Origin of the sequence: Streptomyces sp. NPDC002889, from assembly GCF_042888425.1 — a bacterium.
Lineage (GTDB): Bacteria > Actinomycetota > Actinomycetes > Streptomycetales > Streptomycetaceae > Streptomyces.
This window is the reverse complement of record NZ_JBIAPT010000008.1, coordinates 230687-286438: the sequence shown is the minus strand read 5'-3', so window position 1 is coordinate 286438 and position 55752 is coordinate 230687. Positions and strand designations below refer to the sequence as shown.

General features: G+C 70.0%; 51 protein-coding genes and 3 pseudogenes. 26 read left to right on the top strand and 28 right to left on the bottom strand.

Annotated features, from left to right (window positions below):
• Positions 1-683: 683 nt before the first annotated feature.
• Together ACFYWI_RS14745 and ACFYWI_RS14740 are read right to left on the bottom strand one after the other, a co-directional pair.
• Positions 684-1106 carry a hypothetical protein gene (locus ACFYWI_RS14745; RefSeq protein ID WP_389230799.1) on the bottom strand — a complete coding sequence of 141 codons (423 nt, stop codon included), beginning with the start codon at positions 1104-1106 and terminating at the stop codon, positions 684-686.
• Between the two features lie 150 nt (positions 1107-1256).
• Positions 1257-1814 (bottom strand): hypothetical protein, encoded by a 558-nt coding sequence (locus tag ACFYWI_RS14740; RefSeq protein WP_389230796.1) that lies wholly within the window; start codon positions 1812-1814, stop codon positions 1257-1259.
• Between the two features lie 165 nt (positions 1815-1979).
• On the opposite strand from ACFYWI_RS14740, the gene ACFYWI_RS14735 reads away from it, so the two are divergent.
• Positions 1980-3872 (top strand): sulfatase, encoded by a 1893-nt coding sequence (locus ACFYWI_RS14735; RefSeq protein ID WP_389230793.1) that lies wholly within the window; start codon positions 1980-1982, stop codon positions 3870-3872.
• Between the two features lie 306 nt (positions 3873-4178).
• On the opposite strand, the gene ACFYWI_RS14730 is transcribed toward ACFYWI_RS14735, so the two are convergent.
• Positions 4179-4937, bottom strand: coding sequence for a CDP-alcohol phosphatidyltransferase family protein (locus ACFYWI_RS14730; RefSeq protein ID WP_389230790.1), 759 nt, complete (start codon positions 4935-4937; stop codon positions 4179-4181).
• A 112-nt stretch (positions 4938-5049) separates the two neighbouring features.
• On the opposite strand from ACFYWI_RS14730, the gene ACFYWI_RS14725 reads away from it, so the two are divergent.
• The 5 genes and pseudogenes from ACFYWI_RS14725 to ACFYWI_RS14705 form a co-directional block, all read left to right on the top strand.
• Complete coding sequence (locus ACFYWI_RS14725; protein ID WP_389230787.1) at positions 5050-6072, top strand: zinc-binding alcohol dehydrogenase; 1023 nt, start codon at positions 5050-5052, stop codon at positions 6070-6072.
• A gap of 78 nt (positions 6073-6150) precedes the next feature.
• Positions 6151-6549: a 6-pyruvoyl tetrahydropterin synthase family protein gene (locus tag ACFYWI_RS14720; protein ID WP_389230784.1), complete on the top strand. Its 399-nt coding sequence runs from the start codon at positions 6151-6153 to the stop codon at positions 6547-6549.
• Between the two features lie 47 nt (positions 6550-6596).
• A complete protein-coding gene (locus tag ACFYWI_RS14715) occupies positions 6597-7685 on the top strand; it encodes a glycosyltransferase family 4 protein (protein ID WP_389230978.1) in 1089 nt (362 codons plus the stop codon).
• Positions 7682-8602 carry a class I SAM-dependent methyltransferase gene (locus ACFYWI_RS14710; protein ID WP_389230781.1) on the top strand — a complete coding sequence of 307 codons (921 nt, stop codon included), beginning with the start codon at positions 7682-7684 and terminating at the stop codon, positions 8600-8602. Before ACFYWI_RS14715 ends, ACFYWI_RS14710 begins: the two co-directional genes overlap by 4 nt.
• A 29-nt stretch (positions 8603-8631) precedes the next feature.
• A pseudogene (locus tag ACFYWI_RS14705) lies at positions 8632-9534 on the top strand (lysylphosphatidylglycerol synthase transmembrane domain-containing protein); the annotation flags it as partial.
• Between the two features lie 165 nt (positions 9535-9699).
• On the opposite strand, the pseudogene ACFYWI_RS14700 reads toward ACFYWI_RS14705, so the two are convergent.
• Both ACFYWI_RS14700 and ACFYWI_RS14695 read right to left on the bottom strand, forming a co-directional pair.
• Positions 9700-10149, bottom strand: a pseudogene (locus ACFYWI_RS14700) (RibD family protein); the annotation flags it as partial.
• Between the two features lie 218 nt (positions 10150-10367).
• The gene (locus ACFYWI_RS14695; RefSeq protein WP_389230779.1) at positions 10368-11150 is read right to left on the bottom strand and encodes a creatininase family protein; all 783 of its coding nucleotides are present in this window, start codon (positions 11148-11150) and stop codon (positions 10368-10370) included.
• A 195-nt stretch (positions 11151-11345) separates the two neighbouring features.
• Between ACFYWI_RS14695 and ribA the strand changes: the two genes are divergently transcribed.
• On the top strand, positions 11346-12002 hold the full coding sequence (gene ribA / locus ACFYWI_RS14690) for a GTP cyclohydrolase II (protein ID WP_389230776.1): 657 nt from the start codon (positions 11346-11348) through the stop codon (positions 12000-12002).
• An 80-nt stretch (positions 12003-12082) separates the two neighbouring features.
• On the opposite strand, the gene urtE is transcribed toward ribA, so the two are convergent.
• The 8 genes from urtE to ACFYWI_RS14650 all read right to left on the bottom strand — a co-directional run bounded on the left by urtE (position 12083) and on the right by ACFYWI_RS14650 (position 19714).
• Positions 12083-12775: an urea ABC transporter ATP-binding subunit UrtE gene (gene urtE / locus ACFYWI_RS14685; protein WP_389230773.1), complete on the bottom strand. Its 693-nt coding sequence runs from the start codon at positions 12773-12775 to the stop codon at positions 12083-12085.
• Positions 12775-13587: an urea ABC transporter ATP-binding protein UrtD gene (gene urtD / locus ACFYWI_RS14680; protein ID WP_389230770.1), complete on the bottom strand. Its 813-nt coding sequence runs from the start codon at positions 13585-13587 to the stop codon at positions 12775-12777. The genes urtE and urtD overlap by 1 nt, the downstream gene beginning before the upstream one ends.
• Positions 13584-14678, bottom strand: a complete 1095-nt coding sequence (gene urtC / locus ACFYWI_RS14675; protein ID WP_389230767.1) for an urea ABC transporter permease subunit UrtC — start codon at positions 14676-14678, stop codon at positions 13584-13586. Before urtC ends, urtD begins: the two co-directional genes overlap by 4 nt.
• Positions 14675-15562, bottom strand: coding sequence for an urea ABC transporter permease subunit UrtB (urtB, locus tag ACFYWI_RS14670; RefSeq protein WP_389230763.1), 888 nt, complete (start codon positions 15560-15562; stop codon positions 14675-14677). Before urtB ends, urtC begins: the two co-directional genes overlap by 4 nt.
• An 89-nt stretch (positions 15563-15651) precedes the next feature.
• Positions 15652-16905, bottom strand: a complete 1254-nt coding sequence (urtA, locus tag ACFYWI_RS14665) for an urea ABC transporter substrate-binding protein (protein ID WP_389230760.1) — start codon at positions 16903-16905, stop codon at positions 15652-15654.
• Between the two features lie 429 nt (positions 16906-17334).
• A complete protein-coding gene (locus ACFYWI_RS14660; RefSeq protein WP_389230757.1) occupies positions 17335-18372 on the bottom strand; it encodes a M28 family peptidase in 1038 nt (345 codons plus the stop codon).
• A gap of 14 nt (positions 18373-18386) precedes the next feature.
• Complete coding sequence (locus ACFYWI_RS14655; RefSeq protein WP_389230754.1) at positions 18387-18914, bottom strand: SixA phosphatase family protein; 528 nt, start codon at positions 18912-18914, stop codon at positions 18387-18389.
• Positions 18911-19714, bottom strand: coding sequence for a hypothetical protein (locus ACFYWI_RS14650; protein WP_389230751.1), 804 nt, complete (start codon positions 19712-19714; stop codon positions 18911-18913). Before ACFYWI_RS14650 ends, ACFYWI_RS14655 begins: the two co-directional genes overlap by 4 nt.
• Positions 19715-19916: 202 nt before the next feature.
• On the opposite strand from ACFYWI_RS14650, the gene ACFYWI_RS14645 reads away from it, so the two are divergent.
• Positions 19917-20702, top strand: coding sequence for a DUF72 domain-containing protein (locus ACFYWI_RS14645; RefSeq protein WP_389230748.1), 786 nt, complete (start codon positions 19917-19919; stop codon positions 20700-20702).
• A 161-nt stretch (positions 20703-20863) separates the two neighbouring features.
• Entirely contained in the window at positions 20864-22126 is a 1263-nt protein-coding gene (locus ACFYWI_RS14640; RefSeq protein ID WP_389230745.1) for a PP2C family protein-serine/threonine phosphatase, read from the top strand.
• 53 nt (positions 22127-22179) lie between these two features.
• Here the strand turns inward: ACFYWI_RS14640 and ACFYWI_RS14635 are convergent, their stop codons facing one another.
• Both ACFYWI_RS14635 and ACFYWI_RS14630 read right to left on the bottom strand, forming a co-directional pair.
• The gene (locus ACFYWI_RS14635; RefSeq protein ID WP_389230742.1) at positions 22180-22575 is read right to left on the bottom strand and encodes a DUF2267 domain-containing protein; all 396 of its coding nucleotides are present in this window, start codon (positions 22573-22575) and stop codon (positions 22180-22182) included.
• 72 nt (positions 22576-22647) lie between these two features.
• Positions 22648-23027, bottom strand: a pseudogene (locus tag ACFYWI_RS14630) (Hsp20/alpha crystallin family protein).
• A gap of 288 nt (positions 23028-23315) precedes the next feature.
• On the opposite strand from ACFYWI_RS14630, the gene ACFYWI_RS14625 reads away from it, so the two are divergent.
• Positions 23316-24200, top strand: a complete 885-nt coding sequence (locus tag ACFYWI_RS14625) for an LPXTG cell wall anchor domain-containing protein (protein ID WP_389230739.1) — start codon at positions 23316-23318, stop codon at positions 24198-24200.
• Positions 24201-24210: 10 nt separating this feature from the next.
• Positions 24211-26070 (top strand): DUF4012 domain-containing protein, encoded by a 1860-nt coding sequence (locus ACFYWI_RS14620; protein WP_389230736.1) that lies wholly within the window; start codon positions 24211-24213, stop codon positions 26068-26070.
• A gap of 13 nt (positions 26071-26083) precedes the next feature.
• Here the strand turns inward: ACFYWI_RS14620 and ACFYWI_RS14615 are convergent, their stop codons facing one another.
• The 4 genes from ACFYWI_RS14615 to ACFYWI_RS14600 all read right to left on the bottom strand — a co-directional run bounded on the left by ACFYWI_RS14615 (position 26084) and on the right by ACFYWI_RS14600 (position 29320).
• Positions 26084-26647, bottom strand: coding sequence for a low molecular weight phosphatase family protein (locus ACFYWI_RS14615; RefSeq protein WP_389230733.1), 564 nt, complete (start codon positions 26645-26647; stop codon positions 26084-26086).
• 22 nt (positions 26648-26669) lie between these two features.
• Positions 26670-27623 carry a class I SAM-dependent methyltransferase gene (locus tag ACFYWI_RS14610; RefSeq protein WP_389230730.1) on the bottom strand — a complete coding sequence of 318 codons (954 nt, stop codon included), beginning with the start codon at positions 27621-27623 and terminating at the stop codon, positions 26670-26672.
• 25 nt (positions 27624-27648) lie between these two features.
• Positions 27649-28884, bottom strand: coding sequence for a hypothetical protein (locus ACFYWI_RS14605; protein ID WP_389230727.1), 1236 nt, complete (start codon positions 28882-28884; stop codon positions 27649-27651).
• 109 nt (positions 28885-28993) lie between these two features.
• Positions 28994-29320 carry a hypothetical protein gene (locus ACFYWI_RS14600; protein ID WP_389230724.1) on the bottom strand — a complete coding sequence of 109 codons (327 nt, stop codon included), beginning with the start codon at positions 29318-29320 and terminating at the stop codon, positions 28994-28996.
• Between the two features lie 291 nt (positions 29321-29611).
• On the opposite strand from ACFYWI_RS14600, the gene asnB reads away from it, so the two are divergent.
• The 3 genes from asnB to ACFYWI_RS14585 all read left to right on the top strand — a co-directional run bounded on the left by asnB (position 29612) and on the right by ACFYWI_RS14585 (position 34192).
• Positions 29612-31531 carry an asparagine synthase (glutamine-hydrolyzing) gene (gene asnB, locus ACFYWI_RS14595; RefSeq protein WP_389230721.1) on the top strand — a complete coding sequence of 640 codons (1920 nt, stop codon included), beginning with the start codon at positions 29612-29614 and terminating at the stop codon, positions 31529-31531.
• Complete coding sequence (locus tag ACFYWI_RS14590) at positions 31524-32840, top strand: lipopolysaccharide biosynthesis protein (protein ID WP_389230718.1); 1317 nt, start codon at positions 31524-31526, stop codon at positions 32838-32840. The genes asnB and ACFYWI_RS14590 overlap by 8 nt, the downstream gene beginning before the upstream one ends.
• A 152-nt stretch (positions 32841-32992) precedes the next feature.
• Positions 32993-34192 carry a glycosyltransferase gene (locus ACFYWI_RS14585; RefSeq protein WP_389230715.1) on the top strand — a complete coding sequence of 400 codons (1200 nt, stop codon included), beginning with the start codon at positions 32993-32995 and terminating at the stop codon, positions 34190-34192.
• A 96-nt stretch (positions 34193-34288) separates the two neighbouring features.
• Here ACFYWI_RS14585 and ACFYWI_RS14580 read toward each other — a convergent pair whose 3' ends face one another.
• On the bottom strand, positions 34289-35173 hold the full coding sequence (locus ACFYWI_RS14580; protein ID WP_389230712.1) for a class I SAM-dependent methyltransferase: 885 nt from the start codon (positions 35171-35173) through the stop codon (positions 34289-34291).
• A 370-nt stretch (positions 35174-35543) separates the two neighbouring features.
• Here ACFYWI_RS14580 and ACFYWI_RS14575 point away from each other — a divergent pair, with 370 nt between their 5' ends.
• Complete coding sequence (locus ACFYWI_RS14575) at positions 35544-36752, top strand: glycosyltransferase (RefSeq protein ID WP_389230709.1); 1209 nt, start codon at positions 35544-35546, stop codon at positions 36750-36752.
• Positions 36749-37726, top strand: a complete 978-nt coding sequence (locus ACFYWI_RS14570) for an NAD-dependent epimerase/dehydratase family protein (protein WP_389230706.1) — start codon at positions 36749-36751, stop codon at positions 37724-37726. Before ACFYWI_RS14575 ends, ACFYWI_RS14570 begins: the two co-directional genes overlap by 4 nt.
• A 43-nt stretch (positions 37727-37769) precedes the next feature.
• On the opposite strand, the gene ACFYWI_RS14565 is transcribed toward ACFYWI_RS14570, so the two are convergent.
• Both ACFYWI_RS14565 and ACFYWI_RS14560 read right to left on the bottom strand, forming a co-directional pair.
• On the bottom strand, positions 37770-38804 hold the full coding sequence (locus ACFYWI_RS14565; RefSeq protein ID WP_389230703.1) for an MraY family glycosyltransferase: 1035 nt from the start codon (positions 38802-38804) through the stop codon (positions 37770-37772).
• Positions 38792-39865, bottom strand: coding sequence for an NAD-dependent epimerase/dehydratase family protein (locus ACFYWI_RS14560; protein ID WP_389230700.1), 1074 nt, complete (start codon positions 39863-39865; stop codon positions 38792-38794). The genes ACFYWI_RS14565 and ACFYWI_RS14560 overlap by 13 nt, the downstream gene beginning before the upstream one ends.
• Before the next feature lie 255 nt (positions 39866-40120).
• On the opposite strand from ACFYWI_RS14560, the gene ACFYWI_RS14555 reads away from it, so the two are divergent.
• The 3 genes from ACFYWI_RS14555 to ACFYWI_RS14545 all read left to right on the top strand — a co-directional run bounded on the left by ACFYWI_RS14555 (position 40121) and on the right by ACFYWI_RS14545 (position 44246).
• A complete protein-coding gene (locus ACFYWI_RS14555) occupies positions 40121-41389 on the top strand; it encodes a nucleotide sugar dehydrogenase (RefSeq protein WP_389230697.1) in 1269 nt (422 codons plus the stop codon).
• Between the two features lie 176 nt (positions 41390-41565).
• A complete protein-coding gene (locus tag ACFYWI_RS14550) occupies positions 41566-42993 on the top strand; it encodes a polysaccharide biosynthesis tyrosine autokinase (protein ID WP_389230694.1) in 1428 nt (475 codons plus the stop codon).
• 347 nt (positions 42994-43340) lie between these two features.
• On the top strand, positions 43341-44246 hold the full coding sequence (locus ACFYWI_RS14545; protein ID WP_389230691.1) for a glutaminyl-peptide cyclotransferase: 906 nt from the start codon (positions 43341-43343) through the stop codon (positions 44244-44246).
• Between the two features lie 57 nt (positions 44247-44303).
• On the opposite strand, the gene ACFYWI_RS14540 is transcribed toward ACFYWI_RS14545, so the two are convergent.
• A complete protein-coding gene (locus tag ACFYWI_RS14540; protein WP_389230688.1) occupies positions 44304-44687 on the bottom strand; it encodes a hypothetical protein in 384 nt (127 codons plus the stop codon).
• Between the two features lie 134 nt (positions 44688-44821).
• On the opposite strand from ACFYWI_RS14540, the gene ACFYWI_RS14535 reads away from it, so the two are divergent.
• A complete protein-coding gene (locus ACFYWI_RS14535; RefSeq protein ID WP_389230685.1) occupies positions 44822-44962 on the top strand; it encodes a hypothetical protein in 141 nt (46 codons plus the stop codon).
• 296 nt (positions 44963-45258) lie between these two features.
• Complete coding sequence (locus ACFYWI_RS14530; protein WP_389230975.1) at positions 45259-45999, top strand: PP2C family protein-serine/threonine phosphatase; 741 nt, start codon at positions 45259-45261, stop codon at positions 45997-45999.
• Between the two features lie 260 nt (positions 46000-46259).
• On the opposite strand, the gene ACFYWI_RS14525 is transcribed toward ACFYWI_RS14530, so the two are convergent.
• A complete protein-coding gene (locus ACFYWI_RS14525) occupies positions 46260-46619 on the bottom strand; it encodes a hypothetical protein (protein WP_389230682.1) in 360 nt (119 codons plus the stop codon).
• A 78-nt stretch (positions 46620-46697) separates the two neighbouring features.
• A complete protein-coding gene (locus ACFYWI_RS14520; protein WP_389230679.1) occupies positions 46698-47987 on the bottom strand; it encodes a phytase in 1290 nt (429 codons plus the stop codon).
• Between the two features lie 295 nt (positions 47988-48282).
• Between ACFYWI_RS14520 and ACFYWI_RS14515 the strand changes: the two genes are divergently transcribed.
• Both ACFYWI_RS14515 and ACFYWI_RS14510 read left to right on the top strand, forming a co-directional pair.
• Entirely contained in the window at positions 48283-48789 is a 507-nt protein-coding gene (locus ACFYWI_RS14515) for an FxLYD domain-containing protein (RefSeq protein ID WP_389230676.1), read from the top strand.
• A 183-nt stretch (positions 48790-48972) separates the two neighbouring features.
• Positions 48973-50079, top strand: coding sequence for a magnesium and cobalt transport protein CorA (locus ACFYWI_RS14510; RefSeq protein ID WP_389230673.1), 1107 nt, complete (start codon positions 48973-48975; stop codon positions 50077-50079).
• 10 nt (positions 50080-50089) lie between these two features.
• Here the strand turns inward: ACFYWI_RS14510 and ACFYWI_RS14505 are convergent, their stop codons facing one another.
• The 3 genes from ACFYWI_RS14505 to ACFYWI_RS14495 are packed head-to-tail and all read right to left on the bottom strand — an operon-like array spanning position 50090 to position 52939.
• Positions 50090-50272: a hypothetical protein gene (locus tag ACFYWI_RS14505; protein ID WP_389230670.1), complete on the bottom strand. Its 183-nt coding sequence runs from the start codon at positions 50270-50272 to the stop codon at positions 50090-50092.
• Positions 50273-50284: 12 nt separating this feature from the next.
• The gene (locus ACFYWI_RS14500; RefSeq protein WP_389230667.1) at positions 50285-50860 is read right to left on the bottom strand and encodes a PadR family transcriptional regulator; all 576 of its coding nucleotides are present in this window, start codon (positions 50858-50860) and stop codon (positions 50285-50287) included.
• Between the two features lie 24 nt (positions 50861-50884).
• Positions 50885-52939, bottom strand: a complete 2055-nt coding sequence (locus ACFYWI_RS14495) for an FAD-dependent oxidoreductase (protein ID WP_389230664.1) — start codon at positions 52937-52939, stop codon at positions 50885-50887.
• A 232-nt stretch (positions 52940-53171) separates the two neighbouring features.
• Here ACFYWI_RS14495 and ACFYWI_RS14490 point away from each other — a divergent pair, with 232 nt between their 5' ends.
• Genes ACFYWI_RS14490 through ACFYWI_RS14480 form a run of 3 tightly spaced genes read left to right on the top strand, consistent with a single transcriptional unit; the run spans position 53172 to position 55400 of the window.
• A complete protein-coding gene (locus ACFYWI_RS14490; protein ID WP_389230661.1) occupies positions 53172-54290 on the top strand; it encodes an LLM class flavin-dependent oxidoreductase in 1119 nt (372 codons plus the stop codon).
• Entirely contained in the window at positions 54287-54898 is a 612-nt protein-coding gene (locus tag ACFYWI_RS14485) for an FMN reductase (RefSeq protein WP_389230658.1), read from the top strand. Before ACFYWI_RS14490 ends, ACFYWI_RS14485 begins: the two co-directional genes overlap by 4 nt.
• 58 nt (positions 54899-54956) lie before the next feature.
• On the top strand, positions 54957-55400 hold the full coding sequence (locus ACFYWI_RS14480; protein WP_389230656.1) for a universal stress protein: 444 nt from the start codon (positions 54957-54959) through the stop codon (positions 55398-55400).
• Positions 55401-55752 lie beyond the last annotated feature (352 nt).

Below are 55752 nucleotides of genomic sequence, written 5' to 3'. Positions count from 1 at the left end.
GGCCATCTCACTCACTCCCGTCATCCCGCCCGGGCGGGGACGTCTTCGACGGCGAACCTGTACTGGGTACCGGGATGCAAGTCATGTCCGGGAGCACGAAAACCACCGTCGGCAAATCTTTGCAGCAGCGTCACAAGGGCTGCGCACCACCTCCGGGGGGTGCCGTTAGCGTTACTGGCCGCTCGATCCCGCGTGCGAACGTGAAAAGTCGCCGGCGTCCCTGGCGGCGCAGTCAGCACAGAAAGATCGCAGATGGACTACTGCTCCTCGTGCCGCCGGACGCTCAACGGGGCACTCGTGTGTCCGGGGTGCGGCGCATACGCTCCGGACATCGCCCCGCCTGCACATCGCCTCCCCCACGCGATCGACTCCACCGCAACGACGCGGCAGGCAGGGCGCGCGGAGGATGTCCCTGCTCCTGGGTCCTCCTCGGGTACTCATTACTCCGATGCCGCACCGACCGGTGGCGACGCGTTCGAAGACGACGCGGCGGACGCATCGGGCACTGGTTCGTCCAGCGGCCTCACAGGCACCGCCTCCACAGGGCAGGGCCGGGCCGCTCGGCGTCGGCAGCTGGCACGGTGGAAGAAGAACCGTCGCCGGGCCGTGGCCGCTACGGCCGTGGCCCTGGTGGGCGGCGGCCTGACCATCGCCGCGCTGCCGACCACCAGGTCTTCCACCGATCACGCCCATGTAGCGTCACCGCCGGAGCCGGTGACCACAGCCGCGCCCCGGACGGCGCCCACCGGCTCGTCATCGGAGCAGCCGGACACCCGGGGGCCGCGGCATCCCACCACTCGCCCACCCACGACAGCCGGTCGGCAGCAGAGCACCGCCGTCGCCGTGCCTCCCCCTGCGACGGCGAGCCCGCAGCCGAAGTCCGCCGCCACGACCCGACCCGCCGAGAGCGCGGCGCCGCGCACCGCACCGGGGTCGGCCAAGGGGAGGCACGTTGCCGACACCCCGGCCCCTGAGACGACCGTGCCCGCTGCCACCGAACGCCCCGGCGCAGGCACATCGACTGCGCGTCCCTCGGCGACGACGCCGACACCGCCGACGGGCGAGCCGACATCGCCCACGCAGGTGTGCCTGGTCGTTCTGTGCATCGGCTGATTGTTCCGTCGTCCTTGCTCACCGGGGACCCTGCCTGACGTGGGTACGGTCACATGAGCCGTGCCGCAAGGAGTCGGCCCTGCGTGCCCGGGGTCGCGGTGGTCCGGGGCCGGTGTGCGGAGCCGGCAGAGCCGTTCAGGCCGTCAGGGCAGGCCGGTGAGACCCAGCTTCTGCGCTCCGAGCGGCGAGAACGTCATGGGACCTGCCCAGCCCTGGTGGATCTGGGCGATCTGGGACGGCAGCGGGGTCACGGGATACACCGGCCTGTTGCGGGCCCAGTTCGCCAGCAGTCCCTCTGTCGTGTCGACGGCCGAGACGACCATCGTGACCCGTGTCCCACCGTCGCCCCAGGTGTTCCACAGGGCCCAGCCCTCCTGCCGTGGCTCCACACCGAGCCGGGCGCACGCCTGTTGGTACGTCTCGCCCATGCCCGCCGGCATCACCGAGGGCCGAAGAACGAGGACTCCCGCCAGCCCGGCCGAAGGCCGGTCCTCCTCCTCGTCCAGGCAGCCGTCGCCCGGGAAGTGGTGGTGGCGAAGCTCGCGGGCGAGCGCGTTCACGGCCCGCTGGAGCGGTGTGGCCGCTTCGGCGTCCGGCTCGTACGACAACCAGCCTTCGGCGAACGCCGCATTGGTCACCGCCTTGGCGAGCCGCTCGACCTCCCGCAGGTGATCGAGCTCAGAGAGTTCCGGTCGTGGCACGCGGGCAGTCTCGCACCATGAAAAGCGCGACGGAAACGGTTATCCCGCCGATGGGGCCCGGTGCTTTGAACCGAAGCCGCCGGCAGACCGTACAGGTAACGGCGGCCCGACGTCCCGAGCCTGGTCCGCCGTGCCTCACCGGGCTTCGTACGGAAGGACCTTCGGGTGTCGCGCTGGACACGCTCTCGCTCACTGCCGTATACGGACAACGCAAACACGGAGGAGGGCACGACGCCGGCCGGCCCTTCGCTGCCCACGCCGGACGACATCGACGGGGCCGAGGATGCCCCCGCAAGTGACGGCGCCGACCGCGGTGAGGACGCCGCCGCAAGTGGCGCCGCCGACCGCGGTGAGGACGGCGCCGGTGACGATCCGGGCGAGCCCGACGCCGGCGGCTGGCGGGACAGGCACCCGGGCAGGGCGCGGGTCGTGGCGCGGGTGACCACTGCCCTGGCCGCCGTGCTGGTGTTCTCCGCCCTTCTCCTGCCGAACGAGGTCGCCCGCCTCACGCCCGGCGCGTTCGTGCGCATCCCGGTGGAGGGGATCTTCGGCGCCGCCGTGCTGCTCGCCCTGCGGCCGAAGGCGCGGCGGGTGGTGGCCGCGGTCGCCGGAGTGGTCCTGGGCCTGCTGACCATCCTGAAGTGCCTCGACATGGGCTTCTACTCGGTGCTCGACCGGCCGTTCGACCTGGTGCTCGACTGGATCCTGCTCGACGACGCCGAGGCGTTCCTGAGGGATTCCGTCGGTCCGGCCGGTGCGATCGGTGCCGTGATCGGGCTCGTGGTCCTCGTCCTCGCCCTGCTCCTCCTCATGGCGCTTGCGGTCGTCCGGCTGAGCCGCGTCCTGGGCCGGCACAGTGCCACGGCCACCCGCACCGCTCTGGTCCTCGGGACCGTATGGGTCACCTGTACAGCGCTCGGCGCGCAGATAGCCGGCCTGCCGGTCGCTGCCAGGAACACGGCCGGACTGGTTCAGGCCCGTGCGGAGCAGGTGCAGGCGGGCCTGAAGGACAAGCAGACGTTCGCCGACGCGGCCAAGGTCGACGCCTTCCGCGGTACCCCGCCCGACCAGTTGCTGACCGGGCTGCGCGGCAAGAACGTCATCTTCGCCTTCATCGAGAGCTACGGCCGCAGCGCGATCCAGGACCCGGACATGGCGCCGCAGGTCGGTGAAGTGCTCGCGAACGGGACCAGCCGTCTGCACGCGGCCGGGTTCTCCTCCCGCAGCGCCTACCTGACCTCCCCCACGACGGGCGCCGGCAGCTGGCTGGCCCACTCCACGTTCCTGTCCGGTCTGTGGATCAAGAACCAGCAGCGCTACCGCACCCTCACCTCGAGCGACCGGCTGACCCTCACCGGCGCCTTCCAGCACACGGACGCCTGGCGGACGGTGGGCATCATGCCGGGCGTCACCCGTTCCTGGCCCGAGGGGAAGTTCTACGGCCTCGACCACGTCTACGACTCCCGGGACCTCGGGTACAAGGGACCGAAGTTCAGCTGGACGCCCGTACCCGACCAGTACAGCCTGTCGGCCTTCGAGCGTCTGGAGCACGGCAAGCGGGACCACAAGCCCCTGATGGCGGAGATCATTCTGGCCTCCAGCCACAATCCCTGGGCGCCGATACCCCACATGATCGGCTGGGACGAGGTCGGTGACGGCTCGGTCTACGACGCCATCAAGGAGGCGGGCAAGGACCCCAAGGAAGTGTGGAAGGACCCCGACCAGGTGCGCAACGAGTACCGGCGCGCCATCGAGTACTCGCTGAACAGCCTCATCACCTACGTCGAGAAGTACGGCGACGACGACACCGTTCTCGTCTTCCTCGGCGACCATCAGCCCGTACCGACCGTCACCGAAGGCAACTTCGGCCGGGACGTGCCGATCGCGATCGTCGCCCACGACCAGGCCGTGATGGACCGGATCTCCGGCTGGGGCTGGCAGGACGGCCTGAAGCCCGGCCCGACGGCTCCGGTCTGGAAGATGGACTCCTTCCGCGACCGCTTCCTGACTGCCTACGGCCCGCGGCCCGGCCCCGCCACGTCTTCACGGACCCGCTGACCGTCCGGGCCCCAGGAGCGCAGGAACGAGCCGATGTGCACGGCGGGTTCCGCCGTGCACATCGGCGTGTACGAGGTCGCACGACGTGCCGTCCTCGCATCGGGGTGCGTCGCGGAAGTTGAGGCGTGATGGACGGCGGTCGAGCTCGTCGGCGTATCCGCCTTGTCCGTCACGGGCCGGGACCCGCGGGCCGATCCAGCACGTCCGTTCGGTACGGGACACACCGTCAGCTGCGGACAAAGCGACGTCCCGGGGCGTTCCTCGCCCCGGGACACGTCTCGCCTCCCGCCCCGCTGCACGGGCGGGTCACACGCATTCGTGCACCGTGCCCCGGACCACCGCGGCGCTTTCACGGACCCTGACGCGCCACAGCCACCGGATGTCGCGCGCGAAGGACCAGACGAGCAGAGCCAGGGCCAGGAGGGCGGCCGCATATGCGGGCAGCCGCGGCAGGATCCCGGCGCCGACCACGAGAAGGACGATCCCCTGCAACGCGGCCACCGTCTTGCGGGCCATGCTCGGAGGAAGCGGCCCGTTCAGCCACGGCAGTACCCGGGCCGCGGCGACGAAGACATAGCGCATTCCGCCGATCAACAGCACCCATGCGCCCAGCGACATGGCGACGTAGACGCTGAGCACCAGAATGAGGAAGGCGTCGACCTCCATGTCGAAGCGCGCCCCCAAGGACGACTCCGTCCCCGTGCGCCGGGCCACTTGGCCGTCGACCGCGTCGAGGACCAGCGCCACCGCGGTGAGGGCGACCAGGACCGCTACCGGCGGCCGGCTCACGAAGGAGTCCGCGACCAGCGCGGTCACCCCCCCGACGAGCGTCGCCCGGGCCAGGGTGACCCCGTTGGCCGGGCCGAAGGGCCGGGGCCACGTCCGGCGCAGGGCACGGGTGAGCACAGCCCAGGTGGCGAAAGTGAACGCCAGGCCGGTAAGCCATCCGGGTGGCCCCAGTCCGGTCACGGTGCCGAGCAGGGCCAGCAGGAGTGCCTGCGCGCCCGCCCCCGCGGCCGTCTCCGGGCGCAACAGCCTTGTGTCGTATGTGCCGCTCAGGGCCACCGCGCACCTTCCTCCGGCCGTGTGACAGATTCGATGAGGGCCGCGTACCGTGTGCGCCCTCGTGATTATCAGAACGTGAACCGTCACCCGAGCGTTCAGCAGGAGGTCGCCGATGGGGCGCGTCGCACACGCCTTCTGGCTCCGTTCCCCCGGCCACGGCGAGATCCGGGAGGTTCCCCTGCCGGAGCCGGCCGGCGACGACGTCGTGGTGCGCACGCTGTTTTCCGGTGTGAGCCGTGGCACGGAGAGCCTCGTCTTCCGCGGCGGGGTCCCGGAGAGCCAGCACAGCGCGATGCGGGCGCCGTTCCAGGACGGCGAGTTCCCCGGCCCCGTCAAGTACGGCTACCTCAACGTCGGTGTCGTCGAGGACGGGCCGGGGCACCTCGTCGGCCGCACGGTCTTCTGCCTCTACCCGCACCAGAGCCGGTACGTCGTTCCGGCGAGTGCCGTCACCCCGGTGCCGGACACCGTCCCCGCCGGGCGGGCCGTGCTGGCCGGGGCCGTGGAGACCGCGGTGAACGCCCTGTGGGACGCCGCGCCGCTGATCGGCGACCGGATCGCCGTTGTCGGCGCGGGCATGATCGGCTGCTCCGTGGCCCGGCTTCTCGCCCGGTACCCCGGCGTCCGCGTCCAACTGGTCGATGCCGACCCCGCCCGCGCCGCCGTCGCGAAGGCGCTGGGCATGGACTTCGCGCTCCCCGAGGACGCCTTGGGCGACTGCGACCTCGCCGTCCACGCGAGCGCCACCGAGGCCGGGCTCGCGCGCTCACTGGAACTCCTCGGCCCGGAGGGGACGGTCCTGGAACTGAGCTGGTACGGCGACCGGCGGATCAGCCTGCCGTTGGGGGAGGCCTTCCACTCCGGTCGTCTCGTCCTGCGCGGCAGCCAGGTGGGAAGAGTGTCCCCCGCCCGGCGCTCCAGCCGGACCTACGCCGACCGGCTCGCGCTCTCGCTCGAACTGCTCGCCGACCCCGCCTTCGACGCGCTGGTCACCGGCGAATGCGCCTTCGAGGAGCTGCCGTCGGTGCTGGCCAGGATCACCGCCGGCGATCTGCCCGGGTTGTGTCATCGCGTGGTGTACGACGCGACCGCCGCCGACGACTCCGCCCGACCTGCGAGCGACCTGGGCCTTTGAACGCGCAGTACGCTCCGGCCGTACTGAAGGGCAGGGGCCGCCAGCGGCCGACTGCATCGGACCGGGAGGTCACAGCCGTTGTTCAGCGTCACCGTCCGCGAGCACCTCATGATCGCTCACAGCTTCCGCGGGGAGGTCTTCGGACCCGCACAGCGTCTGCACGGAGCGACGTTCCTTGTGGATGCCACCTTTCGCCGTCCCGAACTCGACGCCGACAACATCGTCGTCGACATCGGCCTGGCCACCAAGGAACTGGGCGTCGTGGTAGGTGAGTTCAACTACCGCAACCTCGACGACGAATCCGAGTTCGCCGGCATCAACACCTCGACGGAGTTCCTGGCCAAGGTGATCGCCGACCGTCTGGCCGACCGGGTGCACGCCGGGGCGCTGGGCGAGGGCGCCCGCGGCCTGGCCGGGATCACGGTCACCCTGCACGAGTCGCACATCGCGTGGGCGAGCTACGAGCGGGCTCTGTGAACCACGCAGCCGCCACCGCCGTACCCGAGCGCTCGGTTCGGATCGTGATGCCCGGCGGGGTCGACGACCCGGCCGCGCCGAGTGGGGGCAACACCTACGACCGCAGGATCTGCCGGGACCTGCCCCGGCTCGGCTGGGAGGTCCACGAGCACGCCGTCGCGGGCGACTGGCCACAGCCCCGCGCCGCCGCACGCGCGGAACTGGCCCGGATTCTCCGGGAGTCGGCGGACGGCACCCTGGTCCTGCTCGACGGACTCGTCGCCTGCGCCGTGCCCGACATCATCGTCCCCGAGGCCGAACGACTGCGCCTGGCGGTGCTGGTGCACCTGCCGCTGGGCGACGAGAGCGGACTCGCCCCGGACGCGGCAGCGGCTCTGGACGCCGAGGAGCGCAGGACACTGCGGGCCGTGGCCGCGGTCGTGGCAACCAGCGACTGGGCGGCCGACAGGCTCGTGGACCACCATGGGCTCGAACCCGGCCGGGTCCATGCCGCCGCTCCCGGAGCCGACATCGCGCCCCTCGCGACGGGCACAGTGACGGGCACGGCCACCGGCAGCGCCCCGCACCTGCTGTGCGTCGCCGCGGTGACCCCGCGCAAAGGGCAGCACGATCTGGTGAAGGCCCTCGCAGGCGTCGCCGACCTGCCGTGGAACTGCTCGCTCGTCGGCGGACTGGGCCAGGATCCCGCTTACGTGACCCGGCTCAGGGAGCTGATCGGGGAGCTGGGCCTCGGCGACAGGGTCCACCTCGCCGGCCCCCGGACCGGCCCCGGGTTGAACGCGAGCTACGCCGCCGCCGATCTCCTGGTGCTCACCTCTCACGCCGAGACGTACGGCATGGCCGTGACCGAGGCCCTCGCGCGCGGCGTTCCCGTACTCGCGACGGCCGTCGGCGGACTCCCGGAGGCGGTCGGGCACGCGCCCGACGGCAGCGTGCCGGGCGTCCTCGTACCGCCGAAGGACCCGGCAGCTCTCACCGCGGCGTTGCGCCAGTGGCTCCGCGACCCCGGCGAACGCCATCGTGCGAAGGCGGCCGCGCGACGGCGGCGCACCGCGCTGGCCGGCTGGGAGACGACCTCGCGGAGCCTGGCCAAAGCGCTGGAGCAGCTCCGGCAGGAACCCCGGAGGACCATATGAGTGACACCGACGCAGTGCGCTACGCCCCGGAGTGGCTGGCCCTTCGGGAGGGCGCCGATGCCGCCGCCCGTACGCCCGGACTCCTCGAGCCGCTGCGGCAGCACCTGGCCGACACGGCGAACGCGGTGGATCCACCGCCACGGGACACGAAGTTGGTGATCCGCGACCTCGGCTGCGGCACCGGCTCGATGGGCCGCTGGCTCGCCCCCCGGCTGAACGGTCCCCAGCACTGGATCCTGCACGACCACGACCCCGATCTGCTCACGCTTGCCGCCGAGCAGATGCCGCGTACGTCCGCCGACGGCAGCCCCGTCACGGTCACGACGGAACGCGGTGACATCGCCCGCCTGACCGTGGACGGCCTGCGTGGCACCTCGCTGGTCACGGCCTCCGCTCTGCTGGACGTGCTCACCCGCGACGAGCTGGACGCTCTCGCGGCGGCGTGTGAAGGCGCCGGCTGCCCGGCACTGCTGGCGCTCTCCGTGGTGGGGCGGGTCGACCTCTCCCCGGCCGACCCGCTGGACACCGCGATCACCGATGCCTTCAACGCCCACCAGCGCCGTGTCGATCACGGCCGCCGGCTCCTCGGACCCGATGCCGTCATGACGGCCTCCGAGGTCTTCGCCCGCCATGGCATGACCGTCGAGGTGCACGCCAGCCCGTGGCGGCTCGGTCCCGCCGCCCGGACCTCCGCCGGACCGCACCGTCCGGACCCGGAGACCGACGATTCCGCGCTGATGGCGGAGTGGCTGCGGGGCTGGGTCGGCGCCGCCCGGGACCAGCGGCCGGACCTCGCGGCGCGTGCCGATACGTATCTGCGGCGCCGCCTGCAAGCATGCGAGGCAGGTCAGTTGCGCGTGGTGGTGCACCACCGCGATGTGCTGGCCCTGCCCAGGCGTTCGGGTGGCCCATCGTGATCCCGCGGGCGGTACGGGGCCGCCTCGGCATGCTCGCCGGGGCGGCCATCCTCGTGGCGATGGTGTGGTGGCAGGGCACCGGTGCCTTCCTCGACGGTCTGCGCGGGATCGACGGCCCGACCCTGCTCGCCGCACTCGGCCTCGGCCTGTTCACCACTGTGTTCAGCGCGTGGCGCTGGTGCCTGGTGGCCCGGGGTCTGAGCATCCGGCTGCCGCTCGGCCGGGCCGTCGCCGACTACTACCGCTCCCTGTTCCTGAACGCGGCACTGCCCGGCGGCGTGCTCGGCGACGTGCACCGCGCGGTACGGCACGGACAGAGCGCCGGTGACGTCGGCCGGGGCATCCGCGCGGTCGTCCTCGAACGCGTCGCGGGCCAAGTGGTCCTTGTCGCGGTCGGCGTGACGCTCCTGATCGCACAGCCCTCCCAGGCCCTGGCCCAGGTCGGTCACCTCGTGGCGGCACCGGGAACCGTGGCCGTACTCGCCGTGGTGGGCGGGGTGGTGCTCGTGGGCGCCGTCCTGCTCCGCGGAAAACCGGGCACCTCGCGATGGCGCCGCGCGGTCCGCGCCACGCTGGCCGAAGCGCGCCTCGGGCTGTTCGCCCGCGCGAGCTGGCCGGGGGTGCTGATCTCGTCCGTCGCGGTGCTGGCGGGCCATCTCGGCACGTTCCTGCTCGCCGCCCGAGCCGCCGGGTCCACGGCCCCGGCGGCCGAGTTGCTGCCCCTGATGGTGCTGGCCCTGCTCGCCATGGCGCTGCCGCTGAACGTCGGCGGCTGGGGGCCCAGGGAAGGGGCCACCGCCTGGGCCTTCTCAGCCGCGGGCCTGGGCGCTGCTCAGGGCCTGACCGTTGCCGTGGTGTACGGACTGCTCGCCTTCGCCGCCAGCCTGCCCGGTATCGGCGTGCTCGCCGCCCAGTGGCTCGCCGGAATGCGCAGTCCGCAGGTCGAGTTCGAAGAGAGTGTCCTCGCCGAGGAAAGCGCGCCTCGTCGGCGGACGGAGCGCGTCCCGCATCAGCTCCGGACCGGGGAAGCCGATCCCCGGGACGCCGTCACCGAGCAGGACCGGCGCCACCGTGACATAGAGCCGGCGCAGCGCACCCTCGTGGAGGAAGCGCGACACGGTGACGCCGCCGCCCTCGACCAGCACACGGCCAAGTCCCCGTCGTGCGAGCTCCCCCACCAAGCGGTGCGGGGCGAACGCAGCGCTGTCGGGCAGGGTCAGTACGTCGACGCCGTCCCTGTCGGCGGCGGCCTGCCCGCGCTCGCTGCCGGCGGCCACCACCCACAGGGTGGGCGCTGCCCCGTCGGTGAACACCCGGCGCTCCAGCGGCACCCGGCCGTGCGGGTCGAGAACGACGCGCACCGGATGGGCTCCGGCACAGGCGCGGACCGTCAGTTGGGGATCGTCCGCGACGGCGGTGCCGGCCCCGACGACCACTGCGTCGGCGAGAGCGCGCAGGCGGTGCAGATGCTCGCGGTCCTCCTCGCCGGTGACGTAGTCGGCGTCGCCCGTACGGCTCGCGATGAAACCGTCCAGGCTCTGCCCCATCTGCGCGAACGTGAAGCGGGGACCGGCCAGGCACAGCGACAGATAGCGGTCGGCGAGGATCTGTGCCTCGGGCGAGGCGTCCCTCCACCGGCGTCGGCCGTCGGCGCCCGGGAGCAGCCCGGCGGCCTCGGCATCCGCTGCGGACCGGACGGCGCGCAACCGCTCCCAGGCCTCCGACGCGTCGAGCGTGCCGGGACCCTGCCCGGTGGTGCGGCCGCTCACTCCGTCCCCCGTCGGGCGTCGGCCGAGGCCGGGGACTTCGCCGGGCTCAGCAGCGAGAAGTATTCGGCGAAGGAATCGACGAGACCGGCCAGCAAATCCTTACCCTTCTGGGCCGAAGCCATCGACGGGCATCCGACCACGCCGGATTCCGTGTAGGCCCGCAGCCCGAGAGTGAGCAAATACTCCCGGTCGTCGGCGAGGAAATCGGATGTCTCATAACCGGGGCGGACGAGTTCAGGATGGTCATGCAGAAGAATGGATGTCTCCACCTCACCCGCGTGCATATCGCTGTAGGAGGGCGTCTGCACACCGGCTCTGTCCCGTGCCGCACTCCAGTCGGCCGGACCGGGGAAAAGCGCCATGCGAGTTCCGCTGCCGGCGGACTCCTGAACCACGTTGCGCAGAACGTAGTTTCCACCGTGACCGTTGATCAGAACCAGGTTGTCGATACCGGAGCGGCGGAGCGAATCGGCGATGTCCCGCACGACGGCGTAGAGAGTCGCGGCAGAAATGCTGACGGTTCCCGGCCAGGCGGCGTGTTCGTGCGAGCAGGAGATCGTCACGGGAGGCAGACAGTGGACCGGAAAGGCGGCGGCGACCTCCCTTGCGATGGCGCAGGCTATGACCGTGTCCGTCATCAGGGGGAGGTACGGGCCATGTTGCTCGAAGCTGCCGATGGGAAGGACAGCGACTTCGGCCCGTTCGGCCCCCACGTCCTCCGTCGTCGTTTCCAACGGCAACAGGCCCAATGCCGGCAGCCGCACGTACGGGCCACTCATGTTTCCCGACCCCTTCTTCCTTCGTCCCACGAGATGTGGCCGCCGGGCGGCCCGAATGCGAAAGCGCGCGGACCGACGGCATGCCTAATGGTCGCATGCGCCGAGCGTTCCGAACGTCATTGACCAATAGAGCAGTTGACACCCTCCCGTTGTTTTGGGATCCCGCCACCAAAGGTTACCCGATAGGATCTGGCCATGATAGATACGGATGACGCACTCCACGACACCGCTCGTTCATCAGGCGTCGAACACGTGGCAAATGTCCGACTGTCCACCGAGCATGGTGATTTCCTCGCCGTCGGATACCTGGACCGCATTCGCGGCGATGAACAAATGGCGTTGGTATACGGCGACATCGAGGGAGACGGAGTGCTCACCCGTCTTCATTCGGAGTGCCTGACCGGAGACACCTTCGGGTCCAAGCACTGCGAGTGCGGGGATCAGCTGTCCGCGGCTCTGCGCGCCATCGTGAGCGAAGGGCGCGGCGTTCTTGTCTACCTTCAGGGTCACGAGGGCCGTGGGATCGGCCTGTTGGCCAAACTGCGGGCGATGCAGCTCCAGGCGGAGGGCATGGACACCGTCGAGGCGAATCTCGCGCTCGGGCTCCCGGCCGACGCCCGCGACTACCGCGTGGCGGCGGACATCCTGCACGACCTCGGTGTGCGGTCCGTACGGCTGATGTCGAACAACCCGCTCAAGAGCGCGGCGCTGTTGCGGCACGGCATCGAGATCACCGAACAGGTCCCACTGCTGACAGCACCCCGCGAGGAGAACATCTTCTACCTGCGGACCAAGCGGGAGCGCTTCGGCCATCACCTTCCGCACCTGGACACCGCGGCCGACCCGTCCTGAGGCGTGTCCCCGACGGCGAGTGCCCTTCGTGTGTCAGCCGCGTCCCCGCCCGCCGGGGCGGCGCCGGGGACGCGGCGGATTCACACGCTCAGGGCCTCGCGGACGGCCTGCTCGGACTGCTCACCGCCGTCGCCCGTGGACGTGACCCGGCCGGCCTCCAGGACGTAGTAGCGCTGGGCGGCACGCAGGGCGAAGCCGATATGCTGCTCGACCAGGAGCACCGAAAGACCGCCGTCCCGGGCCAGCGAGAGGATCGTCTCCTCGATCTCGGCGACCACGGACGGCTGGATGCCTTCGGTCGGCTCGTCGAGCAACAGGAGCCGTGGGCCGGTGATGAGGGCGCGGGCGATGGCCAGTTGTTGGCGCTGGCCTCCGGAGAGCAGGCCGGCGCGACGGCCGGACAGTGTACGCAGGGCGGGGAAGAGGTCGAGGGCATCGGCGACGGCGGCCTTGCCCCGCGGACGGCCGTCCGCGATGAGCTGAAGGTTCTCGGCTGCTGTCAGGTGCGGGAAGCACTGCTGTCCCTGGGGCACGTACGCCATGCCGCGCCCGACCCGGTCGTGCGGGCTCAGACGCGTGATGTCCTCACCCTCGAAGCGAACGGCTCCGCCCTGTGGCCGCAGGAGACCGACCGCGGCGCGCAGCAGGGTGCTCTTGCCCGCGCCGTTGTGGCCCATGACCGCGGCGACGCCGTTGTCGGGGACGGCGAGACTCACGGAGTGCAGCACGGGGCTGCGGTCGTAGCCGACGGTGATCTCGTCGATCTCCAGCATCACGCCTCCTGCGCCTGAGCGGGTACCCCGGTCGCCTCGGTGACCCCTGTCGCCTCGTCGCGCGCGCGCCCGAGGTACACCTCCTGCACCTTCGGGTCCGCCTGGACCTGGGCGACAGTGCCTTCGCTGAGCACCGAGCCCGCATGCAGGACGCAGACGCTGCGGGCGAAGGAACGCATGAAGTCCATGTCGTGCTCGATGACGACAACAGTACGGTCCTCGCTGATCAGCTCCAGGAGCCGTCCGGTGGCCTCACGTTCGTCGTGGCTCATGCCCGCGACCGGTTCGTCGAGGAGCAGCAGCTTCACGTCCTGGACGAGCAGCATGCCGATCTCCAGCCACTGCTTCTGGCCGTGCGCGAGGATCCCCGCGGGCCGGTCCCGCAGCCTGGCCAGCCCGATGGTCTCCAGTGCCCGTTCGACCTCCTCCGGGATGCCCTTGCGGCGACGCAGCAGTGTCAGCGGGCCCCGCCCGGCGCCCGCCGCGATGTCGAGGTTCTGCAGGACGGTCAGTTCCTCGAAGACGGTCGCAGTCTGGAACGTACGCCCGATGCCCAGCCGGGCGATCCGGTGCACGGGCCGTCCGAGGAGCTCCTGCCCGGCGAAGTGCGCCGAGCCGGTCGCCTTCACCAGCCCGGTGACGGCGTCGACCAGAGTGGTCTTGCCCGCGCCGTTCGGTCCGATGAGAAACCGCAGGTCGCCCGGCGGTACGTCGAGACTGACGCCGTCGACCGCGGTGAAGCCGTCGAAGGACACCCTCAGGTCGCGTATCCGGAGCCCGGGTGGGCTTCCCGCGGAAGTGTTCTCCCTCATGCCGTCGCCTCCTTCGGGTTCGCGGGAACGGTCGGGGCGGTACGTTCCCTGCGACGCCGCACCATGCCTGCCAGCGAGGCCAGCCCGCCCGGCAGGAAGGCCACCGCCACCACGAACAGCAGGCCCTGCAGATACGTCCATGCCGCCGGGAACTCCTCCGACAGGAGGGTCTTCGCCCACACCACCGCGATGGCCCCGAGCGCGGCGCCGACCAGACTCGCCCGGCCGCCGACGGCAGCGCCGATCACGAACTCGATCGACGGCACGATGCCGATCAGGGCGGGCGAGATGATGCCGACCGCCGGGACGAACAGCGCGCCCGCCAGACCCGCCATGCCTGCCGCGACGACATACGCCACGAGCTTGACGTTCGCCGGGTCGTAACCGAGAAAGCGGACCCGCTCCTCGGAGTCCCTTACGGCGACGAGGAGTTCGCCGTAGCGGCTCTGGACGAGCTGCCGGGCCAGGGCCATGAGCAGCAGCAGAGCGCCCGCGATGACGAAGTACACCATCCGCTGGTTGACCGGGTCGCTGAGCTGGTAGCCGAAGAAGCCCTGGATGTCGGTGAGCCCGTTGGTACCGCCGGTGGTGGCCTGCTGGCCGATCAGCCAGATCGCGAATGCGGCGGCCAGCGCCTGGCTGAGGATCGCGAAGTACGCGCCTTTGACCCGGCGGCGGAAGATGAGCGTGCCCAGCAGCGCCGCCACGCCCATCGGCAGCAGCACGGTGGCAGCGAGCGCGAAGACCGGGTTCTCGAACGGCCGCCACCACCACGGCAGTTCGTCGGAGGTCCCGTAGAGCAGCATGAAGTCGGGGAGGTTGCCGGGGCCGGCGTCGGCGAGCTTGAGGTGCATCGCCATGGCGTATCCGCCGAGACCGAAGAAGACGCCCTGCCCGAGGGTGAGCAGACCGCCCCGTCCCCAGGCCAGGGCGATGCCCACCGCGACGATGGCCATGCACAGGTACTTGGCGAGCAGACCGAGCCGGAAGTCCGACAGGACCAGCGGCGCTACGGCGAACAGCAGCACGGCGCCCAGGGCGAAGCCCCCGGGGGCACGCAGGCGCGACGGCGGACGCGTCGGAAGTGTCATGCGAGGCTCCGGATGCGCAGGGTGTACAGGCCTTGGGGACGCCACTGCAGGAACGCGACGATGGCGACGAGGACGAGCACCTTGGCGACGCTGACGGTGGTGGAGTACTCCAGCACCGACTGCAGCCCGCCGAGGACGAACGCGGTGATCACGGCGCCCTTGACCTGCCCGATGCCGCCGACCACGACGACCAGGAACGCGTCGATGATGACGTTGGTGCCCATGGTCGGCCCGATCGGACCGACGAGGGTGAGGGCGACGCCCGCGACCCCGGCGAGACCGGACCCGATGAAGAAGGTCATTCGGTCGACGCGTGCGGTGGCGATCCCGGACACCTCGGCCAGGTCGCGGTTCTGCACCACGGCCCGGATCCGCCGGCCCAGCGGAGTCAGCTTCAGTACGAGGGTGAGGGCGGCGATCGCGGCGATCGCCAGGGCCAGGATGAACAGCCGGCTGTTGGCCAGACTCAGCCCTTCGGCGAGATGAATGTTGCCGGTGAGCAGGTCGGGGGCCCGGGTCTGGACGTTGGGGGCGCCGAAGATGTCCCGGGCGAGCTGCTGCAGCATCAGCGACACGCCCCATGTCACCAGCAGGGTGTCCAGCGGTCTGGCGTACAGCCGCCGGATGAGTACGTACTCCAGCAGTACCCCCATCGATCCGGCGACGGCGAAGGCGACCGGCAGTGCGACGAGCAGTGAGACGCCGGCGCCGGTGATGGTCTGTTGAAGGACATAGGTGGTGTAGGCGCCGGCCATGATGAACTCGCCGTGGGCCATGTTGATGACGTTCATCTGGCCGAAGGTGAGGGACAGGCCGAGCGCGATGAGCAGCAGCACGGCACCGATGCTGACGCCGGTGAAGAGCTGGCTGAGGATCACCGTCATGAGGCGGTCTCCGAGTGGTCGGGGACGGGCGCAGGTGTGCCGGGCGGGGCATGGTCTGCCCCGCCCGGCCGGGTGATGAAGAGGTGGGGTCAGGACAGTGAGGCCGCCCAGTCGTAGCCCTTGAGGTACGGGTCGGGCTCGATCGGCTTGCCGGAGTTCCAGACCTCGGTGATCAGCCCGTCGTCCCCGATCTTCCCGATCCGGGCGGTCTTGAAGATGTGCTGGTTGTCGCCGTCGACCGTGACCTCACCCTCGGGCGCGCCGTAGGTGATGTCACCGGCGGCGGCAGCCGCCTTGACCTTGGCGACGTCGAAGGACTTGGCCTTCTCGACCATCGCCTTCCACAGGTGGACCGAGGTGTACGCGGCCTCCATCGGGTCGCTGGTCGGCTTGTCCGCGCCGTACTTGGCCTTGTACGCCTTGACGAACTTCGTGTTCGCCGCGCCGTCGGTGGTCTGGTAGTAGTTCCAGGCCGTCAACTGACCGGCCAGGTACTGCGCGCCGATGCTCTTGACCTCTTCCTCGGCGATCGAGACAGAGACGACAGGCATGCCGCTCGCGGTGAGACCGGCGGACTTGTACTCCTTGAAGAAAGCCACGTTGCTGTCGCCGTTGAGGGTGTTGAAGACCGCGTCGGCCTTGGACGCCTTCACCTTGTTGGCGATCGTCGAGAACTCGGTGGAGCCCAACGGCGCGTAGTCCTCACCGAGCACCTTCATCCCGTTGGCCTCGGCATAGGCCTTGATTATCTTGTTCGCGGTGCGCGGGAAGACGTAGTCGCTGCCGACGAGATAGAGGGACTTCCTGCCCTGCTTCTTGAGGTAGTCCAGGGCGGGCACGATCTGCTGGTTCGTCGTGGCTCCGGTGTAGAAGATGTACGGCGACTGCTCCAGGCCCTCGTACTGAACCGGGTAGAACAGCAGGGACTTGTTCTTCTCGAAGACCGGCTTGACGGCCTTGCGGCTGGCGGAGGTCCAGCAGCCGAAGGTGGCCACGACCCGATCCTCCTCGATCAGCTTCGATGCCTTCTCCGCGAACGTCGGCCAGTCGGAGGCGCCGTCCTCGCTGACCGGCTCGATCTTCTTGCCGAGGACGCCGCCGGAGGCATTGATCTCGTCGATGGCCAGTTTGAGGGAGTCGCGTACGGTCACTTCACTGATGGCCATGGTGCCGGACAGTGAGTTGAGCAGGCCGACCTTGACGGTGTCACCCGAGGTGTCGGCCGTCACGCCGCCGCCGTCGGAACCGGCTTCGCCGGTCTTGGCTCCGCACGCGGTGAGGACAACGGCGGCCGCGAACGCGGCGATGCCCGCCGTCATGCGCCGCCGGTGAATTCTTGACATCGAAACCTCCTGCCCCAAAGGGCCCTTGATGAGGAAGATCGCACGGGGGCGGCATTCAGCCCTACAGCCGCGACGATGGCGCGGTTCCCGGCCTTCCGTCGGTGTTCGTCCTGGCCGGGCCGCTGAAGAGCAGTCCACAGCATCGAAGTAGGCTGTTACCCGGACGTTTCACGGCACTTAAGGGCGGGTTTCGTTAAATGCACGCGGAATTCTCCGCGAAAAGCAAAAAGACGAAAAAGGGGCTGCTGGGAATTCTGCGACGGCCCGGGCAACGGTGCACCCGCCAACTGCGGGCGAGACGGACCTCGTTGGCGCGCGCGGGTGCCGACGGACTGATGGACGCGCTGCTCGTCGGGCCGGTGTACCCCCTCGACGGTGTTCCCGCTGTTCCTTCCCGCTGAACGGCGCCGCGCGTGCGCAGACGTCGAGTCAGCCGGCTCGGCCGACGGGCCAGCACGCGGCGGTGGCGGCGGTCGCGACAGCGACCGCCGCCAGACGCTCGTAGTCGAGCGTGTCCGGGGTGTCGGTCGGCCGGTGGTAGTTGCGGTTCCGGAAGTTCGCCGTACCGGTGAGCATCAGGGCCGGAATCCCCACGTTCCAGAAAGCCGCGTGGTCGCTGCGGCCGAGATGGTTCACCGGCGGCGCAACGAGGCCTGCGAGGGAGCCCAGCACACCGTCCGGACGCGGGTCGCGCACGGTGACGGCGGGCAGCGCAGGCTCCGCGGCACCCGCTGCCCGGCGCCAGAGGTGGGCCGCCGCCTGCGTCGAGCGCCGGTGGACCACGAGGGTGAAGTCGCCCCGCTGCCCGGCCGAGCGCACCGCGGCGGCAGCGCCGGGGAAGGCAAAGCGGAAACCGGCGGGCATCGCCTGGGTTCCGGGCCCGGTCAGGAAGCAGCCGACCGACTCCAGGCAGATCATGCCCGCGACCTGCCGGGTACGGCGCAGTTCCCGGGCCGCGGCCCGGGAGCCGATGAACCCCAGCTCCTCCATGTCGAAGAACATGAGCGTGACCGCGGGCGGCCTGGGCAGCCCGCCGAGGAGACGTGCGATCTCCAGCAGCGCGGCGACTCCGGAGGCGTTGTCGTCGGCACCGGGGCTGCCGTCGACGGTGTCCAGGTGCGCTCCGACGACCACGGTGGGGCGGTCGTCACCGGCCGGCAGCCGGGCCAGGAGATTGGCGCCGGTCAGCCGCCGGTGCAGGCGGAGTTTGAGCGGGAGCGCCCGGTTGCCGTGCCGGTCGGTACAGCCCAGTCGCCACCGCACGTCGAACGGCTGCCGCTCGGTCAGCCAGCCCGCGGCGGCCAGTTCCCTCGTCACATGGGCCTCGGCGCGCAGCATGGCCTCGGGGGCGCGCGTCCGGCTGCGCGGTCGGTCGGCGAGGTGTTCCACGTCATGCCGCAGACGCAGCGGGTCGGCCCGCCGGGTCAGTTCCTGTACGAGCGCCGGCACATCGGGGCCGAGGTCCATGACGGGCGGCCCTTTCAGGGTTTCGTGCCACGGGGCACGACCATCTCGGTCAGCCGGGCGGCGCCCGGTTCGAGGCCGGACCAGGGGCCCGGCACACGCAGCACGGCGATGGCGCACGTCGGGAACTTCGTACGCGTCCGCTCCAGCGCGTGGCCCTCCGCCCGGCCGGCAAGGGTCAGTACGAGGTCCTGCACGCCGGGGTTGTGCCCGATCAGCAACAACGTCCTTACGTGCGCGGGGGTTTCCCGTACGACGCCGAGCAACTCCGCTGCGCTCGCCCCGTAGAGGCGTTCGTCGTGGACCACCTGCGCGGCGGTGCCGAGTTCTTCCGAGACGAGGTCCCACGTCCCGCGGGTACGGCGCGCGGTGGAGCACACGACGAGGTCCGGAAGACAGTCCGTTTCGCGCAGCCGGCGTCCGGCTGCCGGGGCGTCACGGCGGCCGCGCGGGGCAAGTGGCCGCTCGTGGTCGGCCACACCGTCGGGCCAGGCGGACTTGGCGTGCCGCAGGACGACCAGGCGCCGGGAGTCCTCCGCGCTCATGACACCTCCGGGTGCGGGCGGCCGACCTCGCGCGCGAGATCCAGCCCGAGGACACGGTCGAGATGGGCGAACGTCTCGAACTTGGCACCGGCCGGCATGTCGGCGCGGCCGACCACGCTGCGCAGCATGTCCAGGACGGCGGGGACGCCGAGATTGTCGGCGAGCGCGGCATGAGCCTGTTTCAGCAGGTCGGCGGGGATCGGCCGGGACGGCTCCTGCGCCCAGGAGGACACCAGTCGGCGCCACTGCCGCAATTCCTGCCACGCCTCGGCGAGCGCGGCGCGAGTGGCCTCGACCGGTGTGCGGTGGTCATGACCGAGCAACAGCATCCTCACAGCCAGCGGATCGGCTCCCTCAGGGCCGCGTTCCTCCAGGAGAGGTTGGGCGCCCTCGTCCGCGGGTTCCGTGCTGACCCGGCCCACGTCGATCCGGGCCCCGTCGGCGGCATCGGTGTCCGTTCCATGAGCCAGCACGTGGACGTCGGCCGGAGAGCCGAGTGCCTCCTGTTGATCGTAGGCACCGACGGCGGCGGGCGGATGAATGCCGAGCGCGGCCATGGCCCGCTCGAGCGCCTGGACCCGCTCCTGCGGCAGCTCCGGTGCGGTGAGGAGCGTGAGGGCCTGCAGACCGTGCAGCTCAGCCGTGCGCGCCAGTACGTCACCGACCAGCGGTGCGCGCAGGTACGCCGGGGTGATCCCGGTGTCGATGACCGGCACATGGACGCTGATGCGCAGCAGGTGGCGGTTCGCGGAGGGGATCTCCACGAGGCGGCCGGTGCGGGTGTCGGCGATGGACAGCATGGTGCGGAGGCTAGCCCGGGGAACGTCCGGCAGGAGGGAGGATCCGGTCAGGACTCCGGTGTTGCGGGATGCGGCGCGTCGCGAGCCGGTCGTGCGAGCGCCGGGAAGCGGGCCGGCCACACCCTCGCGGGTGGGTGCCGGAGGAGGGATGTTCGCTGAAATGGGGCGATACGTCCCGTGCGGCCAGGGCAGGGATCCGACCATGCCCATGCTCGTCGGAACCTCGGGATGGCAGTACAAGGACTGGCGCAACGTTCTCTATCCACCCAAGCGGGCACAGCGGCTGTGGCTGGAGGAATACGCCCGGCATTTCGCCACTGTGGAGAACAACAACGCCTTCTACAGGCTTCCCACCAGGGAGATCTTCGTCTCCTGGAAGGAGCGGACTCCGCAAGGGTTCGTCATGGCCGTCAAGGCCAGCCGCTATCTGACCCATCTGAAGCGGCTGCGCGACCCCGAGGAGCCGGTGCGGCGGCTGATGGACCGCGCCGAGGGCCTCGGCGACCGGCTGGGGCCCGTCCTGCTGCAACTGCCCCCCAACTTCCAGGAGGACGTCGACGCTCTGAACGCCTGCCTGAGTTGCTTTCCCGGCACGGTCCGGGTGGCCGTCGAACTCCGCCACCCCTCGTGGTGGAAGGTGGAGCGGGAGCTGAGGGCAGTGCTGGAGGCGCATGCCAGTGCCCTGTGCTGGGCCGACCGCGGGTCCCGCCCGGTGACGCCACTGTGGCGCACCGCGTCATGGGGATACATGCGGTTCCACGCCGGCATCGCCGAGCCGCAGCCGCGCTACGGCCGCCAGGCGTTGAAGTCCTGGGCCAGGCGCATCGCCGACACCTGGCCGGACGACAACGATGTGTATGTGTACTTCAACAACGATGCGGGTGGCGCGGCCGTGGTGGACGCCGCCAAGTTCGCACAGGCAGCGACCGCGTTGGGCCGGACGGTGAGCCGTACACCTCCGGCGCGGGGGTGGCAGCCCATGGCCTGAGCCCGTACCGCGCCCCGACCGCGGGAGGGGCCCTGCCGGCCGCGGGCAGCGACATGTCCACGGCCGAGCTCGACACGTGCGCGTCGCCCGGTGAACGCATACTGAGAAACGGAGGGTGGACCGCGCGGGCGGGCCCGACGCATGCGGAGGCATGGTGGTGCATGGTGGAGGACGCCGAGTTCGGATCCCTCTTGGCCGCACTGCTCGAACAGACCCATCACACGGATCCCGGCCATCTGCCGGACCTCGTCGAGCGGGCCGCCAGGGAAGTGGGACTGCGTCGCGCCCGGATCTTCCTCGCGGACGTCCAGCAGCATCTGCTCGTGCCCCTGGCCTCGCCCGGGAGCGAGCACGAGCGGACAGGGCGGCTCGGCTCCGGCGTGGAGGGGGCCCTGGCCGTGGACGGCACCCTGGCCGGCTGGGCGTACCGCACGGTGTCGATGCGGCTGAGCCAGTCGGAAAAGTCATTGACGCTCTGGCTGCCGCTCGTCGACGGCATCGAGCGCATGGGTGTCCTCGAGGTCGTGTCCGACTATCTGGACACCACTCTCCTGAAGCGCTGCAGGGCGCTGGCGGACCTCAGCGCCCTGGCCGTGATCTCCAAGACGGAGTACAGCGACATCATCGTGCAGACCGCGCGCAGCCGGCCGATGAGCCTGGCCGCCGAAATGGTGTGGGCGTTTCTGCCGCCTCGCACACTCGGCACCAACCGCGTGACCTCGAGCGCGGTGCTCGAGCCGGCGTACGAGATCGGCGGGGACGCCTTCGACCACAGTCTGCGGGACGGCCACCTTCATCTGGCCGTGGTCGATGCCATGGGGCACGACCTGGCCTCCGGGCTGTCCTCCGCCGTCGCGATCGCCGGCTGCCGCCACGCCCGCCGGGCCGGAGAGGGCCTGGACGGCATCGCGGCCACCGTCGACGAGGCACTCGTGCGGTGGATCCCGGACCGGCTGCTCACCGCGGTCTTCGCCGACCTCGACCTCGACTGCGGACAGCTCACCTGGATCAACTGCGGGCATCCACCACCCCTGCTGATCCGCGGCCAGCACGTGATCAGCGGCGCGCTCCAGCGCCCGTCCGAGCTGCCGCTGGGTCTCGGGCACCAGCACGCCGGAATCCGACGTACCGTGCACACCGCACAACTGGAGCCGGGCGACCGCGTGCTGATCCACACCGACGGTGTCACCGAGGCGCACTCCCCCGACGGTGACTACTTCGGAGAGCAGCGCCTGACCGATCACATCGTGCGCGCCACGGCGGCCGGCGAGAAGGCTCCCGAGGCCCTGCGCCGGCTGATCCATACGATCCTCGAGCACCAGCACGGCCGTCTGGACGACGACGCCACGATCCTCCTGGCGGAGTGGCACCCCCGTGACGAGCCCGCCGCGACCGGGACGACCGGCCTGCCGGCCGATGCGTGAGCACGGTCGCGCCCCCTCGGAGAATGCGAGGAGGATCCGGGCCGCCGTACGGGTCATGTCGCGTGGGGATGGCCGAACAGCAGGTCGTAGCCCGGGGGAAGCTGAAGCAGGACGCGTCGCACAAGGTCTTCACCCGCGGCGTCGGCCACCACACTGAGCACGGCGCCGGTGTCCCACTTGGCCGTCCCTTCGGTGGCTCCCTCGATCCATGCCGCGGTGGCCCGTACGAACCGCTCGGGGTTGAGTGGCTCGGCGGCCTGCAGCGGGTTGAGCAGGATCAGGGCGTATGTCTCCGGCAGCCGGGCGGCCAGCTCGGCTCTCTCCTCGCCCACCAGGTGCGCGCCCAGCAGTGCGAGGACGACCCGGGCGGCTCGTTCCGCTTCCTCTTCCGAGGAGTACTCACCGCGTTCCTGGACCGCGGCCAGGAACGCCTCCCATCTCATGTGCATCGTGCTGCCCCTTTCCGGCGACTCGGAGGGCGGGAAGGAAGGGGGAACTCCCCTCCGTGCGAGCGGGGTCCGTCAGCCGCTGATCCGCTCGTGCGCGGTGTCCCCGGCTCTGATGGAGATCTTGCGGGGCTTGGCGCGCTCGGCGATCGGGATGCGCAGGGTCAGGACACCTGCGTCGTCATCGGCCCTGATGTTCTCCACATCGAGGGTATCGGCCGGCACGACGTGGCGGGAGAGGACGCCCAGGGGGCGCTCGGACAGCTCCGTCTGCACGTCGTCGCCCTTCGGCAGCGGCCGCCGCTCCGCCTTCACGGTCAGTATGTTCCGCTCCACGTCGACGTCGATCGCGTCAGGTGACACACCGGGCAGGTCGAGGGCGATCACGTACTCGTCACCGTTTCGCGGTAGGCGTCCATCGGCATCAGGGACGGCCTCGACCAGGGATGCGACACGCCTCACCAGAGCCGGGTCGCGGTCGCGAGCGCTGAGGGGCCACATGAGTGCATCCACTGCGCCGTCCTGTGGAGCACCAGGGTGCGCCTGTTTGGTCGGAAGGGCGCAGGTCTATGGATCCTGTTGCTTGATTTTGGCCCTCACGCTGTGGCCCACGGCCGCCCGCGAGGCCACGGCCTGAAACAGAAACATCGCACATCTGCCCGGCACCGGTCGCTCGACTCTGCCCACTCCGACAACAACGAACGATCACTCATCAAGCGCCTTCAGAAGGAGCCCCGAACCCGATGCCCAGACGCTCTGGATGGCGTGTCGCCCTTGCCGCCACCGCCGCATGCATGATTGCCGCTGTTCCGCTCGTGGCCGCCGAACCGGCGTTCGCACAGTATCCGCCGGCTCCCACTATTCAGATCGACGACGTTTCCGTGCCCCCCGGTGATGACATCAACCACACCGCGACCGGCTTCCAGGGGTTCGAGCAGATTGTCGCGCGCCTGTTCCCGGTGGGTGGTCCCGGCGCCGTCGGCGCCGCGTCCACGACCGCGCTGAGGACATCGCCCGCATTCGTACAGCCGGTTGCACTTTCAGCGCCCACGCCCACGTCCACGTCCACGCCGCCCACAACGAACGGCGGGGACGACGACGGGGGCAGCGGGGACGGGGGTCCCAGGCAAATCGTGTTCCTCGCCAACCACGTCGCCGACACCAACGGCAATGTGTCCGGAAGGGTCATCATCCCCGAGGGCGTCCGACCGGGCGCCTACGACTTCCAGCTGGTCGGCCAGTCGTCGGGACTGATTCTGTCCGCCCGGGTGACGGTGCCCGGTGACGGCGATGGTGACGGTGACGGTGACGGTGACGGCGACCACGGCCGCCCCGGTGACGGTGACGGCGACCACGGCCGCCCCGGTGACGGTGACGGCGACCACGGCCGCCCCGGTGACGGTGACGACGACCACGGCCGCCCCGGCCACGGTGACGACGACGACCACGGCCGCCCCGGCCACGGCAACGGATCCTCCGGTCAGGGCAACGGGTCCTCGGGGCTCGCGGACACCGGCTCCTCGGACGCAACGGTCGCGCTGCTCGCAGCGGCAGGTGGTCTGGTGCTTCTCGGTGGAGGGTCGCTGGTGATCGCCCGGCGTCGGCGTACCGACGCCGAACGCGGCTGAGAGACCAAAGATGGTGTGGACCTTCCACAAACTCCGGGACAGTGCGGTTCTGTCCTCCTTCACCGGCCTGGTACGACGGAACCACCGTCGCGCCAGGCCGGTGATGTGGGCGGTGGCAGGCCTTCTCCTCGCCGGTTCGGGCTGGGTGCTGGTCACGGGCCTCTACGCCCGCGCCGAGCTGCTCGCGGCCCGAAGCGACCTGGAGACCGTGCGGAGCACCGTGACGGCGCCCTCTTCGCCGGGCGCGACGGCAAAGGGGACCACGGACCGCAGGGCCCGCATCGAAGCAGCGGTCCGTTCCGCCGGGGCGCACGCCGCCCGGGCGCATCAGCTCACCACCGGCCCCGCATGGTCCGTGGCCGCGTATCTGCCCACCCTCGGTGGCCCTCTCGAGACCGTCCGGGGCACGGCCGAGGCCGCCGACCGGCTGACCGGCGACGTGCTGCCTGCCGTTGTCGGTGCCGCCGACAGCCTCACCGACGACGCGGGCACCGACGGCAGGCACCTGAACCTCTCCGAGCTGCGCAGGGCCGTCCCCGCTCTCGAGCAGGCCTCACGCCAGGTGGCCGCAACGCGCACGCAGGTCCGAGGCCTGCCCCGCCGTACCTGGCTGCCCTCCGTGGACCGGGTCCGAGTCCAACTCCTGGCCGCACTGGACCGGATGGCGCCCTTGGCGAAGGACGCCGCCACCGGAGCCCGCCTCCTGCCGCCGATGCTGGGGGCGGACGGTCCACGGCGTTACTTCGTGGTGTTCCAGAATCCCGCGGAGGCGCGGGGAACCGGTGGAATGCCCGGTGCGCATGCCGTGCTGAAGGCCGACAGAGGCACGCTCTCGCTGACGCACTTCGGACACGACACCGCGATGCTGGGCACTCGACCCGGGGTCGACCTCGGTGCCGAGTTCGCCGCCATGTACGAGCACAACGACGCCGTGAACACCTGGCCCAACTCCAATCTGAGCCCGCACTTCCCCTACGCCGCGCGCATCTGGTCGGCCGCCTGGCTCGACAAGAGCGGCGAGCGGGTCGACGGCGTACTCACCCTGGACCCGGGCGTACTCGCCCGGATGCTCGCGGCTTCCGGGCCGGCGCGCACGAGCGACGGCACAGTCGTCGGCGCGGACAACGTGGTGGATCTCAGCGAGCGCACCAACTACATGTCGTACCCGGACGCGCTTGAGCGCAAGGCTTTCCTGCTGGACGTCGCCCACGCCGCCGCCGGGCGGCTGCTGACCGCCGCCGACGACCCCCGACTGCGGCCCGCACTGCTCGCCGGCCTGTACGAGGTGCTGGGCAACGGCTCGATGAACGCCTGGAGCGCCCACCCGGACGAGCAGCGGGAGCTGGCATCCCGCCCGGTCGGCGGCTCGTTGCCGCGGACCCCGGAGCCCTACGCCGGACTGGTGGTCAACAATGCCGCCGGCACCAAGCTGGACTACTACCTCGACCGGACCCTGGACTGGTATCCGGGTCGATGCAGCTCCGCCGGCCGCGAGGTCACCGTCAAGGCGGTCCTCGCCAACCGGGCACCGTCCCAAGGACTTCCGCCCTACGTCACCGACCGCCTGGACAAGCCGCCCTATGCGACGCGCGAGGGTGACAACCGCCTGCTGGTCTCCTACTACGCGACCGCGGGGGCGAGTCTGATCAAGGCGAGCGTCGACGGTCGGCCGGTTCTCCTGTCGTCGGGCGCCGAGCGCGGACATCCCGTGTACACGCTGGATGTCGAGGTACCTGCGGGCCGCAGCCGCACGGTGATGCTGGACCTGCTGGAGCCCGCGGCCGATCACGCACCCACCGTGTTGCACCAGCGACTGCCACGCCCACTACGGGCAACAGTGCACCCGTCCCCGCAGTGCCACAGAGACTGAGCCCGGACCCTGGTCAGTCCAGCACCACGGCGACGATCCGTTCCACCGCTTCCGCGATACGGGCGGCGCACGCCCTCGCCTCTTCTTCGGATGCGCCGTACGGGTCGACCAGGTCGTCGTCCCACGCTTCCGCGGCGCCCGCTCCCCGACGGGTCGCGGCTCCTGCGGTCAGGGCCACGGCCCGCTCGGTCGGGTCGGTCAGACCAGCGGCATCATCCTTGTGGAGCAGCCGGGCGAACTCCCGCAGCGTGAAGGCATGTCCGAGGCCATGGACCGGACTGAGCCGTACCGCTGCCTCTCGGTGTTCCGTCGCGGCACCGAGAACCAGTGCCGCGCCGTTGACGAGGCCTGCGGTCAGCCTTCGGGCCGCGGCTCCGGAGGGTTCCCCGCCCATCTCGGTGAGCAGGGTTGCGGCGACGGGGTCCATCGGCGTGCCGTTCGCCGCGGCGGTACCCGCACTCGACACCTGGAATCTTCCTGAAGCCGAAGCCAGTCGGAAGGTCAGCAGGCGTTCCGCCAGTGGCGAGCGGTGCACGTTGCCGGTGCAGACGACGAGCACACGAAACGGTTCACGCACGGTCGGGGGGTGGATCACGACGTCACGCACGACGACGGAGCACCGCGAACATGGTGTGTCCGTACTCGCCCCGCGACGCGAAGCGGCCTTCGGCGGCCAGGCGCGCATAACGGCGTTCCGGCATACGCAGCCGGGCCGTCGCGCGGGCCGCCCACTGCGCCACCCATGGACCGGTCACCGGGCGCAGCGCCGTCCGGACAGACCGGTGGCGTGACGCTCTGGCGTGCGACAGAGGAGGCACCTGGTAGTCGACGAGGACGAGGTCGAGTCCGAGGATTCCGGCCACAGCCCTGAACTGCCCAGGGCCCCATCGGGAGAGATGGTGCGGGGGGCAGTCGTTCGGTTCCATCCCCTCGCGGAACCGCTCACGGTTCGGCACGGAGACGAGGATCTCACCGCCGGGCACCACGATCGCCGCCAGCGCGGAGAGAAAGCCGCGTACGTCCGCCACATGTTCCAGGACCTGGAAAGCGCAGACGACGTCCGCCCGGCCGGGACGGGCCCGGGCATCGTCGCGGACATCGTCCTCGCTCACCTTGATGCCGGCCGCCCGCAGCAGGTCCGCTGCGTCAGGGTTCTTCTCGAGCGCCTCGACGGTGGTGCACCGCGGAAGTACGGAACGGAGGAAGGCCCCTTCGCCCGAGCCCACTTCGACCACCCGCGCGCCGTCCGCGATCCGCCGCGCGGCCTGATCGAACTCCCACCGCCATGCCTCGTACGTGATCCCGCCGGTGAAGAGCTGGGAGTAGAAGGCGGAATCGCCCTCGAGCGCCGGGGCGAACCAGTCGAGCCCACAACCGCCGCAGCGGCGCAGCGTGACGGGGCCGTCCCCGTACTTCGCGACGACATCGGACGAGAAGGAGGTGGCCCACTGCTCCGCGTATGCCCGCCAGACGTCGGCGAGTTGGATGCGAGAAAGCGTAGCTGCGGATGACGCACCGCAGAGAGGGCAGGGATTCGACGATGAATCCGGCACCGGGCATTCCTTTCGGGAGGCGTGTCTACGTCCGGCGGTCACGGAATCGACGTACGGTACCCCACCGGTGGCCGCACACGAGTGTCAGAACGACAGCCAGACCGATCACGCCGACAGCCAGCAACTTGCTCCATATCGTCGGCGTGAGATACGGACTGTGTACGACGGCCACGACGGCAATGAATGCAAGCCACACATGGATCCGCATCATGGCTGCGGCGGGGGAAAGCGGGAGGTACAGCACGACCAGAATGATCAGAACGCATTCCAGGAGGGAACGCTGCCGGTAGAAGGAGCCGCCGAACGTTGCGATGTAAGCCGCGGCGTACGCCGCCGATCCGAGGACGGCGGCACGGCCGACCCCATGGGTGTCCGCCCATGCCCGGCGCAGCACGGTGGGAGCAAGAGCAAGGCAGGCGATCCACACAACTGTGCCGATATAGAGCCAGCGCCCCGGGACCGCGGTCTCCGGCCCGAACGCCCAGGGGAACGGTCCGAGCAGCAGGGCCACCAGGTACTGCGGGTGGTTGAGCACATTCTTCGAGCCGTATCCGCCGGTGAAGCCGAGACGGATCCCGTCGTGCACCTCCAGACTCTCCACAAGACCGAGCAGTGTCATCAGGCGAGGAAGAATGAAGAGAGCGGCGGCCCCTACGACGATCAGGGAACCCGCAAGGTACTCGCGGCGGAGTCTCACCCGGGTGAGCAGGGCGAGCGCGAGAAAAAGGGCTGCCGCAGGTCTCAGATACAGACAGGCGTAGATGCCCAGCATCGTGCTGACGCACGCGATCGAGAAGCGCGCCCGCGTCTGTACGAGCAATGCCCACAGGACGAGGGCGACGATCAGGCCGTCCTTGAGACCCCAGGCGTCCCACAGCAGGAGGGACGGACTCGCACCCACCATCAGCCCCACGACGAGTGCGCGTTTGCGGCCGCGCGCCGAGACGAGGGCGAGTCCATGCGCCGCGACCGCACCGGTGGCCGCGAGAAGAGCCAGGACCGTCTTGGCGGCAAGCCACCCGCCGCCGGTCATGACTCTGCCCAGCGCCATGATCACCGGGTAACCCCACACCGACGAACCGACCAGCCCTGACAGATTTCGCGTCTCGAACGGGCCTTCGTTGCGCCAGGCCGCCGCGAGTCTGGCGCTGGTCGATTCGTATCCCTGGGCATCGGGAAAGAGTGCGTAGCCATTGGTCTGCGTATGAACGACCAGGACAACGCCGACGTGGAGAACCGCCGCCACGGTGAATACCGCCACGGCATCCCAGAGTGAACTGCGCGGGCTGTCAAGGGTGGGGGAACGAGCACCGGTTGGTGTCCTGAGCACATTCACTGCGCGCATGGTGAACCGGCCTCTTTCGATCTGTTCAGGTAGCGCATACCGGCCACGGGGACTTGGCCCACCCCTTGCGTGCGAGCACGACCCGGGTACGGAATCCCCGGTTCAGCGACTCGACCAAGGGCGATGAGATTACAGGAGCGAGATCTCCCGATGACCGGCTGACGTTCCGTGTCGCCAGGACGAATTCACGTTCCACGAACTCGGCCTGCGCCACGAACATGCCGACCTGTTCCACAGCCGAAAGCCATCCCCAGCCCGCCAGGTGAAAGCCCACCAAGGGGCGGTGCGGAATGTCTCGGCATACCGAAGCCCCTGCCTGATTGCCGGGCATTTCAGGGGCGTCGATCGCCATGTCAGCTCCCATGGGCAGCCACCGTTCGGAATTCGGTGACCATAACCCGCCGTTCGGACCCGACCGCGACGCTGACCGTGCCGGGCGGGAGAGGTCACCGGATCAGAGCACACGGCGATGTCCCCCGAAGAGGAGGACCGCTGTTGCGAGAGGCGATCCGTCGAAATGTCCCTATCTGTGTGGTATGTATCAGACTTTGGGGGCCAGCCCGCGAAGCGGTGCACCGGCAGCCGGCGTCGGCCATACCGCCGGACCGGCCGCCTGACGGCGCATCATGTAGGGAGAGCAATTATGTGCGGTGTAGCCGGAATCGTGTCGACCAGCCCTCCCGATCCCGAACACGTACGCATGATGTGCCGCCTCATCGCCCATCGGGGGCCCGACGGGGAGGGCTTCCACACCGACGCCCACGCGGCGCTGGGAATGCGCCGGCTCGCCATCATCGATGTGGCCGGAGGAGACCAGCCGGTCTACAACGAGGACGGCACCGTCGCGGCGGTCTTCAACGGGGAGATCTACAACTTCGCGGAGCTGCGGGAGCGGCTGGTCGGGCGCGGACACCGCTTCACCACCAACAGCGACACCGAAGTGCTGGTCCATCTGTACGAGGAGCACGGCGAGGACCTGGTCGGGCATCTGCGGGGCATGTTCGCCTTCGCGATCTGGGACGCCGCACGACGCCGGTTGCTGCTCGCACGCGACCGGGTGGGCAAGAAGCCGCTGTACTACCGGCAGGCCGGCACCTCGCTGTCGTTCGCGTCGGAGCTGAAGGCTCTGGTGGCGGATCCGTCGGTGCCCCGGGAGCTCGACCCGGTCGCGCTGCACCACTATCTGACCTACCAGTACGTGCCGGCTCCGTGGTCCATCTACCGAGGCATCGCCAAGCTGCCTCCGGGGCACCTTCTCGTGTGGGATCAGGGAAACGTACGGCTTCGGCGCTACTGGAAGCTGGACTTCACCCCTCGGCGCGTGCACAGCGAGCGGGAGGCGTCCGCCCAGGTGCGGCAGTTGCTGCTGGATGCCACTCGGGTCCGCATGGTCAGCGAGCGTCCGCTGGGAGCGTTCCTTTCCGGTGGAATCGACTCCTCCGCGGTGGTTGCCGCCATGGCTCGGCTCAGCGATCAGCCCGTGAAGACCTTCTGCATCGGATTCGACGACCAGCGGTACGACGAGCGGTCCTACGCGGCGACCGTGGCTCGCCGCTACGGAACCGACCATCACGAGTTCGTGGTGGCCGGCTCGTCCGCACTGGAGGTTCTGCCCACGGTGACCCGGCACTTCGACGAACCGTTCGCCGACTCCTCGGCCATTCCCTCGTTCTTCGTGGCTGAACTGAGCCGACGGCACGTGACGGTGGTGCTCAACGGCGACGGGGGAGACGAGTGTTTCGGTGGCTACCGACGCTACGCGTACATGAAGAGAGTGGGACGGATGCAGGCCCCGGACCCGCTGCGCGGCGTGCTGAGCCGTATCGGATCCGCGCTGGCACAGGGGAGGTCCGGGCCCCGGGTACGGAGGGTCGGCCGGGGGTTGAGGCTGCTGGGCGAGACACCACAGCACCGCTACGCCAGCCTCATGTCCTACTTCACCAGCGAGGGCAAGGAGGCCCTGTACACCGAGGCGATGCAGGAGCAGGTGGCCGGCGTCGACAGCTATGAGTTGGTCGGGCAGGCGTTCGACACCTCCCGCGCCGACGAGGACGTCAACCGGTTGATGGACGTCGACGTCAACACCTACCTGCCGGGCGACCTGCTGGTGAAGGTGGACATCACCACCATGGCCCACTCGCTCGAGGCCCGTTCTCCGTTCCTGGACCACCATCTGATGGAGTGGGCCGCCGGCCTGCCCGGTCGGTGGAAGGTCGATGGCCAGGTGACCAAGGCGCTGCTGAAGAAGGCGATGGCTCCGTGGCTGCCGTCCGAACTGCTCCACCGGCCCAAAGCCGGCTTCGGGGTGCCGCTGGCGGACTGGCTTCGGTGCGAGCTGCGGCCGCTCGCCCACGATCTGCTGACCGACCACACCGCGCGCTCGCGTGGGCTGTTCAGACCGGAGGTCGTGCGAGGACTGCTGCAGGACCACGACGAGGGGCGCGACCGCTCCACTCGGCTGTGGTCGCTCCTGCAGTTCGAGCTGTGGCACCGCACATGCGCCGAGTCGTCCTGTGACACCGCGACCGCGGCTCCCGCAACCGCCCAGGGGTACCGTGGCTGACACCGCGCGGCAAGCGCTCGGCATACTGGGCAGCCGGGCCGCGTGCCTGGTGATGTCCGTGTTCACCAGCGCAGTCATCGCCCGGTCGCTGGAACCCGAGGGCCGCGGGGTCTACTACATGGCGGTCACCGTCGCCACGACCGCCACGATGCTGGGGCACCTGTCGGGCGAGCAGGCGCAGAGTGCGCTGTGGACGGACGCCGGACGCCGCGAGGCGCTCGTCGGCAACTGTGTACCGCTCGCCGTCGTGCTCGGGACGCTCAGCGGGCTGGCGGCCACGGCCCTGGTGGCCGTGATCGGCCCCGAAACCCTGGACCTGCCGGGCGGTCACCTGGTGATGGTGGCCTGCCTGGGCGTTCCCCTGGGCATCGCGTCGAACTACGCGGCCAACATCGCGCTGCTGCGGGGTCGCGTGGAGGTGGCGAACTGGTCGATGCTGGCCGCCGCGATCGGCCAGTGTGCCGCGGTGGCCGTCCTGGCGGCCGGTGAGCGGCTGAACGTCCTGACGGGGCTGATCGTCTGGGTGGGCGCCGGAGGCGTCCCGCTGCTGGTGTCCACCGCCTTCGGGGTGACCGTCGGGCGCCGCAGGGACCTGGAGCTGGCGCGCACGACGGTGGTCACCGGCGTCCGGTACCACCTGGGACCCGCGTCGGTGTTTCTTCTGATGTACGCGGACATCTACTTGCTCAGCGCGTTCACCGGCGCGCGGGAGGTGGGCATCTATTCACTGGCTGTCGGCCTCGCCGCGTACAGCCGGCTGCTGGCGGATGTCCTCTCGCAGGTCATGCTCAAACGGCAGTTCGCCTCCAGCGACACCGAATCCGCCGACGTCACGGTACGGATCACCCGGTACGCGGTCCTGCTGGCCGTGGCCTCGGCCCTGGTGCTGACGCTGTCCGCGCCGGTGCTCGTTGCCGTCGTGTACGGGCCGGCGTACACGGATGCGGTACCGCTGGTGATGCTGCTGGCGCCCGGCGTGATGGCGCTGGGGGCGAGTCGCCTGCCGAGCGCCTACCTGCTGCGGTTGCGCCGCGCGAAGCTGGTCGTCGTGCCGTCCGTGATCGCCCTGGCCGTCAACATCGCACTCAACGTGCTGCTGATTCCCCTGTGGGGCGCTGCCGGATGTGCGCTCGCCTCCTCGCTGGCCTACCTGCTCCTGGCCGCCCTTCAGACGCGCCTGTTCACCAGGGTGACAGGCATCCGGGCCAGGAACCTGCTCCCTGGGACCGCGGACCTGCTCACGTTCCTCGCCACGGCGCGTCGATGCGTGCCGGGCAAGCATGCCGCGGCGTCCCTGCCACCCGGATAGCTGTCCGCCCCGGTCCGCCGACAACCTCCGGCGGCCCATCACCCGGACGACGGTGCGTCGCGGTTGATATCAGAACAAAAGGTACTGAGAGCCTGGGCGACAAGGAAAGCACGCTGTTGCCGTGCATTGCTGGCTGGATGGAGCTGATGTCAGTGACTGGACGCCGCGACACCAGGGCTGTACCGATCCCCCGGAACGCCGCCGGTGACGTCGAACTGTCCCGGGTGTGCCTGATGATCGGTCAGCTGGGGCTGGGAGGCGCGGAGAAACAAGTGGTGATGCTGGCCCGAGGTCTGGTCGACCGGGGCATTGAGACCACGCTGCTCCTGCTGTCCGAACGAGGTCCGCGTGAAGCAGAGCTGTCCGGTTCCGGGGTGAGGATCGTCAGCCTGGGATACCGGGGACTCACCCGGCCATGGATCGATCTCCGGGGCTCTCTCAAGGACACCGCGGCCGCCATGAGGGCGCTCGGTCGACTCATGACACACCTGAGACGAACGCGGCCGCAGGTCTTCCACGCCTACTTGTTCCACTGCTACGTCGCGGCGGCTCCCGCGGCCCGACTGGCACGGATTCCGGTGTGCGTGGCCGGGCGGCGCAGTCTGGGCACGTTCAAGGAGGGGCGACGCGGACTGCTGGCCGTCGAGCGGGTCGCCACCGGTATGACCGACTTCGTCGTGGCGAACGCGCATGCCGTGGCCGAGGACGCCCTGCGCCAGGAAGGTCTGCCGCGGAACAAGATCGCCGTCATCCACAACGGCATGGAGGAACGGGATTTCCGGGCGGTCGCACCGGCTGACCTCGCCACGGACCTGCCCGTGGTGGTGTGCGTGGCCAATCTGCGTGCCTACAAGGGCCACCAGTACCTGCTGGACGCGGTCGGCCGGCTGCGGCAGTGGGGCCGGCCCTGCACCCTCGTACTGATCGGCGACGGTCCGCAGCGGCCCCATCTGCAACGCCAGGCCGACCGGCTGGGTATCGACGTACGCCTTCTGGGCCATCGCACCGACGTGGGCGCGTTCCTGGCCCGCGCGGACGTCGTCGTACTGCCCTCACTGGAGGAGGGCCTGAGCAACGCGGTCATGGAGGCCATGGCGATCGGTCGGCCCGTGGTGGCCACCGCGGTGGGCGGAACCCCTGAACTGCTGTGCGACCGGGGGGTGCTGGTGCCCCCGGCCGACCCCCAAGCCCTGGCGCAGGGCCTGCACCGGATGCTCACCGACCGCGCCGCCGCCGCCCTCCTGGGGAAGGCCGCCCGGGAGTGGGCTCTTGAGCACCTGAGTGCGGACACCATGGTGGAGCGGCACATCACCCTGTACAGGACGTTGCTGGAGGGCGGCCGCGCCAGCTAGCACGGGAGGGCCGGCCGCCGGGAGCCGGCACAACCCCGACGGCGGACGGCCCGACGGCCGCGGAACGAGCGCGGCCGCCTCGGGCGGCAAGGACGGTCAGGCCGCCGTCGCGCTGTGCGCCTTGCGTGAAGTGTCCGTGCTGCCCTGGTCGGCGACCGACGCGAAGACGTACTCGTTGCAGCCCAGGCCCCCTCCGCAGGTCTTGAGATGACGCAGTTCCATCCCATGGCGCCGGCCCACGCGGAACACCTCTTCCGGAGCGGCGACTTCGAAGGGGTAGCCACCGACCCAGTCGATGAGGTCGTACTGCGCGGACATACCGCGAGCACGCCGTCCTTTGCCGCCGGCCGGACGTCTCCCCGTCCGGGCCTGCTTCAGCAAGGCCAGCGCGCGGCCTGGGGTGTGCAGATACATCCGGCTGCCGGTGACCAGCAGGCTCCGCAGCGCGGGGCCCGAGGAGTTGTAGGTGCGCTTCACCTGTCTCCACGCACGGCTGCGCAGTCCCTGGTCGTTGTAGATCGACACATACAGCAGCCCGCCGGGAGCGACCAGCCCGCAGGCGTTGTCCAATGCTTCCCACAGGGCGCCCGTGTGGTGCAGCACCCCCCAGGAGTAGACGATGTCGAACCGGCCGAGGCGGGAAATCAGGGAAGGGTCCAGCACCGAACCGTGCTCCACCCGCCAGTCGCTGTCCGGCGCGTACCGGTTGCGGAGCTGTCTCGTGGTCACCACCGCGTCGGAGTCGTAGTCGAAGGAGTGCACCTTCGCGCCGAGTTGGTGCGCGGCGAGCGAGAACAGCCCGCTGCCGCAGCCGATGTCCAAGAACGAGCGCCCCGTGAGGTCGCGGGTTCCAAGGGCCGTCACGATGGACTCCCGCGCGGCAGCGATACGGTCCTCGTCGACCAGCCGGCTGAACTCCTGCCAGTTGCGGCCGAAGGCGAAGCGCTTGCCCTGCTCCACCTCGCTGGTGCAGTCGATCACCTCATGGTCTCCTTCCTCCTGGGAGCATGTACCGCGGTCGCCGCAGCCCCCTGTGCTCCACCCGGTCCTGCTGAGCGGTCGGGCGGTGGGGCGACATACGAAGCCGTCACGGGAACAGCTCTCCGGCCACGCGACGTGATCGAAACCCGAGAGGAAACGTGCGTACGGACGCGGGTATGTCAGCGGGTATATCAGACAGCCGCCGAAATATGCCTCGACGCTGCGGTGAGGGACACAAGAATCGACCGAATACCGGGCTGCCGACGACCCTTTCACGGCCTCTCGAAACCCGAGGGGTTTCCGGAAGCGGCGGACACATACTTCGCGCCCTTGACAGATACCGGAGTGCGCCCGGCCTAATATCTGGCACATGTCGACCGCCACGTACCGAACCACCGGTTTCGGCATCCCGCGCCTTCGCGTGATGAGGGTCATCACGCGAATGAATATCGGTGGTCCGGCCGTCCAGGTCTCGGCCCTCTTGCGGGGCCTGGATCCCGAGCGATTCGACCATCACCTGATTGCCGGACTTGTGGGCCCGGGTGAGGCGGATTATCTCGATCAGCGGGCGCCCGACCTGCCGGTCCATCGGATCGCCGGTCTCGGACGGGCCGTGCGGCCCACCGATGACGTGCGCTGCCTGCTCGAACTGGCGGCGGCCATGCGCCGTTTCCGGCCCCATATCGTCCACACGCACACGGCGAAAGCGGGCGCACTGGGGCGGGCGGCTGCCGTACTGGCGCGTGTCCCCTCGCGGGTGCACACCTTTCACGGCCATCTTCTGCACGGCTATTTCTCCCCGGCGAAGACTCGCGTCGTGGTGCAGACCGAACGCCGGCTGGCAGCCCTCACCGATCGTCTGGTCGCCGTGGGCAGCCGGGTGCGGGACGACCTCGTCGCCGCCGGTATCGGAAAGGCTGACCAATACACGGTCGTGCCGCCCGGCACCAGGCTTGCGACCGCACCGGAGCCCGCGGAAGCCCGTCGAATTCTCGGACTCCCGCAGGGCTGTCCCGTCGTCGCCTATGTGGGACGCATTACCGGAATCAAGCGACCCGACCGTTTTCTCGCCGTGGCCCGCGAAGTGCGCCGCGCCGTGCCCGCAGCACATTTCGCCGTGTGTGGAGCGGGCGACTTCCAGCCGGATCCTCAGGCAGTCGGCGAACTCGGTGACTGCCTCCATCTGCTGGGCTGGCGCGCGGACGTGGAGACGGTGTACGCGGCAGCGGACCTGGTGTTGCTGACCTCGGACAACGAAGGCATGCCCGTCAGTCTGATCGAGGCCGGCCTGGCGGGGCTGCCGGCGGTGGCCACCGACGTCGGCAGCGTCGCGGAGGTCGTGCAGCACCAAGCGACGGGACTCCTCGCAAGGCCGTCGTCCGGTGAACTCGCCCGCCACACGGTGACTCTTCTGCGCGACGGGGAACTGCGCCGGGCGATGGGGGCACGAGCGCGTACGTTCACCGCCGAGCGCTTCGGCGAGGAACGTCTGGTGGCCGACACGCAGGATCTCTACACCTCCATCGCCGTCGCCCGCGGCTGGTGGACCGCCCCCCGTCCGAAAGGTGAGACCTGTTGAACGTCCTTGTTACCGGAGGCGCCGGCTTCATCGGCGCCAACCTCTGCCAAGAACTCACGTCGCGTCCGACTGTGGGCAAGGTCGTCGCCCTGGACGACCTGAGCACAGGTTCCGCAGCCAATCTGGCGGGAGTCGACGCGGAGCTGGTCGAAGGCAGCATTCTCGACCCCGACCTCCTCGAGAGCGTCGTGGCCGCAGTGGATGCCGTCGTCCATCTCGCAGCCCGCCCGTCCGTACCGCGTTCCCTGGCGGACCCGGTCGCCAGTCATCACGTCAACGCGACCGGGACGGTGAACGTACTCGAGGCATGCAGGCGCAAACGCGTCCCGGTGGTCGCCGCCTCGTCCTCCTCGGTCTACGGTGCCGTTCCCGTCCTTCCGAAGCACGAGGAGCTGCCGACCCGGCCGCTGAGTCCCTACGCGGCGAGCAAGCTCGCCACCGAGTCCTATGTCCTCGCCTACGGCGCCTCGTTCGACCTCCGTGTCCTGGCGTTTCGCTTCTTCAACGTCTACGGGCCCCTGCAGTCGGCCGGCCACGCCTACGCCGCGGTGATCCCGGCCTTCATCGACGCTCTGCTGCGCGGTGAGCCCGTGAGGATTTTCGGCGACGGACTGCAGACGCGGGACTTCACCTACGTCGGAACCGTCGTCAGAGTGCTGGCCGACGCGGTGCTGCACGAGGTCGCGTATCCCGGTCCGGTGAACCTGGCCTTCGGCACGCGGGTGCCGCTCACCGATCTCGCCCAGCAGATCGCGGAGATCGTCGGATCGCCGGCCGACATCCGGCACGAGGAGCCCAGAGCGGGAGACGTCCGCCACTCCCAGGCCGCGGATGGTCTGCTGCGCAAGCTCTTCCCCGATGTCGCCCAAGTGCCGCTGCCGCGTGGACTGGCCGAGACGGTGCGCTGGTTCCGTACCCTGCCCGAGTATGCGGCACTGCCGCCGGCCCAGTCGCTCACGGTGAAGGTGGGCTGACGGCGGAATTGAGGGGAGCCACGGCATGTCGCCGTGGCTCCCCTCAACTCCGGCCGTCCCCGGTCACGGTGTAGACGGGGACTCTCAGAAGCAGGCCCCACGCCACGACGGTCACCGTGACAACCGTGATCAGCACGGCGGTCTGCGGGAGGACCCTGAACATGACGAGCACTGCTGTCAGACACGTCATGGCGGCGAAACCCCCGATGACGACGCTCACTTGCCGAACCGTCAATCCGAGGCACCGCAGCCGGTGGGCAATGTGATCCCTGCCGCCCTGCAGCACAGGTCTGCCCTCCCTGCGGCGCGCGACCATGACCAGAACGGTGTCCGCCGTGACGACCAGGGTGATGAGGAACAGACTGGTGTAGCCGGAAAAGGCGGCGTTGTCCCGGTGCATCGTCACGGTGGCGGACGACACCACGAAGCCCACGAAGAGCGAGCCCGCGTCCCCGAGAAAGATCCGCGCCGGGTGCCAGTTGTGGAGGAGGAAGCCCGCGCAGGCGCCGGCCAGGGCAGCCATGACCGACGCGGTGCCGACCAGACCTGCGGAGAGAGCGGCACAGCAGAGGAATCCCGCGGTGACGACGGTCACCGTGGACACCACCCCGTCCATGTTGTCGAGCAAGTTGAACGCGTTGGTGGTGAAGAGGATCCACGCGACCGCGAGTACCACGTCGAGCCATGTACCGAAGAGCACGGGATGGCCGCACCACAGAACCACCACCAGGGCCGCCGCCGCCTCGATGCACAGACGAACGCGGATGCTGAGCGGACGCAGGTCGTCGCTGAGGCCGAGAAGGGCGATGAGCGCAGCGCATGTGAGGACGACGCCGACCGTGGCGTCGTACTCCTTCGCGGCGAGCGCCGCCATGCTCGCCGCGGCCAGGGTGGCCAGCGCGACCGCGATGCCGCCGAGATAAGGCGTGGGACGGACGTGGACCCTGCGTGCGCTCGGCCGGTCGGTGTACCCGCGCCGCAGGGCCAGGCGCCGCAGTGGCTCGGTCAGCAGAGCAGCGATGAACAGAGCTCCCGTCCCCGTGACTGCCGACACCACCCACGGAGTCAGACCGGACATGGACCCGCCAGCACGGTCTGTCCGGTGGAATCGCCTGATTCGCCCTTGTCCGGGCCGTCGGCGACCAGCCCGAGTACCTGCCGCCTCACCTCACTCCGGGCATCCTCGACGGCGTCGGCCAGCACGTCGTCGAGGGTCCGCCTCGGCTCCCAGCCGGCGAAGGCCCTGAGTTTCGTGGTGTCGGGGACCCGGCGCTGCATGTCCTCGAACCCCGGTCCGTAGGCCTCGTTGTAGGACAGACGGCGCACGGACGACGTGCTCTTGGCACAGGCGACGATCCGCTCCGCCAGGTCGAGGATGGTGATCTCCTCGTCGCTGCCGATGTTGAAGGTCTCGCCTACGGCATCGGGAAGGTCGATCAGCGACAGGAGTGCCTCGACCACATCCGCGACATGAAGGAAGCAGCGGCTCTGCTGCCCGGTGCCGTAGACGGTGAGGGGTTCTCCGCGCACTGCCTGGCGGGCGAATCTCGGGATGACCATGCCGTAGGCGGGGCTCTGGCGAGGACCGACGGTGTTGAAGAACCGCACGATGGTGGAACGCAGTCCGTACTCCCGGCGGTACAGCTCGGCCAGGATCTCGTCGACCGCCTTGGCGGTGCTGTAGGACCACCGCGGGACAGAGGGACTGCCCAGGACACGGTCGGAGGTCTCGCTCAGCGGTCCGGAGGAGTTCTTGCCGTAGATCTCCGATGTGCTGGCAAGGACTACTCTCCGGTCATAGCGGTGGGCAGACCCGATGACCGTTTCGGTGCCTTTGGTGTTGATGGTGAAGGAATTCAGCGGCTGTTCGACGATGAGTTTCACACCGACGGCCGCCGCCAGGTGCACCACACAATCGCATTCACGCACCAACTCGTCGACGAGCGGCGCATCGAGTACGGAGCCCTGGACGAATCGGAAGTTACCCTGCCCGCGCGCACTCGCAAGGTTCTCCAGACGTCCCGTGCTGAGGTCATCGAATGCAACGACCGGCTCACCACGCGCCAGCAGTGCATCGACGAGATGGGAGCCGATGAAACCGGCTCCTCCGGTAACCAAGTACTTCGGACGTTCCGTCACGCCGTCACTCCAGGTTTGCGGGTGGGGCGTTGCCGGGGGCATGTGCACCGGCGACGCAGGGCAACGATAGCCGGGGAAGCGCAAATAGAATGAATTGAATCCCGCAATTAGCCCGTTCGTGCCCCCCTTGATGGCGCGCATGGCTCCATTCGCCTGACGAGCGTCACTCAAGTGATGGACGGGAAGCCGCGTCGAGCGAGTGACAGGCATATTCCTCCGAAACATTCTGCATGGCAAGCAGAGAGGAGTCTCACCGTGTCGGTGGCAACAAAGAAGGTGGTAGTGGTAGGCCAGGGGTATGTGGGCCTACCACTCGCCATTCGAGTGACGGAAGCCGGGCACAATGTCGTGGGTCTCGATGTGGACGAGATGCGCGTCAAACGACTGGCCTCCGGCGAGTCGTTCGCCGAGGACGTGACGTCCCATCGCCTCCTGGCGGCCCTCAACTCGGGCCGCTATTTCCTGAGTACCGATTACGCGGATATCGCGGGTTTCGATGTCTGCGTCATCACGGTGCCCACCCCGCTGAAGGACGGCGTCCCCGACCTGAGTTTCGTGGAGAACGCCGCGCAGGCAGTCGCCCAGCATCTGAGGCCGAACGCCACGGTGGTCCTCGAGTCCACCACGTATCCGTGCACCACCGAGCACGTGGTCTGCCCGATCCTGGAGGCGCGCAGCGGGCTCCGGGCAGGCAAGGACTTCTTCCTCGGATACAGCCCGGAACGCATCGACCCGGGAAATCCGACGTGGCACCTGGAGAACACGCCGAAGGTCGTCTCCGGTATGGATGACGCTTCCCTGCGGCATGTCCAGCAGTTCTACGACGACATCGTGGACCGCACCGTCCCGGTGAGTTCACCGCGTGCCGCCGAGCTGACCAAGCTCCTGGAGAACACGTTCCGCCATGTCAACATCGCCCTCGTCAACGAGCTTGCGATGTTCTGCAAACCACTCGGCATCGACATCTGGGAAGTGATCGACGCCGCGGCGACCAAGCCATTCGGTTTCATGCGGTTTCTGCCCGGGCCCGGCGTCGGAGGGCATTGCCTGCCCATTGATCCCTCCTACCTGTCATGGCAGGTCAAGCAGACACTCCAGCACGATTTCCGCTTCGTGGCACTGGCCAACGACATCAACAGCCATATGCCCGAGCATGTGGTGCTGCGCGTCGCCAGGGGGCTCAACGCCCACCGCAAGCCGGTCAACGGCAGCAATGTCCTGGTCCTCGGGCTCGCCTACAAGAAGAATACCGGCGACATCCGGGAGTCCCCCGCCGTTGCCGTGGCTCTGGGACTGAGGCAACTGGGCGCTCATGTCCTCGCGGTGGAACCGCATGTCGACCCCCTTCGGCTGCCCGGGGACATCCTGTGCGTCGAACTCACGGAGGAACAGGTCGCGGCAGCCGACGCCGTGGTCATCGCCACCGACCATGACGACTTCGATTACGCAATGGTGGAGCGTGTCGCCGACTACGTGTTCGACGCCTGCAATCGCTGCAGCGCAAAGAGCGTTGAGCGCCTGTGAGAAGGCTCCCCTGCACTCCGTTGGGGTAAGAAAAGGCGAGCGTGCATGCCATGCACCCCAAATCCCTCAGCGTGGACCTAGCGTAACTGTTCACTCACTCGCTCCGATCGGGGATGGCCTTGGATTTGCGCGAATACCTACGAGTCCTTTCCCGCCGTTGGCGTGTCATCGCCCTTGTGGCTTTGCTGGGGACAGGGACAGGCATCCTGACAAGCACCCTCGATACTCCTGAGTACCGGGCAACGACCACGCTCTTCGCCTCCCTCCAGGGTGGTGACGACACGTCCCAGCTCAATCAGGGGAACGCGTTCACCCAGGCGAGAGTCCAGTCCTACGCGGACGTGGCGGCCAGCCCGGAGGTGACCCGGCCGGTCGTGCAAAGACTCCGTCTCAAGATGACGCCGGCCCAGCTCGCCGCGCGGATCTCGGCGGAGGCGCCGCTCAACACGGTGCTGGTCCGTCTGACCGTCACCGACACCCGCGCGGCCCGGGCCGCCCGGATCAGCAACGCGGTCGCCGCTCGCTTCGCCTACGTGATCAGGGAGCTGGAACGCCCGGAGGAGAGCGACTCCCCGTCCCCGGTGCGGCTCACTGTCACCCAGCCCGCCACCGTGCCGACCGCGCCTTCGTCCCCGAACCCCCCTGTCAATGTCGCCCTCGGCCTGGCGGTGGGCCTGCTTCTCGGACTGGGGCTGGGTGTCGCCCTGGAGACGGTGGACACGTCGGTGCGCGACTCCAAAGCCCTCGCCGATTGCCTGGCGGGGGCAGGAGGGCCGGCCGTGCTGTCCAGCATCGTGCAGGACCCGCGAGCCGCACGGCAGCCCGTCTCCTTGCGCGACGACACGCACAGTCCGCGTGCAGAGGGCTTCCGGAAGCTTCGCGTCAATCTGCAGTTCGCGGACGTGGACCAGCGGCCGAAGGTGATCGCCGTCACCAGCCCGCTGCCCCGGGAGGGCAAGAGCAGCGTGTCGGTCAACCTGGCCGCCACCCTGGCCGAGGAGGGGGCGAAGGTGTGCCTGATCGACTGCGATCTGCGCCGCCCTTCGATCGCTCCCGCTCTCGGTCTGGTCAGGGACGCCGGGCTCACCACCGTTCTGGTGGGCCAGGCCGAGCTGCATCAGGTACTGCAGTCGGCCGGGTCCTTCGCCGTGCTCACCAGCGGGATGATTCCTCCCAACCCGACCCAGCTCCTCGGAAGCACCCACTTCAGCGCCTTGCTGCACACGCTTGCCGAACAGTTCGACCACGTCGTGGTGGACACCCCTCCGGTGCTCCCCTTCGCCGACACTCCGGCGATGGCACCCGCCGTTGACGGCTATCTGCTCGTGGCGCGCTCCGGACGGACGAGCCGGAGCCAGGTCATCGACGCCTTGCGCATCCTCGAGCGCGTCAATGTCCCCGTGCTGGGGGCCGTCATGAACGCCGCTCCGGCACGCGGGGAGGGCGAGGCGTACGGCTATGCGTACAAGTACCGGCCGAAGCAGAGCAGGAAAGCCCGGCTGACCGCACTCGTGTCGCCGCGCCGGGCGGCAGTGGTCCCCAACCTGGGGAAGAAGGCTGCCGAGAAACACGCGGCGTCGGTGTCGGCCAAGACACGGCCGTAGGGTCCAGGTGGCCCGGGGGGGGGGGGGGCCCCCCCCCCCCCCCCCCCCCCCCCGGCCGGGGTAGGGGGGGGGGGCGCCCGCCCCCCCCCCCCCAGAGAGGCCCCGGGGGGGGGGCGGGGCGGCCAACCCCGGGCCGGGGGGCGGCGGGGGCGCGGGCGGCCCCGCCCCCCCCGGGCCCCCCCACGGGCCACTGTGCGTTCTCCGGCTGTCCGGCACGCTCCGCCGCGACGCTTCACGGAGCCGGCTGGGTCCGCGGGACCATGCCGACTACGCCTGGGGAGCGAGCGTGCGTCGACCGCCGGGCGGGGCGAAGTGGCTCCTGCCGCCCGCTGTGCCAGGGTCGGCTCATGCGTTGTGCGCTGGTGGTCCCCTTCGCGGTCGTGGCCCTGGTCGGCGGGATGCTCGTCCGTTCATGCGAGACGAATGACGGAGCCGGGGGCCACGGCCCGGGCACGCGGGAGCGGACCGCGGCAGTGGTCGAACAGTTCGGCGTCGAGGTCGTCGAGGTCCTGCCCCATGACCCGACGGCCTTCACCCAGGGCCTGGAGATGACCGGCGGCATGCTGTACGAGAGCACGGGTGTGGACGGACAGTCCTCGGTTCGCGCGGGGCGGCCCGGCAAGTCCCCTGCGGTGCGCGCCGATCTGCCCCGGCCGCTGTTCGGCGAGGGACTCACCGTCATGGGGCCGACTCTGTGGCAGCTCACCTGGAAGAACGGCATCGCGGTCGAGCGGGACACAAGGACCCTGGCCGAGGTGCGCAGGGTCCCCTACCGGGACGAAGGCTGGGGAGTGTGCCACCAGCGGCATCGCGACCGGCTGGTGACGAGCAACGGCTCCTCCCGGCTCACGTTCCGCGACCCCAGGACACTCGCGAAGACCGGGGAGGTCGCCGTCACCGTCTATGGGCGGCCCGTGACGCGGCTGAACGAGCTGGAATGCGTCGGCGACGTCGTCTATGCCAACATCTGGGCCGCCGACCGGATCGTGCGCATCGACGCCGACACCGGCACGGTGACCGGGGACATCGACGCGCCGGCCCTGCTCGGCGCGGCCGAGAGACGGCGTGCGGACGTCCTGAACGGTATCGCGGCCGTTCCCGGGACCGACCAGTTCCTGATCACCGGCAAGTGGTGGCCCAAGATGTTCCGGGTCGCCTTCGTTCCCAAATGTCCGCGCACCGCCGGGAACCGGTCTGCGACAGCCGGCATCTCCGCGAGCCGGGAGCCGGATCGCTGCCTCGGCCCCGGGTGATTCCCACACTCGCGGCATGGGCGCGTTTCCCGTCCCGCCGGCGGCGAGGGCTGGGTCTCAGTGGACGAAGCTGTAGCTGCGCCAGGGGCCGGCGCCCGGCGCCACGACGTCGGACATCCCGCTCGGCACGTAGATCGACTCATCGCCGGAGCAGTCGGCCGTGGGGTAGAGGATCACATCCACCTCGGTCTCGTTCTCGACGGCGACGGCGCCGTCGGGACCAGGGCTGTCGCAGCCCCCGACCGGGGGGCTGTTCAGCGTCACATGATGCTTCCGCCCGGTTTCGAAGGTGAGGGGGCCCACGGCGGTGCGACCGAGGCCCGAACAGCCTGTGATGGCGAGGGCGAGGAGTGCCGCCCCGGCAGCGACAGCGGGGCGCCGGTAGGGGGTCACGGACACGGGCAGTCCTCGTCTCTGCGGGAAGGTCCTGGTGAAGGCCACCTTGCCGGTTCAGCGCCGCGGTGGCATCCGGTGGGCGGCCGGCCGGGGTATGGCCCTCGGAGTCCAGGGAGGTGTGCGGACGCCACACGGGTTACGCTCCGCATGCGTTCACGTACCGAGAGCGAGGAGGCGTCATGAGCGAGTACGACGAGTACACCACCCCGTCGCAGGCCGAGGGCGAGGACCCCGATCCGGTCGAGGAGCGGCACCCCCGCACTGTCAGGACCACTCCGTCCCAGGCCGAGGGTGAGCGGACCGAGGACGACGAGGACTGACCCCCGGCCGGCACCCGGACTTCGAGGCCAACGGCAGGAAGCCCCGCAGCCGAGCATGACCGTCGGGCGGGCGGTCCTGGTCAGGCCGGGTGCCCGTGCGGGAAGCCCGCCGGTGTCGCCGCGGACGCATGACCACCGGGTGGGGATCGCGGTGCCGTCAGCCGTCCGGAGACGGCTTGCGCGAGCACGGGCGGACGGTCGGCGACCGGGCGGCCGCTCGGGCCGGTCCCGGCACCCACCCCGCGTCACAATGGTGATGTGGCATGCCTGTCATCGTGGAGAGGCGGGGCATTCCCATGCCGTACGTAGCCGTGACCGCCCTGAGCCATACCGGCCTGGTGCGCGATCACAACGAGGACAGCCTCGTCGTCGGGCCGTGGACGCTGTGCGGCACCGTGACCGAGAATCCCCAGACGCTGCTGTTCCCCCTCGGCACCCCGCTCGCCGTGGCCGTCGCCGACGGGCTCGGCGGGCAGCCGGCCGGCGAAGTGGCCAGCTCTCTGGTGGTGCGCCAACTCGCCTCGCTCGGCCCTTCCCTGGACAGCGAGGACGCCGTGGGCGACGCATTGAAGCTGTGCAACCACTCGGTGTACGCGGCGGCCGGTGACGATCCGGAGCTGATCACGATGGGAACCACGGTCGCGGGCGCGGTCGTACTGCCCGGGTCGCTGATGGCCTTCAACATCGGCGACAGCAAGGTGTACGCCGTGACGCCGGACGGACTGCGCCAGGTGAGCGTCGACGACAGCCCGCCGCCGAGGCCCGGCCACCGCACCACCTCGGCCGTTCTCCAGACGCTCGGCGGCACCCATGCGTTCACCGCCGTCACGCCCCATGTGACGACGTCCGAGCTGTCCACCGGCGATCGCTACCTGGTCTGCACCGACGGCCTGACGGACCCCGTGCCGGAGGACGTACTGGACGAGCTGTTGCGGGTGCACGGCGACGGCAGGGCCGCTTTCGAACTGTGGAAGGCCGCCATCGAGGCCGGAGGCCCGGACAACATCACGCTCGCGCTCATACGCGTCGGCGAGTAGGGCGGCCTCCCCCGTCAGTGGAGATGCACGTTGACCCCGAGCAGTCCGAGTCCCGCCTCCGCCGCCTGGCGCCGGCAGCGCAACGGGCCGGCCAGCACCCGCTCGTCGTCAGGAGCGTCGTCCGGCCATATCCGTCCCTCGGCCGCCGCCCGCTGCGCCGGTCAGAAGCCGAGTGCCCGCTCCACGGCCGGCAGGCTGCGCCGCACCTCGCGCGAGCTGAGCGCGAAGTCCCCGCGTCAGCCGGGGAGCAGGGCCCCACGCTACGGGCCGGCGCTGAACAGCGCGCTCAGCGCGTAGTCCTTGCGGTAGACGCCGAAGTACGGGCGGACGTCATCGGAGATCCGGTCGTACACGTCGTACAGGTGAAAGTCGCAGTCGCCGCTGCACTGCAGTTCGTCCAGCGGGGTCTTGGAGGTGGATGTGATGGCTCTGCCCTTCTCGGGGTCGCGCCACAGGGCGTCCCACTCCTGGTGGTCCGGCAGCGGCTGCGCACACCAGGCACGCCAGTCGCGCTGTGTCTCCGTGAGCCGCCGCGCCGCGCGATCAGCGGCTGAACACGCGGCCGCAACGCGCCCATGACGTCGTCCGAGTGGGCAGTGATCGCCCACGCCGAAGACCACCCCATCGCCGTCCCCTTCCCCCGTAGCGGCCTGGATTCCGACGCTACGGGGCGGGTCCGACAATGGACGGGCGCAGGCTCAGTCGTCGATCGCGTCCATGACGGCCCCCAGGTCCACGAACTTGAAGCCGGTGGCATCGCGGTCCGCATCGGCCGGGGTGTCGTGGCCGTCCTGGACCACCAGCAGGCCGTTCGGGTACTTGCGGCCCAAGGACGCGTTGAGCACAGCGGCGCCGTCGCACTCCTCGGAGCCGTCGAGGGACGCGGAGGCGGCCGTGACGCGGAAGCCGGCCTCGTACTCGTTGTCGTCCGCCACCTCGCGGTCGTACGCGGCGAACGTGTTGTCGCCCTGGCTGGAGGCCAGGACGTAACCGTCGCCGTCGGGCTCGGTGAGCAGCGTCAGTCCCTCGACGTCCGCGCTGAGACGCCTTCCGCCGTAGCCGGGGTCGGCTCCGGGGACGCACTCGTCCGTCGGCTCGTCGTAGGTGGCGGGGACGCCGTACTCGCGGACCTTGTCGATGAGTTCGGGGGCGGAGGTCAGGTCGGCGCGCATCCGCCAGATCCCCACGTCCTCCTGGCCCGCGTAGAGCATGCCGTTCGCCGGGTCGACCACCATGCCCTCGACCTGGGGGAGTTCACCGGGCTCGGCACACGGGGTCCAGGAGGTGCCGCCCGGGAGGCGGAAGGAGGACGGCAGGTCCAGGGTGCGGATCTTGCGATAGGTGACCTTGCCGCCGGCGGTGGCCGTCAGCTCCAGCAGGGCGATGCCGGTGCGCTCGCGGCGGCTGACCAGGGCGTACGAGCGGCCCGTCGCCGGGTCGGTCCAGGTGGCCAGGCCGTACGCGGTCCGCTGGTCGTTGATCTCGTCCTGGTTCGCGGAGAACACGGCCGGGGCCACGGGGTCGGTGATGTCGGTGAGCGGGCCGCCGGGGCGGGCGCGGTCGATGCGGTAGACGCGGAGCCGGTCGTGCCCGCGGTCGGTGGTCACGGCGAGGTCGGCCCGGCCGGACGGCAGGCGCAGGCCGTGGACGAGATCGACGTTGTTGAAGCGGCCGGGGGCGTCGCCGGTCGCGGCGGGCGGCGGTGCGGGGACGGCCTGGAGGGGACGGGCGTCGAGGTCGTAGACGCGCAGCCCGCCCTCCTTCGCGGTGGCGATCACCAGACTGCGGCCCGGGTCGGCGGCGTTGCGCCAGATCGCGGGATCGTCGGCGTCGGCGTTGCCGCCTGCCTCGTCGCCGTACAGCGTGGGCGTCTTCGCCCGCGCGGTGACGGCGGGCAGGGCCCCGGCGTCGGTTGCGGCGGCCGATGCGGGGATGACGGCGGCCAGTGCCGTCAGTGCCGTGACGAGAGCGGCTGCGCGAGCGTTCACGAGGGAAGCTCCTCATGTCGGGAACATGACGATTGCCGCCGGGTAGCCTCGAACCGCGCGATGACGGCCCGGCATCCGCAAGGCGATGCCAACATGTGCGCGTCATGAACTCGGCGGCGCCACCGCCCGAGTACGACGGCCGCAAGGGCGCGCAGCAGAGCCTCGCCACCGGGACTGCACAGGCTGTGTGCCGCCCCGTCCCGTTCCCATGGTGTCACCCGGATGCCGTAGCCGGACAGGCACACAGGCCACGCCACCCCTTGACTGGGGCGCGGGGTCGACTGTGGGAGGCGTGATGGCGAGCGGATGGATACGCAGGGTGTCGGGTGCCGTTCTGGCGGCGGTCGTCGCCGTCGGCGCGGCGGGCTGCTCGGACGACGGGAGCAGCCCGTCGGACACCGTGTCGAAGGCCGCGTCCGCGGTGGAGTCGGCAGGCTCGGCGCTCGCGTCGGCCGCGTCGCAGGCGCCGGAGGTACTCGCCTCCGCGACCGCCGAGGCGCACAAGAAGCTCGACTCGATCAAGGGCGGCGTCGACGCCAGGGACGAGGTGACGCTCGGCGACCCCTCGACCGACGCCGACGGGCGCTCCACGGTGGACGTCTCCGCCCGCAACACCGACGACACCACCCGGTCCTTCGCGGTCCAGGTCAACTTCGAGGACAAGGACGGCAACCTCCTGGACACGGTCGTGGTGACGATCGCCGACGTGCCGGCGGGCAAGACCGGGCGCGGCACCGCACGCAGCAAGCGCAAGATGTCGGGAGACATCACCGTGAAGGTCGGCTCGGCACTGCGGTACTGACCCGACAGCCGTACCGAGCGGCGGCCCGCACACCGGGCGGGCGGTTTTCCGGCCCGCCGGGGACCGTCCGGTGGGCGGGTGGAAGGTCCGGGCCGGGGCCGGGCGGCGCAAGCGCCCCCGCCCGGCAGGCGACCAGTGGCACACTGACGGACCGGTCGCCTTGAAGGAGCCCCAGCCGTGCCCATGATCCGCAGACTGCGTCGCGTGGTCCGCCGCGCCTATCGCCGCACCGTGGACCTGAGCCACCCGGCCAGGTCGCCGCTGGGCAGCGCGGTGGTCAACTGCGTGATGTACGAGGACGGGGTACGCCGGGACGGAGCCCACACGGCGGACGAAGCGCTGCGTCTGGTGCGCAAGTCCGGCCGCGGCTTCGTCTGGATCGGGCTGCACGAGCCCACCGAGGCGGAGTTCGCCGGGTTCGCCGAGCTGTTCGATCTGCATCCGCTCGCCGTCGCGGACGCGGTGCAGGCGCATCAGCGCCCCAAGGTGCAGCGCTACGACGACACAGGGGGCGGCAGGGGTGCGGGGACGCTGTTCGCCGTGTTCAAGACCTGCCGGTATGTCGAGCACGAGGAGCTCACCGCGGCCAGTGAGGTGGTGGACACCGGCGAGCTGATGGTCTTCACCGGCGCCGACTTCGTGATCACCGTCAGGCACGGCCGGCACGGTTCGCTCGGACCCTTGCGGGAGGCGTTGGAGTCCGCACCCGAGCAGCTGGCCAAGGGCCCGGCCGTCGTGCTGCACGCCATTGCCGACCAGGTCGTCGACGACTACCTGGCGGTCGCGGACGCCGTGCAGGACGACATCGACGACGTCGAGACCGCCGTCTTCAGCGAGCAGGCCGGCCGTGGTGACGCCGGGCGGATCTACCAGCTCAAGCGCGAACTGCTGGAGCTCAGGCGGGCCGTGGCGCCGCTGGACCGGCCCCTGTGGGCACTGGCCACCCGCCCCCTGCCACCGGTCGGCCCGGAGATACAGCCGTACTTCCGCGACATCGTCGACCATCTGGCGCGGATCAACGAACAGATCACCGGCTTCGACGGGCTGCTCGACTCGATCCTGCAGGCCCATCTCGCCCAGGTGACCGTCGCCCAGAACGAGGACATGCGCAAGATCACGGCCTGGGCCGCCATCGTCGCCGTACCGACGATGGTCTGCGGCGTCTACGGCATGAACTTCGAGCACATGCCGGAGCTGCGCTGGACGTACGGCTATCCGCTCGTCCTCGGGGTGATGGCGACCGCGTGTCTGGTCATCCACCGCAGCTTCCGCCGCAACGGCTGGCTCTGACCTCCGTCCCTCACGTCAGGGCGATGAACAGACCCAGGGTCAGCAGGGCCACCAGGCCTCCGTACAGACCGAACGTCACCGAGCGGGCTTCGGCGGACGGGTCGGTGCCGCCGTCCCGGGCGAGGCCCAGGGCGGATCTCACGAGCAAGCACAGCGCTGCCGCGCAGCAGGCGGCGATCAGTGTGTCCGTCACGACGCGACGATCTCACGGGGCGTCAGGTGCCGCATCCTCAGGAGAGGGGTCCGGACCACCCGCCAGCTCCCTCAGGGTGTCCGCCAGCCACTTCGTCCAGAACGTCTCCAGTTCGATCCCGCCCCGCAGCACCACATGCCGCAGCCGGTCCTCCTGGGTCACCCGGCGCTCGGGCGGGAAGTCGCGCTGCTCGATCGCCTCGTACTCGGCCAACTGGGCGCTGTGCAGCTCCAGATGCCGTACGAGCTCCGCCTCCAGATCCACGCTGTCCACCACCGCCGCCGCACGCAGACGCAGCAGCAGCGGGTCGCGGCCGGGCCGGGGGTCCTCGGGCCGGCCCACCCACTCGGCCAGCGCCTCGCGACCCGCGGGCAGGACCTCGTACTCCTTCTTCTGTCCACGGGTCGGCTGGGCGGACGGCAGGGCACGAATGTGCCCTGCCGTCTCGAGTTTGCCCAGTTCCCGGTAGATCTGCTGGTGGGTGGCCGACCAGAAGTAGCCGATCGACTTGTCGAAACGGCGGGTCAGCTCCAGGCCCGACGAGGGCTTTTCGAGCAGGGCCGTGAGGATCGCGTGCGGGAGGGACATGGCCCGCATCCTAGGGATGCCGGGTCACAGCGTCGCAGCCAGCCGGGTGCCCTGGTCGATCGCGCGCTTGGCGTCCAGCTCGGCTGCCACGTCGGCGCCGCCGATGAGGTGCACCGAACGGCCGGCCGCGGACAGCTCGTCGTACAGCGAGCGCTGCGGCACCTGGCCGGTGCAGAGCACCACCGTGTCGACGGGCAGCACGGAGGTGGCGCCGTCGACGCTCAGGTGCAGGCCCTCGTCGTCGATCCGCTCGTACGTCGCCCCCGCGGTCATGGTGACGCCGCGGTGCTTGAGCTCGGTGCGGTGGATCCAGCCCGTGGTCTTGCCGAGGCCCGCGCCGACCTTGCTGGTCTTGCGCTGCAGGAGATGCACGGCCCGCGGCGGGGCGGAGCGCTCCGGCCGGGTCAGTCCGCCGGGGGTGGCGTACTCGGTGTCGACGCCCCACTGGCGGAAGTAGATCTCGGGGTCCAGGCTCGCGCCCTCACCGCCGTCGGTGAGGAACTCGGCGACGTCGAAGCCGATGCCGCCCGCACCGATGACGGCGACGCGCTCACCCACCGCAGCGCCGTCGCGCAGGACGTCGAGGTAGGTGACGACACTCGGGTGGTCGACGCCCTCGATCTCGGGAGTCCTGGGCGTGACGCCGGTGGCGACGACCACCTCGTCGTAGTCGGCCGCGGACAGGTCGTCGGCGCCGACACGGGTACCGAGCCGCAGCGCGACCCCGCGCAGTTCGAGCTGGGTGCGGAAGTAGCGCAGCGTCTCGTCGAACTCCTCCTTGCCCGGGATCCGCTTGGCGATGTTGAGCTGTCCGCCGATCTCGTCGGCCGCGTCGAACAGGGTGACGTCGTGGCCGCGCTCGGCGGCCGAGACGGCGCAGGCGAGGCCGGCCGGCCCGGCGCCGACGACCGCGATGCGCTTGCGCCGCCGCGTCGGGGAGAGGACGAGCTCGGTCTCGTGGCAGGCACGCGGGTTGACCAGGCAGGAGGTGAGCTTGCCGCTGAAGGTGTGGTCCAGGCAGGCCTGGTTGCAGCCGATGCAGGTGTTGATGGTGTCGGAGCGGCCGGCCTGCGCCTTGGCGACGAACTGCGGGTCGGCGAGGAAGGGCCGGGCCATCGACACCATGTCGGCGCGCCCGTCGGCGAGCAGCTGCTCGGCGACCTCCGGGGTATTGATGCGGTTGCTGGTGATCAGCGGGACGGACACCGCGCCCATCAGCTTCTTGGTCACCCAGCTGAAGGCGCCGCGCGGCACGGAGGTCGCGATGGTGGGAATACGGGCCTCGTGCCAGCCGATGCCCGTGTTGATGATCGTCGCGCCGGCCGCCTCGATCTCCTTGGCGAGCGTGATCACCTCGTCCAGCGAGGAGCCGCCGGGCACCAGGTCCAGCATGGAGAGACGGTAGATGAGGATGAACTCATCGCCGACCTCGGCCCTGATCCGACGGATGATCTCCAGCGGGAGCCGGATGCGGTTCTCGTACGAGCCGCCCCAGCGGTCGGTCCGGTGGTTGGTGGCGCTCGCGATGAACTCGTTGATGAAGTAGCCCTCGGAGCCCATGACCTCGACGCCGTCGTAGCCCGCTGACCTGGCCAGGCGGGCCGCCCGTACGAAGTCGTCGATGGTCTCCTCGACCTCGGCGTCGGTCAGGGCGTGCGGGACGAAGGGGCTGATGGGAGCCTGGATGGCGCTCGGGGCCACCAGGTCGGCGTGGTACGCGTACCGGCCGAAGTGCAGGATCTGCATGGCGATCCGGCCGCCCTCGGCGTGCACGGCGTCGGTGACGACCCGGTGCTCCGCCGCCTCTTCCTCGGTGGTGAGCTTGGCGCCGCCCTCGTAGGGGCGGCCGCGGTCGTTCGGCGAGATGCCGCCGGTGACTATGAGGCCGACGCCGCCGCGGGCGCGCTCGGCATAGAAGGCGGCCATCCGCTCGAAGCCGCGCTCGGCCTCCTCGAGGCCGATGTGCATGGACCCCATCAGGACCCGGTTGGGCAGGGTCGTGAACCCGAGGTCGAGCGGGCTCAGCAGATGCGGATACGGCGTACCGGTGCCTGGGCTCGTGGTCGGGCTCGCGCTCATCGGGGTGTCTCCTCGGGAAGGTGTCGTCCTTTCTGTTCTAGCGGCACCCGGGCGATTGTGCAACAAAGTGCAAAAACATTTCCCTGGGGGCTTCACCACACTCCGCACACCCCACTGCACCGGTCCGGGACCCGCCACGGCGCCACATACGCGCGGGGGCGGAATACCCGGGCCGGAGTCGCGGTTAAGGGGTATAGTTCAACATTCAATCAATTCTCGGAAGGTGAGCTCCATGCAGTTCGGCATCTTCACGGTGGGTGACGTCACCACCGACCCGACCACCGGCCGCACGCCGAGCGAGCACGAGCGGATCAAGGCGACCGTCGCCATCGCCCGCAAGGCGGAGGAGGTCGGGCTGGACGTCTTCGCGACCGGCGAGCACCACAACCCGCCGTTCGTCCCCTCGTCCCCGACCACTCTCCTCGGGCACATCGCGGCACGGACCGAGCGCCTGATCCTGTCCACGTCGACCACGCTGATCACCACCAACGACCCCGTGAAGATCGCCGAGGACTACGCGGTCCTCCAGCATCTGGCCGACGGCCGCGTCGACCTGATGACGGGGCGCGGCAACACCGGACCGGTCTACCCGTGGTTCGGCCAGGACATACGGCAGGGCCTCCCGCTCGCCATCGAGAACTACGCCCTCCTCCACAGGCTGTGGAGGGAGGACGTGGTCGACTGGGAGGGGCGGTTCCGCACGCCGCTGCAGGGCTTCACCGCCACCCCGCGCCCGCTGGACGGCGTCCCCCCGTTCGTCTGGCACGGTTCGATCCGCTCCCCCGAGATCGCGGAGCAGGCCGCGTACTACGGCGACGGCTTCTTCGCGAACAACATCTTCTGGCCCAAGGAACACTTCCAGAAGCTGATCAGGCTCTACCGCGAGCGATACGCCCACTACGGCCACGGCACTCCGGAACAGGCCATCGTCGGACTCGGCGGACAGGTCTTCATGCGCAGGAACTCCCAGGACGCGGTACGCGAGTTCCGGCCGTACTTCGACAACGCCCCCGTGTACGGGCACGGTCCGTCACTGGAGGACTTCACCGAGCAGACGCCGCTGACCGTCGGCTCCCCGCAGGAGGTCATCGACAAGACGCTGACCTTCCGCGAGGCCTTCGGCGACTACCAGCGCCAGCTGTTCCTGATGGATCACGCGGGTCTGCCGCTGAAGACCGTGCTGGAGCAACTCGACCTGCTGGGCGAGGAGGTCGTGCCCGTGCTGCGCAAGGAGTTCGAAAGCCTGCGGCCGGCCTCGGTGCCCGCGACCGCGCCGCTGCACCCGGCCGTACTCGCCGCGCACGACACCCAGGACACGAAGAACACCAAGGACACGAAGGAGACGTCATGACGCAGAGCACCACCGAGCCGCTGAGCCTCGTCGTGGTCTCGGCCGGCCTGGGCGTACCGTCGTCGACCCGGCTGCTGGCCGACCGGATCACCGAGTCCGTACGCCGCGAACTGGCCGGAACCGACCGGCCGGTGGAGGTCCGCGTCGTCGAACTGCGCGACCTGGCCGTACCCATCGCCAACAACCTGGTGACAGGCTTCCCGGCGCCGGCGCTCGGGGAGGCGATCGAGGCGGTGGGCGAGGCCGACGGCCTGATCGCGGTCACACCCGTCTTCACCGCCTCCTACAGCGGACTGTTCAAGTCGTTCTTCGACCTGATCGAGCCCGGCACGCTCACCGGCAGGCCGGTGCTCATCGCCGCCACCGGCGGGACTGCCCGCCACTCGCTGGTCCTGGACCACGCGCTGCGCCCGCTCTTCGCGTATCTGCGGGCCCAGGTCGCCCCGACGGCGGTGTACGCGGCCTCGGAGGACTGGGGCGGCACAGGTGACGCCCTGACCGAGACCCTGCCGGACCGCATCGCGCGGGCGGGTCGTGAGCTGGCCGGGCTGATGGCAGCGGGCCCGGTCCGCAGCACCAGCACCAGCACCGCCGACCTGTTTGCGTAGTTTTACGTAAGCTTGCGGCAACGGCTTGTGACGGGCAGCCGCGGCGGAGGTGGTGGGTATGGCAGACACCGGCAGGATCGTCGTCGGCGTGGACGGCTCGGCGCCGTCCGTGCGGGCGCTGCACTGGGCCGTACGGCAGGCCGCCCTGACCGGGGACTCCCTGGAAGCGGTCATCAGCTGGGAATACCCGGCGGCCGGATGGACGGCCATGGTCGCCGCCGTTCCCACCGACTTCGACCCCGAGAAGCTGGCCGCCCAGATCCTCGAGGACACCCTGAAACAGGAGCTCGGACCCGAGGCGGCCGCCGGCATCACCAAGACGGTCCTGATCGGCAATGCGGCACAGGCCCTGATGGACCGGGCGGAAGGCGCGTCGCTGCTGGTCGTGGGCGACCGCGGCTACAGCGGCTTCAAGGCGACGCTGCTCGGGTCCGTCGGGCTGCATGTCACCCAGCACGCGCCGTGCCCGGTGGTCGTGGTGCGGGGCAGGACGGCGGACTGAGGCACGCCCTCGGCGCCTCGCCGACGCGCGCCCACCGGGCGAGCGGATCAGCGGCAGCGCCCTGCGGTCTCCCCGGATTCCGGCTTGTCAGGAGCGTTGTCGGTGACGCCTCCTGGAGCGGCGGCGGCTGGAGCCGCTGGAGCAACTGGACGAGGAGAAACTGGACGGCCTCCACCCCGAACCGGCCCCGCATCTGCGGGAGTCCGTGAGCACGGGATCGTCCTGCACCTACCGGCCCGCACACCCGGTGGACTGGCGGCTGTGACCGGCCCCGCCGATGCTGGGGCTTCCCCCGGGGAGAAGGTCAAGGTGGTCGGCGACGGGCGCCCCCGGTCTGTCGGGGGCGCCCGTC

Excerpts from the sequence above, each read along its gene's own strand:
- ACFYWI_RS14650 (WP_389230751.1), bottom strand. The coding sequence starts at position 19,714 with ATGCTGTCCATCGCCGACACCCGCACCGGCCGCCTCGTGGAGATCCCC.
- ACFYWI_RS14530 (WP_389230975.1), top strand. The coding sequence starts at position 45,259 with ATGCCGTACGTAGCCGTGACCGCCCTGAGCCATACCGGCCTGGTGCGC.
- urtD (WP_389230770.1), bottom strand. The coding sequence starts at position 13,587 with ATGAGGGAGAACACTTCCGCGGGAAGCCCACCCGGGCTCCGGATACGC.
- ACFYWI_RS14640 (WP_389230745.1), top strand. The coding sequence starts at position 20,864 with ATGGTGGAGGACGCCGAGTTCGGATCCCTCTTGGCCGCACTGCTCGAA.
- ACFYWI_RS14490 (WP_389230661.1), top strand. The coding sequence starts at position 53,172 with ATGCAGTTCGGCATCTTCACGGTGGGTGACGTCACCACCGACCCGACC.
- ACFYWI_RS14710 (WP_389230781.1), top strand. The coding sequence starts at position 7,682 with ATGAGTGACACCGACGCAGTGCGCTACGCCCCGGAGTGGCTGGCCCTT.
- ACFYWI_RS14565 (WP_389230703.1), bottom strand. The coding sequence starts at position 38,804 with ATGTCCGGTCTGACTCCGTGGGTGGTGTCGGCAGTCACGGGGACGGGA.
- ACFYWI_RS14745 (WP_389230799.1), bottom strand. The coding sequence starts at position 1,106 with ATGCACAGAACGACCAGGCACACCTGCGTGGGCGATGTCGGCTCGCCC.
- ACFYWI_RS14600 (WP_389230724.1), bottom strand. The coding sequence starts at position 29,320 with ATGGCGATCGACGCCCCTGAAATGCCCGGCAATCAGGCAGGGGCTTCG.
- ACFYWI_RS14495 (WP_389230664.1), bottom strand. The coding sequence starts at position 52,939 with ATGAGCGCGAGCCCGACCACGAGCCCAGGCACCGGTACGCCGTATCCG.
- ACFYWI_RS14725 (WP_389230787.1), top strand. The coding sequence starts at position 5,050 with ATGGGGCGCGTCGCACACGCCTTCTGGCTCCGTTCCCCCGGCCACGGC.
- ACFYWI_RS14645 (WP_389230748.1), top strand. The coding sequence starts at position 19,917 with ATGCCCATGCTCGTCGGAACCTCGGGATGGCAGTACAAGGACTGGCGC.
- urtA (WP_389230760.1), bottom strand. The coding sequence starts at position 16,905 with ATGTCAAGAATTCACCGGCGGCGCATGACGGCGGGCATCGCCGCGTTC.
- ACFYWI_RS14545 (WP_389230691.1), top strand. The coding sequence starts at position 43,341 with ATGCGTTGTGCGCTGGTGGTCCCCTTCGCGGTCGTGGCCCTGGTCGGC.
- ACFYWI_RS14535 (WP_389230685.1), top strand. The coding sequence starts at position 44,822 with ATGAGCGAGTACGACGAGTACACCACCCCGTCGCAGGCCGAGGGCGAG.
- ACFYWI_RS14515 (WP_389230676.1), top strand. The coding sequence starts at position 48,283 with ATGGCGAGCGGATGGATACGCAGGGTGTCGGGTGCCGTTCTGGCGGCG.
- ACFYWI_RS14715 (WP_389230978.1), top strand. The coding sequence starts at position 6,597 with ATGCCCGGCGGGGTCGACGACCCGGCCGCGCCGAGTGGGGGCAACACC.
- ACFYWI_RS14635 (WP_389230742.1), bottom strand. The coding sequence starts at position 22,575 with ATGCACATGAGATGGGAGGCGTTCCTGGCCGCGGTCCAGGAACGCGGT.
- ACFYWI_RS14620 (WP_389230736.1), top strand. The coding sequence starts at position 24,211 with ATGGTGTGGACCTTCCACAAACTCCGGGACAGTGCGGTTCTGTCCTCC.
- urtC (WP_389230767.1), bottom strand. The coding sequence starts at position 14,678 with ATGACACTTCCGACGCGTCCGCCGTCGCGCCTGCGTGCCCCCGGGGGC.
- ACFYWI_RS14695 (WP_389230779.1), bottom strand. The coding sequence starts at position 11,150 with ATGAGTGGCCCGTACGTGCGGCTGCCGGCATTGGGCCTGTTGCCGTTG.
- ACFYWI_RS14485 (WP_389230658.1), top strand. The coding sequence starts at position 54,287 with ATGACGCAGAGCACCACCGAGCCGCTGAGCCTCGTCGTGGTCTCGGCC.
- ACFYWI_RS14655 (WP_389230754.1), bottom strand. The coding sequence starts at position 18,914 with ATGAGCGCGGAGGACTCCCGGCGCCTGGTCGTCCTGCGGCACGCCAAG.
- ACFYWI_RS14575 (WP_389230709.1), top strand. The coding sequence starts at position 35,544 with ATGTCGACCGCCACGTACCGAACCACCGGTTTCGGCATCCCGCGCCTT.
- asnB (WP_389230721.1), top strand. The coding sequence starts at position 29,612 with ATGTGCGGTGTAGCCGGAATCGTGTCGACCAGCCCTCCCGATCCCGAA.
- ACFYWI_RS14510 (WP_389230673.1), top strand. The coding sequence starts at position 48,973 with ATGATCCGCAGACTGCGTCGCGTGGTCCGCCGCGCCTATCGCCGCACC.
- urtB (WP_389230763.1), bottom strand. The coding sequence starts at position 15,562 with ATGACGGTGATCCTCAGCCAGCTCTTCACCGGCGTCAGCATCGGTGCC.
- urtE (WP_389230773.1), bottom strand. The coding sequence starts at position 12,775 with ATGCTGGAGATCGACGAGATCACCGTCGGCTACGACCGCAGCCCCGTG.
- ACFYWI_RS14625 (WP_389230739.1), top strand. The coding sequence starts at position 23,316 with ATGCCCAGACGCTCTGGATGGCGTGTCGCCCTTGCCGCCACCGCCGCA.
- ACFYWI_RS14660 (WP_389230757.1), bottom strand. The coding sequence starts at position 18,372 with ATGGACCTCGGCCCCGATGTGCCGGCGCTCGTACAGGAACTGACCCGG.
- ACFYWI_RS14480 (WP_389230656.1), top strand. The coding sequence starts at position 54,957 with ATGGCAGACACCGGCAGGATCGTCGTCGGCGTGGACGGCTCGGCGCCG.
- ACFYWI_RS14500 (WP_389230667.1), bottom strand. The coding sequence starts at position 50,860 with ATGTCCCTCCCGCACGCGATCCTCACGGCCCTGCTCGAAAAGCCCTCG.
- ribA (WP_389230776.1), top strand. The coding sequence starts at position 11,346 with ATGATAGATACGGATGACGCACTCCACGACACCGCTCGTTCATCAGGC.